General features: G+C 72.6%; 50 protein-coding genes and 1 pseudogene (1 of these 51 running past the window's edge). 24 read left to right on the top strand and 27 right to left on the bottom strand.

The annotated features are described in order from the left end of the window. The 3 genes from ABZ172_RS08785 to ABZ172_RS08775 all read right to left on the bottom strand — a co-directional run. Positions 1-75 carry the beginning of a (deoxy)nucleoside triphosphate pyrophosphohydrolase gene (locus ABZ172_RS08785; protein WP_356881655.1) on the bottom strand. It extends 330 nt beyond the left edge of the window, so the window shows 75 of its 405 coding nt (coding positions 1-75); it begins with the start codon at positions 73-75; its stop codon lies off the left edge, out of view. A 41-nt stretch (positions 76-116) separates the two neighbouring features. Then, positions 117-299 (bottom strand): SPOR domain-containing protein, encoded by a 183-nt coding sequence (locus ABZ172_RS08780; RefSeq protein WP_356881653.1) that lies wholly within the window; start codon positions 297-299, stop codon positions 117-119. 340 nt (positions 300-639) lie between these two features. Beyond that, positions 640-1392 (bottom strand): GntR family transcriptional regulator, encoded by a 753-nt coding sequence (locus ABZ172_RS08775; protein WP_356881651.1) that lies wholly within the window; start codon positions 1390-1392, stop codon positions 640-642. A 334-nt stretch (positions 1393-1726) separates the two neighbouring features. On the opposite strand from ABZ172_RS08775, the gene ABZ172_RS08770 reads away from it, so the two are divergent. Continuing rightward, positions 1727-4312, top strand: coding sequence for a discoidin domain-containing protein (locus ABZ172_RS08770; RefSeq protein ID WP_356881649.1), 2586 nt, complete (start codon positions 1727-1729; stop codon positions 4310-4312). 45 nt (positions 4313-4357) lie between these two features. On the opposite strand, the gene ABZ172_RS08765 is transcribed toward ABZ172_RS08770, so the two are convergent. The 6 genes from ABZ172_RS08765 to ABZ172_RS08740 form a co-directional block, all read right to left on the bottom strand. Then, positions 4358-5005, bottom strand: coding sequence for a TetR/AcrR family transcriptional regulator (locus ABZ172_RS08765; RefSeq protein ID WP_356881647.1), 648 nt, complete (start codon positions 5003-5005; stop codon positions 4358-4360). 114 nt (positions 5006-5119) lie between these two features. Next, on the bottom strand, positions 5120-6640 hold the full coding sequence (locus ABZ172_RS08760) for a bifunctional 3-(3-hydroxy-phenyl)propionate/3-hydroxycinnamic acid hydroxylase (protein ID WP_356881645.1): 1521 nt from the start codon (positions 6638-6640) through the stop codon (positions 5120-5122). After that, positions 6637-8535: an AMP-binding protein gene (locus ABZ172_RS08755; RefSeq protein WP_356881643.1), complete on the bottom strand. Its 1899-nt coding sequence runs from the start codon at positions 8533-8535 to the stop codon at positions 6637-6639. Before ABZ172_RS08755 ends, ABZ172_RS08760 begins: the two co-directional genes overlap by 4 nt. Further along, positions 8532-9491: a fumarylacetoacetate hydrolase family protein gene (locus ABZ172_RS08750; protein WP_356881641.1), complete on the bottom strand. Its 960-nt coding sequence runs from the start codon at positions 9489-9491 to the stop codon at positions 8532-8534. Before ABZ172_RS08750 ends, ABZ172_RS08755 begins: the two co-directional genes overlap by 4 nt. Then, positions 9488-10627, bottom strand: a complete 1140-nt coding sequence (locus ABZ172_RS08745) for a VOC family protein (protein ID WP_356881843.1) — start codon at positions 10625-10627, stop codon at positions 9488-9490. The genes ABZ172_RS08750 and ABZ172_RS08745 overlap by 4 nt, the downstream gene beginning before the upstream one ends. Then, positions 10627-11568 carry an MBL fold metallo-hydrolase gene (locus ABZ172_RS08740; protein ID WP_356881639.1) on the bottom strand — a complete coding sequence of 314 codons (942 nt, stop codon included), beginning with the start codon at positions 11566-11568 and terminating at the stop codon, positions 10627-10629. Before ABZ172_RS08740 ends, ABZ172_RS08745 begins: the two co-directional genes overlap by 1 nt. A gap of 244 nt (positions 11569-11812) precedes the next feature. Between ABZ172_RS08740 and ABZ172_RS08735 the strand changes: the two genes are divergently transcribed. From ABZ172_RS08735 to ABZ172_RS08725, 3 genes are all read left to right on the top strand, one after another. After that, positions 11813-12520 (top strand): DUF3159 domain-containing protein, encoded by a 708-nt coding sequence (locus ABZ172_RS08735; protein ID WP_356881637.1) that lies wholly within the window; start codon positions 11813-11815, stop codon positions 12518-12520. Beyond that, positions 12517-13818 (top strand): alkyl sulfatase dimerization domain-containing protein, encoded by a 1302-nt coding sequence (locus ABZ172_RS08730; protein ID WP_356881635.1) that lies wholly within the window; start codon positions 12517-12519, stop codon positions 13816-13818. Before ABZ172_RS08735 ends, ABZ172_RS08730 begins: the two co-directional genes overlap by 4 nt. A 230-nt stretch (positions 13819-14048) precedes the next feature. After that, positions 14049-15320 carry a hypothetical protein gene (locus ABZ172_RS08725; protein ID WP_356881632.1) on the top strand — a complete coding sequence of 424 codons (1272 nt, stop codon included), beginning with the start codon at positions 14049-14051 and terminating at the stop codon, positions 15318-15320. 115 nt (positions 15321-15435) lie between these two features. Here ABZ172_RS08725 and ABZ172_RS08720 read toward each other — a convergent pair whose 3' ends face one another. From ABZ172_RS08720 to ABZ172_RS08705, 4 genes and pseudogenes are all read right to left on the bottom strand, one after another. Then, positions 15436-16095, bottom strand: coding sequence for a response regulator transcription factor (locus tag ABZ172_RS08720; protein WP_356881629.1), 660 nt, complete (start codon positions 16093-16095; stop codon positions 15436-15438). Next, positions 16092-17186 carry a histidine kinase gene (locus ABZ172_RS08715; protein WP_356881841.1) on the bottom strand — a complete coding sequence of 365 codons (1095 nt, stop codon included), beginning with the start codon at positions 17184-17186 and terminating at the stop codon, positions 16092-16094. The genes ABZ172_RS08720 and ABZ172_RS08715 overlap by 4 nt, the downstream gene beginning before the upstream one ends. 68 nt (positions 17187-17254) lie before the next feature. Then, positions 17255-18089: pseudogene (locus ABZ172_RS08710) on the bottom strand (type II CAAX endopeptidase family protein). Positions 18090-18505: 416 nt separating this feature from the next. Then, entirely contained in the window at positions 18506-19924 is a 1419-nt protein-coding gene (locus ABZ172_RS08705; protein ID WP_356881627.1) for an ATP-binding protein, read from the bottom strand. Positions 19925-20338: 414 nt separating this feature from the next. On the opposite strand from ABZ172_RS08705, the gene ABZ172_RS08700 reads away from it, so the two are divergent. Both ABZ172_RS08700 and ABZ172_RS08695 read left to right on the top strand, forming a co-directional pair. Further along, positions 20339-20614, top strand: a complete 276-nt coding sequence (locus ABZ172_RS08700; RefSeq protein ID WP_356881625.1) for a hypothetical protein — start codon at positions 20339-20341, stop codon at positions 20612-20614. Next, positions 20611-21018, top strand: a complete 408-nt coding sequence (locus tag ABZ172_RS08695) for a PIN domain-containing protein (RefSeq protein WP_356881622.1) — start codon at positions 20611-20613, stop codon at positions 21016-21018. The genes ABZ172_RS08700 and ABZ172_RS08695 overlap by 4 nt, the downstream gene beginning before the upstream one ends. A gap of 132 nt (positions 21019-21150) precedes the next feature. Here the strand turns inward: ABZ172_RS08695 and ABZ172_RS08690 are convergent, their stop codons facing one another. The 3 genes from ABZ172_RS08690 to ychF all read right to left on the bottom strand — a co-directional run bounded on the left by ABZ172_RS08690 (position 21151) and on the right by ychF (position 23431). Then, positions 21151-21567: a PIN domain nuclease gene (locus tag ABZ172_RS08690; protein ID WP_356881620.1), complete on the bottom strand. Its 417-nt coding sequence runs from the start codon at positions 21565-21567 to the stop codon at positions 21151-21153. Next, positions 21564-21815, bottom strand: coding sequence for a type II toxin-antitoxin system VapB family antitoxin (locus ABZ172_RS08685; RefSeq protein ID WP_356881618.1), 252 nt, complete (start codon positions 21813-21815; stop codon positions 21564-21566). Before ABZ172_RS08685 ends, ABZ172_RS08690 begins: the two co-directional genes overlap by 4 nt. 527 nt (positions 21816-22342) lie before the next feature. Further along, the gene (gene ychF / locus ABZ172_RS08680; RefSeq protein WP_356881616.1) at positions 22343-23431 is read right to left on the bottom strand and encodes a redox-regulated ATPase YchF; all 1089 of its coding nucleotides are present in this window, start codon (positions 23429-23431) and stop codon (positions 22343-22345) included. Between the two features lie 230 nt (positions 23432-23661). Here ychF and ABZ172_RS08675 point away from each other — a divergent pair, with 230 nt between their 5' ends. Then, positions 23662-24267 (top strand): DUF6542 domain-containing protein, encoded by a 606-nt coding sequence (locus ABZ172_RS08675; RefSeq protein WP_356881614.1) that lies wholly within the window; start codon positions 23662-23664, stop codon positions 24265-24267. A 3-nt stretch (positions 24268-24270) separates the two neighbouring features. On the opposite strand, the gene ppgK is transcribed toward ABZ172_RS08675, so the two are convergent. Beyond that, positions 24271-25008 (bottom strand): polyphosphate--glucose phosphotransferase, encoded by a 738-nt coding sequence (ppgK, locus tag ABZ172_RS08670; RefSeq protein ID WP_356881612.1) that lies wholly within the window; start codon positions 25006-25008, stop codon positions 24271-24273. 87 nt (positions 25009-25095) lie between these two features. Then, a complete protein-coding gene (locus ABZ172_RS08665; protein ID WP_356881610.1) occupies positions 25096-26127 on the bottom strand; it encodes a 4-hydroxy-3-methylbut-2-enyl diphosphate reductase in 1032 nt (343 codons plus the stop codon). Between the two features lie 88 nt (positions 26128-26215). On the opposite strand from ABZ172_RS08665, the gene ABZ172_RS08660 reads away from it, so the two are divergent. The 4 genes from ABZ172_RS08660 (at position 26216) to ABZ172_RS08645 (ending at position 30159) form a co-directional block, all read left to right on the top strand. After that, positions 26216-27565, top strand: a complete 1350-nt coding sequence (locus ABZ172_RS08660) for an APC family permease (protein ID WP_356881608.1) — start codon at positions 26216-26218, stop codon at positions 27563-27565. Positions 27566-27595: 30 nt separating this feature from the next. Further along, positions 27596-28807 carry an exodeoxyribonuclease VII large subunit gene (gene xseA, locus ABZ172_RS08655; protein WP_356881605.1) on the top strand — a complete coding sequence of 404 codons (1212 nt, stop codon included), beginning with the start codon at positions 27596-27598 and terminating at the stop codon, positions 28805-28807. A gap of 98 nt (positions 28808-28905) precedes the next feature. Then, complete coding sequence (locus ABZ172_RS08650; protein WP_356881603.1) at positions 28906-29187, top strand: exodeoxyribonuclease VII small subunit; 282 nt, start codon at positions 28906-28908, stop codon at positions 29185-29187. 381 nt (positions 29188-29568) lie between these two features. Beyond that, positions 29569-30159 (top strand): malonic semialdehyde reductase, encoded by a 591-nt coding sequence (locus tag ABZ172_RS08645; RefSeq protein WP_356881601.1) that lies wholly within the window; start codon positions 29569-29571, stop codon positions 30157-30159. A 159-nt stretch (positions 30160-30318) separates the two neighbouring features. Here ABZ172_RS08645 and ABZ172_RS08640 read toward each other — a convergent pair whose 3' ends face one another. Further along, positions 30319-30882 carry a DUF4245 domain-containing protein gene (locus ABZ172_RS08640; protein WP_356881599.1) on the bottom strand — a complete coding sequence of 188 codons (564 nt, stop codon included), beginning with the start codon at positions 30880-30882 and terminating at the stop codon, positions 30319-30321. 144 nt (positions 30883-31026) lie between these two features. Between ABZ172_RS08640 and glpX the strand changes: the two genes are divergently transcribed. Further along, on the top strand, positions 31027-32058 hold the full coding sequence (glpX, locus tag ABZ172_RS08635) for a class II fructose-bisphosphatase (RefSeq protein WP_356881597.1): 1032 nt from the start codon (positions 31027-31029) through the stop codon (positions 32056-32058). A gap of 63 nt (positions 32059-32121) precedes the next feature. Here glpX and ABZ172_RS08630 read toward each other — a convergent pair whose 3' ends face one another. Then, entirely contained in the window at positions 32122-32493 is a 372-nt protein-coding gene (locus ABZ172_RS08630; protein WP_356881595.1) for a WhiB family transcriptional regulator, read from the bottom strand. 166 nt (positions 32494-32659) lie between these two features. Next, complete coding sequence (locus ABZ172_RS08625) at positions 32660-33331, bottom strand: DUF1707 domain-containing protein (protein WP_356881593.1); 672 nt, start codon at positions 33329-33331, stop codon at positions 32660-32662. Between the two features lie 187 nt (positions 33332-33518). Here ABZ172_RS08625 and ABZ172_RS08620 point away from each other — a divergent pair, with 187 nt between their 5' ends. The 4 genes from ABZ172_RS08620 to ABZ172_RS08605 all read left to right on the top strand — a co-directional run bounded on the left by ABZ172_RS08620 (position 33519) and on the right by ABZ172_RS08605 (position 39866). After that, positions 33519-35186, top strand: a complete 1668-nt coding sequence (locus ABZ172_RS08620; protein WP_356881591.1) for a fumarate hydratase — start codon at positions 33519-33521, stop codon at positions 35184-35186. A gap of 190 nt (positions 35187-35376) precedes the next feature. After that, entirely contained in the window at positions 35377-36780 is a 1404-nt protein-coding gene (locus ABZ172_RS08615) for a class II fumarate hydratase (protein WP_356881589.1), read from the top strand. A 44-nt stretch (positions 36781-36824) separates the two neighbouring features. Further along, positions 36825-37544 carry a DUF402 domain-containing protein gene (locus tag ABZ172_RS08610; protein WP_356881587.1) on the top strand — a complete coding sequence of 240 codons (720 nt, stop codon included), beginning with the start codon at positions 36825-36827 and terminating at the stop codon, positions 37542-37544. A 381-nt stretch (positions 37545-37925) separates the two neighbouring features. Continuing rightward, positions 37926-39866 (top strand): SpoIIE family protein phosphatase, encoded by a 1941-nt coding sequence (locus tag ABZ172_RS08605; protein WP_356881585.1) that lies wholly within the window; start codon positions 37926-37928, stop codon positions 39864-39866. Positions 39867-39949: 83 nt separating this feature from the next. Here ABZ172_RS08605 and ABZ172_RS08600 read toward each other — a convergent pair whose 3' ends face one another. Then, complete coding sequence (locus tag ABZ172_RS08600; RefSeq protein ID WP_356881583.1) at positions 39950-42178, bottom strand: transglycosylase domain-containing protein; 2229 nt, start codon at positions 42176-42178, stop codon at positions 39950-39952. Between the two features lie 221 nt (positions 42179-42399). Between ABZ172_RS08600 and ABZ172_RS08595 the strand changes: the two genes are divergently transcribed. The 5 genes from ABZ172_RS08595 (at position 42400) to ABZ172_RS08575 (ending at position 47311) form a co-directional block, all read left to right on the top strand. Beyond that, positions 42400-43371 carry an SPFH domain-containing protein gene (locus ABZ172_RS08595; protein ID WP_356881581.1) on the top strand — a complete coding sequence of 324 codons (972 nt, stop codon included), beginning with the start codon at positions 42400-42402 and terminating at the stop codon, positions 43369-43371. Then, positions 43368-43670, top strand: a complete 303-nt coding sequence (locus ABZ172_RS08590; RefSeq protein WP_356881579.1) for a hypothetical protein — start codon at positions 43368-43370, stop codon at positions 43668-43670. The genes ABZ172_RS08595 and ABZ172_RS08590 overlap by 4 nt, the downstream gene beginning before the upstream one ends. Positions 43671-43770: 100 nt before the next feature. Continuing rightward, on the top strand, positions 43771-44295 hold the full coding sequence (locus tag ABZ172_RS08585; RefSeq protein WP_356881577.1) for a PadR family transcriptional regulator: 525 nt from the start codon (positions 43771-43773) through the stop codon (positions 44293-44295). Next, a complete protein-coding gene (locus ABZ172_RS08580; protein WP_356881575.1) occupies positions 44292-44978 on the top strand; it encodes an ABC transporter ATP-binding protein in 687 nt (228 codons plus the stop codon). The genes ABZ172_RS08585 and ABZ172_RS08580 overlap by 4 nt, the downstream gene beginning before the upstream one ends. Next, positions 44975-47311 (top strand): FtsX-like permease family protein, encoded by a 2337-nt coding sequence (locus tag ABZ172_RS08575; RefSeq protein WP_356881573.1) that lies wholly within the window; start codon positions 44975-44977, stop codon positions 47309-47311. The genes ABZ172_RS08580 and ABZ172_RS08575 overlap by 4 nt, the downstream gene beginning before the upstream one ends. 32 nt (positions 47312-47343) lie before the next feature. Here the strand turns inward: ABZ172_RS08575 and ABZ172_RS08570 are convergent, their stop codons facing one another. Continuing rightward, positions 47344-48303, bottom strand: a complete 960-nt coding sequence (locus ABZ172_RS08570; RefSeq protein WP_356881571.1) for a LysR substrate-binding domain-containing protein — start codon at positions 48301-48303, stop codon at positions 47344-47346. Between the two features lie 132 nt (positions 48304-48435). On the opposite strand from ABZ172_RS08570, the gene ABZ172_RS08565 reads away from it, so the two are divergent. Next, entirely contained in the window at positions 48436-48990 is a 555-nt protein-coding gene (locus ABZ172_RS08565) for a peroxiredoxin (protein WP_103759525.1), read from the top strand. A 10-nt stretch (positions 48991-49000) separates the two neighbouring features. Then, complete coding sequence (locus tag ABZ172_RS08560; RefSeq protein ID WP_356881568.1) at positions 49001-49537, top strand: alkyl hydroperoxide reductase; 537 nt, start codon at positions 49001-49003, stop codon at positions 49535-49537. A gap of 89 nt (positions 49538-49626) precedes the next feature. Here the strand turns inward: ABZ172_RS08560 and ABZ172_RS08555 are convergent, their stop codons facing one another. The 4 genes from ABZ172_RS08555 to ABZ172_RS08540 all read right to left on the bottom strand — a co-directional run bounded on the left by ABZ172_RS08555 (position 49627) and on the right by ABZ172_RS08540 (position 54706). Next, entirely contained in the window at positions 49627-51033 is a 1407-nt protein-coding gene (locus ABZ172_RS08555; protein WP_356881565.1) for an AI-2E family transporter, read from the bottom strand. 150 nt (positions 51034-51183) lie between these two features. Further along, the gene (locus ABZ172_RS08550) at positions 51184-51894 is read right to left on the bottom strand and encodes a lytic transglycosylase domain-containing protein (RefSeq protein ID WP_356881563.1); all 711 of its coding nucleotides are present in this window, start codon (positions 51892-51894) and stop codon (positions 51184-51186) included. Between the two features lie 390 nt (positions 51895-52284). Next, positions 52285-53607, bottom strand: coding sequence for a PhoH family protein (locus ABZ172_RS08545; protein WP_356881561.1), 1323 nt, complete (start codon positions 53605-53607; stop codon positions 52285-52287). Between the two features lie 337 nt (positions 53608-53944). Further along, complete coding sequence (locus ABZ172_RS08540; RefSeq protein ID WP_356881559.1) at positions 53945-54706, bottom strand: isoprenyl transferase; 762 nt, start codon at positions 54704-54706, stop codon at positions 53945-53947. 208 nt (positions 54707-54914) lie between these two features. Between ABZ172_RS08540 and mgrA the strand changes: the two genes are divergently transcribed. Beyond that, positions 54915-55952, top strand: a complete 1038-nt coding sequence (mgrA, locus tag ABZ172_RS08535; RefSeq protein ID WP_356881557.1) for an L-glyceraldehyde 3-phosphate reductase — start codon at positions 54915-54917, stop codon at positions 55950-55952. The last annotated feature ends 684 nt before the right edge of the window (positions 55953-56636 follow it).

The raw sequence follows: 56636 nt of genomic DNA, 5'->3' as shown, positions 1-56636 counted from the left end.
CGGGGCGCTGCGGCGGGCGGCCAGAAGCCGCCCGCCGTCGAGGACGGCCCCGGCCACCACCACGGAATCACTCATGGGCCGGAGCGTAACGGGTGCCCCCTCCCCCGCCGGAGCCCCTACGGGCGCGCGCTCCGGGTCGACCGCTCCACCCAGTAGAGCTGCTTGTGGCCGTGCCGGTCGAGGCCGTCCGCGATCTTCTGCGCCTCGTCCTGCGTCGCGTAGCGCCCGACCCGATACCTGTTGCCGTTGTCGTCCTGCCTGATCACCAGCCAGGGGAGCACGGCGCCGCTGTCCGTCATGACGTTCCTCCCCAGCATCCCGCCCCTTTCCCCCGTGATGTGCCCGCCTCTAAGGATCCCCAGGAAACCGCAGTACGCATATGCCCGAGCGTACGCCCGGCCTTCACCCAGTGGATGTATGTTCACACAAAGAGACACGCATCCGGCCAAATCAAAGGGGGCGCACTCGCGTGAGTGCGCCCCCTCGGCGGACCGCCGCGGTCAGGCTGCCGGTGGCCGTACGACCGGAGCGGGCCGACTCCCCGTCACCGCGCTCCCACGGGCGGCGGAGCGGGAGCCGCACCTGCCCCGCTCCGACCGCCCCCCTAGGCCGCTGCCGACGCTCCGAACACCCCGGCGCTCACTTGACCGGGAGGTGGTAGGCGATCCGGTACCGGTCGGCGGGGACGACCACGTCGGCCGTCTCCACCGCGAGCCCGGAGGCGTAGTACGTCCGCCCGATCACCATCACCGCGTGGCCCGGGACGCCGCCGAGCGTCAGGAGTTCCTCCGCCAGCCCCGGGCGCGCCCCGACCTCCTCCGCCACGTTGTCCACGACGACACCGATCGCCGCCATGCGGTCGACGACACCGCAGCCGCCCAGCGGCCCCTCCTCCGGGAGCATGACCGGGGTGCGCCCCGTGACGGCCAGCGGCTCCCAGGAGGTGGAGAGCATGATCGCCTCGCCCGCCTCCCGGAAGACGTACCGCGTCCGCATGACCCGGTCGCCCGGCTCGATCCCGAGCCGCTCGGCGGTCTCGGCGCTCGCCCCCTCCTGCTCGCTGCGGGACTCCCAGGTGCCGTGCGCCCCGTCCGCCGTCTGCTCCTGCCGGAACGGGCTGGCCCCTGCTCCGGGGCGGTAGCCGGAGCGGGCGATCCGGCGCGGGACCGGACGCGGGCGCACGTACGTGCCCGAGCCCGACCTCCCCTCGACGAGCCCTTCGGCCATCAGCACCTTGCGCGCCTCCAGGGCCACGGTGTCCGAGACCCCGTACTCCTCGCGGATGCGGGCCTGCGACGGCAGGCGGGTATGGGGCGGCAGCGCGCCGTTGACGATCTTCTCCCTGAGATCGCTCGCCACGCGCAGATAGGCGGGCTGCTCACCGAAAGGCACAGGCCACTCCCAACAGGTTGACAGACAGCAACAGCCTGGCAACGGTGGGTTGAGAACCGCAAGCACGGGCCAGAGTTTCACCCGAAGTGATGATTTCGCGTTCACCAGGGCATACCTGGATCAGGTATGCGTCCGGCATGTACCGGCGGGCCGCACCGAGCCGCCCCCGGCCGTGTGATCCGGCCCGCACGCCGGCCGTCACCCCCGGCCCTCACCCACCCGACGGATCAGGGGTACGGGGCCGTGCCGCTGTCCGGGGGCGGGGGCCCGGCCGCTCCGCCCGTCCCGCGTGCCGTTCCCGCGCCGGGCGCTCCCCGCTGCCTACCTTCGTGCGGTGAGACTCACGCGCACCTCCGCTCTCGCGCCCCTGGTCGCCGGCGCGCTGCTCGCCCCGCTGCCCCCGCCGTCGTACGCCGCGGCCCCCGTCCCGGACACCGTATGCGGCAGGACCGGAGCCCCCTCCGACCCCTCGTGGGAGCCGACGTCCACCGCCTTCGGCGAGGCCCGCGGGTACGACCCCTACGTCGGCAACGGCTATCTGGGCCACCGCGTCCCGGCCACCGGCGCCGGATACGCCGCCACCGGCGACCGGACGGGCTGGCCGCTCTACACGCCGCGCTTCGACGGGGCCTTCGTGTCGGGGCTCTACGCCCGGGACCCGGACCTCGCCGAGGGCCGTGACGTGATCGCCGCGCTGCCGTCCTGGACCACGCTCGACGTACGGGCCGGGTCCGAGACGTACGGCTCCGCCACCCCCGCGGGCCGCGTCTCGCGCTATCGCCAGACCCTCCACCTGCGCTGCGGCGCCGTGGTCACCTCGCTGCGGTGGACCACGGCCGACGGCCGTGCGACCGACCTGACCTACGAGGTGCTGACCGACCGCGCCGATGTGCACACCGGCGCGGTGCGGCTGCGGATGACCCCGCGCTGGAGCGGGACCGCGACGGTGACGGGCCGGCTCGACGGGCGCGGGGCGCGCCGGATCACGACCGCCGCAGACGGCACCTTCCGCACGCTCGGCACGGGCACCGAGGGGGCGGTCGTCCAGCGCGGCACCGACGGCGCCCGCACCGTCCGGGTCCGGGCGGACCGGACGTACGCCTTCGAGAAGTACGTGGGCGTCGACACCTCCCTGACCTCGCGCGATCCGCTCGCCTCCGCCACCGCGGCGGCGGAGCGCGCGGCGGGGCGCGGCTGGGCCGGGGTCGTCGCCTCCAACGCCGCCGCCTGGCGCCGGGACTGGGCGTCCGACATCAGGGTGCCGGGCAGTCCGGACCTCCAGGCCTGGCTGCGCGCCGCGCAGTACGGGCTGCTCGCCGGCACCCGGCGCGGCTCCTCGGACAGCATCTCCCCGGTCGGGCTGACCAGCGACAACTACGCGGGCATGGTGTTCTGGGACGCCGAGACCTGGATGTACCCGGGGCTGCTGGCCACCCGGCCCGAGCTGGCCCGCTCGGTGGTCGAGTACCGGTACCGCACCCGGGACGCCGCCCGGGCGAACGCCGCGGAGCTCGGCTACGCGGGCCTGTTCTACCCCTGGACGAGCGCGAGCCGGGGGCGGCTGGACTCCGAGTGCCAGAGCTGGGACCCGCCGCACTGCCTCACCCAGAACCACCTCCAGGGCGACATCGCGCTCGCCGTCTGGCAGTACTACCTGGCCACCGGGGACCGCGCCTGGCTGGCCGGCCGGGGCTGGCCGCTGCTGAAGGGCATCGCCGACTTCTGGGAGTCCCGCGCCACGGCCGGGGCCGACGGCAGCTACTCGGTGAAGAACGTCGCGGGCCCCGACGAGTACAGCAACGGCGTCACGGACGGGGTGTTCACCAACGCGGTCGCCGCCACCGCGCTGCGCGCCGCCACCCGCGCCGCCGGGATTCTCGGCCGCCCGGCACCCGCCGGCTGGACCCGGGTCGCGGACGGGCTGCGCATCCCCTACGACCCCGAGCGGAAGATCTACCTCCAGTACGCCGGGTACAACGACTCGACGCTCAAGCAGGCCGACACGGTGCTGCTCCTCTATCCCCTGGAGTGGCCGATGCCGGAGGGCGCCGCCGCGGCGACGCTCGACCACTACGCGGCCCGCACCGACCCGGACGGCCCCGCCATGACGGACTCGGTGCACGCGGTCGACGCCGCCGCCATCGGGGAGCCCGGCTGCTCGGCGTACACGTATCTCCGGCGCTCCGTGCGGCCGTTCGTCCGCGGCCCCTATCACCTGTTCTCCGAGGCCAGGGGGGAGAAGTCCGGCGCGCAGGATCCGCTCTCGGGCTTCCCCGCCGAGGACTTCCTCACCGGGAAGGGCGGCTTCCTCCAGGTCTTCACGCACGGTCTGACCGGCCTGCGGCTGCGCGAGGACGGCGTACGGCTCGACCCGCTCCTGCCCCCGCAGCTGCGGGCGGGCGTGGAGCTGACCGGGCTGCGCTACCGGGGCCGTACGTACGACGTCGCGGTGGGCCCCCGGACCACCACGGTCCGGCTGACGCGGGGCGCCCCCTTCACCGTCCACACCCCGGCGGGCCCGCGCCGGCTCTCCGGCACGCTCACCCTGCCGACCCGCCGCCCCGACCTCGTCCCGACCTCCGACGCGGCCCGCTGCCGTCCGGCCACGGCGAGCTCCGAGGCCCCGGGGCTGTACGCCGAGGCGGCGGTGGACGGCAGCCCGGCGACCTCCTGGTCACCGGACGGCGCGCGGGGCAGCCTGACGGTGACCCTGGGCCGGGTGACGCGGATCGCCTCGCTCACCCCGCACTGGACGGACACCGCTCCGGCCGCGCACGCCCTGGAGACCTCCCTGGACGGCCGCACCTGGCGCCCGTACCGGCAGGGCGACGCGGCGCGCCGGGTCCGGCTGACCGTGGAGTCCGCGGACGCGGAGAAGCCGGTGGGGGTGACCGCGCTGAACGTCACCGCGGGCGGGTGACGGGCGCGGGGTCCGGCCGCCGGCGCGCGACCGCGGCGGCCGGGCTCAGATCGACGTGACCGGCGGCTCGCCCGCGGGGAGGGGCAGTTCCACGATGCGGTGCGCCTCCGCGTCGTCCATGCCGAACATGCGCAGCACGTTGAGCACGGTCCGGTCGGCGACGTCGTCGACCGAGACCTCCGGATCGACGTGGCACAGGTGCATCGCGGCGACCAGGCACCCGGCCGTGCAGGCGAGGGCCACCTCGACGTCCTCGGTGGTGAAGCGGCCGGCGGCGAGGGCCGCCTCGATGTCGCGGCGCGCGTGCGGCGCGTGGCCGTACGGCGCGGCGAGCAGGGCGCGCCCGCCGTGCATCAGCACCCGCGCCATCCGGGGGCGGGTGCGGACCAGGCGGCCGGTGAGCCGCATGGACGTCGCGAAGACCTCGGCCGGGTCGTCGACGTCCGCCAGCATCCGTTCCAGCCAGGCCGCGTGGGCCTCCAGCGCCTCGGCGATGGCGGCGTCGAGGAGCTCGGTCTTGGACGAGAAGTGGTTGTAGAACGACCCGAACCCGACGTCGGCCGCCTCCGTGATCTGCTGGATGCTGACCTCGAAGTCGCCCCGGTCGGCGTAGAGCTCCTGAGCGGCCTCGATCAGGGCCGCGCGGGTGCGCAGCTTGCGTCTCTCTCCACGTGAGGCGGGGTGCTGGGGCATGTCCGGAATCGTATCCGGGCCGGCGGTCCGCTCAGTCATCGCCATCGGGTCTCCGCTCGTCGGCGTGCGGCGCGCCGCCGGTGCGGCGGCGCCGGGCGGCCGCGGCCGCCGCGCTCATCGGTGCACTCCCCCGGGGCCGGCCGCGCTGACGACGCGGTCGGGGTCGACCCTGACCCATACGACGCCGGCCTCGCGCAGCCACCGGGCGAGGTGGCGTTCGCCCTCGCCGCCCTCCGGGGCGACGGTCAGCCAGGCCGACGGCGAGGCGTCGGGGACGGCCGCGAGGTCCACACCCGGGAGGGCGACGACGACCGTGCGGTCCCCCAGCACCCGGTCGACCAGCAGCGGCTCGCCGTCCGGCCCGGTCAGCCGGACCAGCGGGAGCAGCGCGCCGCGCACGGTGCGGGGGGTGCGCCGCGCGATCCGGGGTCCGGGCACGAGGGCGGGGGTGCGGCTGTCGAGCAGGGTCCGGCGCACCGTGCGGGAGCGGGCCAGCGCGGGCACCAGCCGGCGGCGCGCCAGGGAGGCGGCCCGGCCGCCGCCGGTCATCAGCCGTCCCATGCCCCTGGCCCGTCCGACCATCGTGGCCACATGGGGTCTGCGCTCGGCCTCGTAGGAGTCGAGGAGGCCGGGTGCGGCGCGCCCCCGCAGCACCTCGGCCAGCTTCCAGGCGAGGTTGTGCGCGTCGCGCAGGCCCGCGCACATGCCCTGGCCGATGAAGGGCGGGGTGACGTGGGCGGCGTCGCCCGCGAGGAAGACCCGGCCGACCCGCCAGCGGTGTGCGACGCGGGCACGGAAGGTGTACTCCGCGCACTTGAGGACGGACAGTTCGTCGTCGGGGACCGCGCGGACCCACGGTTCGATCAGCCGGCGCAGCGCCGGGACGTCCGCGAAGTCGTCGGCGCTCTCGCCGTCGAGCAGCCGGAACTCCCAGCGGTAGCGGTCCGGGCCGATGCGCATGTACGTGCCGGCCCGGTGCGTGTCGCACACCTGGTGCACCCCGTCCCACGCGTCGAGGCCGGGGGCGCAGCGCACGTCGGCGACGATCCAGCGCTGTTCGAACCCGAAGTCCTCGCTGCTGACGGAGAGCTGGGTGCGGACCGTGCTGTTGGCGCCGTCGCAGGCGATCAGGTAGGGGGCGCGCAGGGTGGTCACGGTGCCGTCCGGGCGGCGTACGCGGGCGGTGACCGAGGCGGGGTCGGTGGTATCCAGGCGCAGCAGTTCGTGGCCGCCGAGGAGTTCGACCCGGGGGAAGCGCTCCAGGTTGCCGCGGAGCAGCCGTTCGAGGTCGGGCTGGTCGAACATGTTGGCCTGCGGAAGCCCGGCGGCCGTGGTCCGCTCGCGGGTGAAGGTGGCCAGTTCGCGGTGCCGGCCGTCGACGAGCCGCAGGCCCGCGGCGGGCCGGCTGTGGGCGGCGAACTCCTCGCCGACGCCCAGTTGGTGGAGGATCCGGTAGACCTCGTCGTCGAGGTGGACGGCACGGGGCAGCGGGTACACGGCGCGGTGGCGTTCGACGACGGCGACGCGCAGGCCGCGCAGGCCCAGCAGGGCCGCGGCCGCCAGGCCGGTGGGGCCGGCGCCGATCACGACCACGTCCCAGGGGCCGGTGCCCGCGGGGGTTTCGTCGGCGGTCATCGGTCCTCCTCCTCGGTGCGGGTGCGGACGTCGACGTCGTGGTCCCGCAGGACGGCCCGCGCCGCCTCCGTCCCGGTTCCGGTCCCGGTCAGACGCACGGTCAGCCGGCCGTTCTCGTGGGCGGTGTCGAGGCGGACGCCGTCGATCCCGTGCGCGGCGAGCTCGTCCCGGAAGTGCCGGGCGGCGGCCATGGCGCGCAGTGCGGGCTTGTACGGTTTGCCGATCCCGGTGAGCGGGATCGCGTCGAGCACGGTGACCGTCCGGGGCCGGGCGGCGGGTTCGCCGATGTGCCGGCCCGCCCAGGCGGTGAGTTCCTCGGCGGTGGCCGGCGGTCCGGTGAGCACGACGAACGCCACCGGGACCTCGCCCGACGTGCGGTCGGGACGGCCGACGGCCGCTGCCGCGCTCACCGAGGGGTGGCCGAGCAGGGCGTCCTCGATGACGGCGGGGTCGATGTTGTGGCCGCCGCGGATGATGAGGTCCTTCTGCCGGCCGCGCAGGTGGACCCGGTCCTCGCGGACGAAGCCCAGGTCGCCGGTGCGCAGCCGGCCGTCGACGACGACGCCGTCCCGGGACACCCGGCGACGGCCGCCGTCCCGGTGCACGTACCCGGCGAACACGGTCGGGCCGCTGATCACCAGCTCACCGGTCTCCCCCTCGGGGAGCACGCGCACCCGGCCGTGTGCCTCGTCGACCACGGCGGCGGCCACCGTCTGGTAGGGCAGCCGCTGTCCGGCCGCACCGGGGTGCACATGGCCGGGCAGGGTCGCGGAGGCGGCGCAGGTGCCCTCGGTGAGCCCGTAGCCCTCCAGGAGTTCGCGTCCCGTCGCCTCGGCGAAGGCCCTTCGCACCCCGTCGGGCAGGGGTGCGGCGCCGACGACCGGGAGCTCCAGGGAGCTGATGTCGGCGTCGACCGGTACGGCCGAGAGGTACGCGTAGACCGTGGGCACGGCCGACATGGCACGGGGCCGGTAGTGCTCGACGAGCCGCCAGAACGACGCGTACAGCTGGGGGTCGCGGTAGCCCAGCGGGCCCGGCCAGATGGACCGTTCGCCGGTGACCATCGGCGCGAGCACGGTCACCAGGAGCGCGTTGACGTGGAACAGCGGCAGGCCGGCCACGATGCTCCCGCCGGTGCCCGCGCCGCCGGCGAGGGCGAGGCTCCACGCCATCACGGCCTGGTTGCGATGGGTCTGGGCGACCACCTTCGGGGTGCCGGTGGTGCCTCCGGTGTGGAAGAACGCCGCCAGGTCGCCGGGCTCCGGCGGCGGGGCGGGCAGCCCCGCGGGGGCGGCCGGGCCGCTGTCCACCAGGTCGTCGAGCCGCAGGACGCGGAGCCCGGGCCGTGTCCCGGGGCCGGACCCCGTACCGCGGTCGCCGCTGTCCGGGGACAGGGCGACGAGGGTGTCGACGCCGAGGTCCGCGGCGCCGTCGAGGAGCCGCTCCCACAGCTCCCCGTCGAGTTCGGGTCCGGCCGCGACCAGCACCCGGGAGCCGGTCAGCCGCAGGATGTCCGCGACCTGGCGCAGGTCGAGCGCGGCGTTGACGGGTGCCGCGATCCCGACCGCCTCGGCCGCCAGGGTGGCCACGAGCAGGTCGCCGCAGTTGGGTGCCATCAGCGTGACCGCGTCCGCGCGCCGCACGCCCAGGCCGTGCAGGGCGTGGGCGACCGCGTGCACGCGGTCGAGGGTCGCGCCGAAGGAGAGCACCGTGTGCTCCTCGACAGCGGACGGGTCGGGGATCCACAGCGCGCACGGTGCGCCGGGCCACCGCCGGGCGGCGCGCACGAGCAGCTCGTAGGTGGTGAGCGCGAGGTCGCGGTCGGCGAGCGGGACCCGCTCGATGGCGTGCAGGTCCGCGGGTCCGGTCAGCGGCGGCAGTCCGTCCCGGGTCACCGGGCCGCGCTCCGCGCCGGTCCGCGGACGACGTTGGTCTGCCGGCCGAGGTCGATGCCTCCGAAGGGGTCGGTGATGGTCGCGGCGATCACGTCGCCGTCGGTGAGGTAGTGCGGGTTGTCCGCCTGCCGTTTGAAGAACGCCCGCCACTTGACCGCCGGCGGCAGCAGGGCGCCGATCTTCTCCAGCACGGGTCCGGGGGCCTTCAGCGCGGTGCCGCCCGGGGTGCCGGTGAGCACCAGGTCCCCGGGGTCCAGGGCCTGGAAGCGGGCGAGCAGGGTGAGCGCGCGGGCGGGCTTGACGATCATGTCGGCCACGGTGCTGTCCTGGCGGATCTCCCCGTTGACGCTCAGGGTCAGCCGCAGCCGTTCCAGGGCGGCGAGTTCACCGGCGTCGACCAGGGTGAGGTACGGGCCGACGGGGGTGAAGGTCGGGTAGGACTTCGCCTCGTAGAACTGCGTCCGGGTCAGCTGGATGTCCCGGGCGCTGACGTCGTCGGTGAGGACGAGGCCGGCGACGGTGTCGGCCAGGTCGTCCTCGGTCACCACGGTGCCGACCTCGATCCGGCGTCCGACGACCAGGCCGAGCTCGACCTCGTGGTCGAGGAACCCGACGTGCGCGGGGCAGCGGACGTCGTCGGTGGGGCCGCAGACCGAGCCGGACGCCTTGCGGAAGAAGGCGGGCGGGACCGTGTCCGGGTCGAAGCCCGAATCGCGGGCGTGACTCCGGTAGTTGACCATCTGGGCGACCACCCGGGCCGGCACGGTGACCGGGGACAGCAGGGCGGTGTCCGCCACGCGGGGTCCGGCGGGGTCCGGGGACCCGGCCGCCTCCTCCACGGCGCGCCGGTCCGCCAGCAGCTCCCGGGTGGTGGTCGCCCCGGTGCTGATCCGGGTCAGCCGGCCGTCGTGCTCGACCCACCAGCCGTCCTCGGTACGTGCCACGTTCGTGCTCATGCCGCCATCGCTTTCGCCAGTGCCTTCAGGGTGTCCCGGTCGATCTCATTGGTGCCGTCGCCCAGGGCTCCGAGCAGGGTGGCGACCATGCCGGGACCGGGGGTGCCGCCGAGGAAGTCGCGGGAGACGGGCGGGCCCCACTGGGCCAGGCCGCTCGCGCTCATGGGGGTCCAGCCGGGCTCGACGGACGCGTCGAAGACGTCGCCGTCGGCGTAGTGCTCGACCATCATCCGGTCGGGGTCGCGCCAGTAGTCGAAGATCTGGCTGCCCTGGACGTGCCGGCCGACGCCCCAGACCCGCCGGTAGCCCCGGTCGGCGAGGTACTGCCCGCCCGCCGCGACCGCGTCGAGGTCGGTGACCTGGTAGGCCGAGTGCACATAGCCGACCCGGGGGCCCAGGTGCATGGCCAGGGTGTGGTGGTCGGCGGGCACCGGGCCGAGGTCGCAGCGCAGGAAGGCCATGGTCGGCCCGCGGTCCCGGAGGGCGTCGAGGTACAGGAAGTCGCTCACGATCAGCCCGAGGGCCTCCTGGTACCAGGACAGGGCGCGCCGGAACTTCGTCGTCTCCAGCACGACGTGCCCGAGCCGCTGCACGGGGGCCGGGGCGCGCGGGGGCCGCTGGACGGCGTTGACGCGGGTCGGGGCGGTGCCGGAGTTCAGCTCCAGCGGGGCGCGTTCGGCCAGCGCCGCGGGCCGGTCCAGCCCTGCGGCGACGCGCACGGGGATGCCGCTGGGATCGGTCAGCCGGACGGCGTGGCCGCCGTCCAGCGGGAGGACGTTGGCCCCGGCCCAGCGGGCCAGCCGGTGCACGTCGGCGACGGACTCGGCGAGGAAGACCGGGCCGGCGAAGCGGGCGGTGCGTCCGCGGCGGACGACCAGGCACGGCTCGGCCGCGAAGGTGCCGCGCAGGGTCAGCAGGTCCGGGGTGCGGTCGTGGACGACGAAACCGAAGTCGCGGGCGAACCGTTCGGCGCGGTCCAGGTCGGGCTTCACGAACTCCAGCCGGCCGAGTCCCACCGCCTTGATCACCGGATTGCGGGCCCGGTCCGGGTGTTCGCCGCGCAGCGCGCCGCGTTCGCCGTGGAGCCCCTGGTGGACGTCGGCCGGGGCGGCCGTGGTGGGTGCGTCGATCTCGATCACCGTCGGCCTCCGTCCGGCGCGGTCACTCGGCCGGAAGCCCCGGACGGGCCGGTCCCGCCGTCCGCGGGGGCGGCCCCCGCCGGGAGGGTGACCGTCAGCAGGTCGTGGCCGACCGACAGCCGGCCCCGGAACCCGCCCCGGCGGACGTCGGCCTCGTAGGCGGCCACCTGGTCCGGGGACGTGGGCTCGGGGATGAGGTGGGTGAGGACCAGGTGCGGTACGCCGACGCGTTCGGCCATCGCGCCCAGCTCCACCGTGTCGGCGTGGTAGCTGAAGATCGTCTCGAACGGCGTGCCCTCGACGAACTCCGCGAGCGCCGAGCTCCGGCACGCCTCGTGGACGACCACGTCGGCCCCCGCCGAGAGCGCCGCGACCTCCTCGCAGACCCGGGTGTCGCCGGAGACGACGACCACTCCGTCCGGGGTGGTGATCCGGTAGCCGACGGCCTGTTCGACCGGCTCGTGGCGCACCCGTACGGCCTGGACGCCGACCCTGCCGCAGGGGCTGCGCCAGACCTCCGCCGGAGTGTCGGGGAGGGCGAACCAGTGCCCGTCCACCTCGGGCGGGGCCTTCTGCACGTGCTGCATCCGCACCTCCACGTCGTAGGCGTTCGCCGTCAGCGCGCGCCGCAGGAAGTCCGGCGCGTGCCCGTCGGCCGCCACCACCGGCAGCGGCCCCGTGCCGTGCAGGTGGTCCTGGACCCAGCGGGTGTGCGCCAGGTCGGCGACGTCGCTGACGTGGTCGCTGTGCAGGTGCGTCAGCAGCAGGGCTGAGAGCTGGTGCGGGCTGATCCCCGCCGCGGTCAGCCGCATCAGCGTGGACCGGCCGGCGTCGATCTGGAGGTGGACGTCGTCGTGGCTCACCAGCACCCCCGGCCCCGCGCGCTCCGCGCTCGGGAACGGGACGCCGGTGCCGGTCAGCGTGACGGTGGTCGTCATCCGCTGGCTCCTCTCGTCGGGTGGGCCGGCCCGGTGGCGGACGGACGCGCGTCCGTCCGATCGAGCCGGCTTCTCCAAAGATGATTGATTTATCAGCTCTGATGTGTCAACCATTATTGAGCAGCAAATCACTCATCGGCATCACGAGGCGGCCCCGGCCCGGCGGCGCACGCCGGGCCGCGGACAGCGGTGCGCTCTCGCGGAGCCGCCGCCCGACCGACCGAGACGACGACTGGAGAACGCGATGGCCGAACCCGACGACGGCACACGGACCCCGGCACCGGGACCACCGCGCCGCGCGGCCGACGTGGCACGGCACGTGATCGACGGACTGGCGGCGCCGCTGGCCTTCCTGGTCGTCGAGTCCCGCCGGGGCCCCGAGTGGGGAGCGGTCGTGGCGCTGCTGGTGGCGCTGGTGATCGCCGCGCTCCGCCGGCACCGCGGTGACCCGCTGGTCGTCGTCACGGTATCGACGTCGATCGTGGCGTTCCACAGCGTGAGCGCCATCGCGTTCGGCGAGGGCCGGGCGTTCTACTTCCCGGAACTCGTCGTCAACGCCGCCGGTCTGGCGGTGTGCGCCGGTTCCCTGCTGATCGGGCGCCCGGTCACCGAGACGGTGTGCCGCCGCATCGGCGTGGAGCCGGCGTCGACGCTCGGTACGCGTGCGGCCCGCCGCCGCCACCGCCTCCTGACGGCCGTCTGGTCGGTGCTGTGGGTGAGCCACCTCGTGCCGCTCGTCCTGCTCTACGCACGGGACTCGGTCGTCGGGCTCACCCTGATCAGCGCCCTTTTCACCAAGCCGACGCTGCTGGCGACGGCCGCCCTCACCCTGCTGGTCGTACGCCGCGCCGTGCGCCGCACGGCCGTCCGGGCAGCCTCGCCGGCCGGCCCTGGCCCGGCTGCCGGACCCCCGCTCGACCGCCTCGCACTCGACCGGAAGGAATCCTCATGACGCACTCGATCCTCCAGCTGGCCGCCCGTACGTGGGACGGGGACGGCGAACCGGCCTCGCTGGTCGAACCCGCCACGACCGGCGCGGAGGAGGTCGCCGACGGGGTGCTCATGGTGCCCGGGTTCAGCCACGCCTTCGCCCTGCGGCACGCGGACGGCCTCGTCCTCTTCGACACCGGCGCGAAGCTGTTCGCCGACCGGCTCCACCGGCAGGTCACGGCCTGGGACGCCCGGCCGGTCACCCACGCCGTCTACTCGCACGGCCACGTCGACCACGTCGGCGGCCTCGCACCCTTCGACGCGGACGCCGACGCCGCGGGCCGGGAGCGCCCGGCGGTGGTCGCGCACGAGAACGTGCTCGCCCGCTTCCGGCGGTACGCCGACACCCAGGGCTACAACACGGCCGTCAACCGCCGCCAGTTCCGCATCCCGGACCTGGTCTGGCCCGCAGAGTTCCGCCGGCCGGACGTCACCTTCGCCGCCACCCACGTGGTGGAGACCGGAGGGCTGCGGCTCGAACTGACCCATCACCGCGGCGAGACCGACGACCACGCGGTCGGCTGGCTGCCGGAGCAGCGGATCCTCTTCCCCGGCGACCTCTTCCTGGGGGTGGCGCCGAACGCCGGGAACCCGCAGAAGGTGCAGCGCTACCCCGTCGAGTGGGCCGCCGCGCTGCGGTGGATGGCCTCGCTCGGTGCGGAGCTGATGCTGGGCAGCCACGGCCTTCCGGTCGTCGGAGCCGACCGCGTGCGCGAGGCCCTGGAGAACACCGCCCGCTACCTGGAGAGCCTGGTCGAGCAGACGACGGCCTGTCTGAACGAGGGGGCGACGCTGGACCGGACCCTGCACAGCGTGCGGGTGCCGGACGACCTGGCCGGGCTGCACTACCTGCAACCCCTCTACGACGAGCCGGAGTTCATCGTCCGCAACGTCTGGCGCCAGTTCGCCGGGTGGTACGACGGCAATCCCGCGCACCTCAAGCCCGCCACCGACCGCGCGCTGGCCACCGAGCTCGCCGCGCTGAGCGGCGGCGCCCGGACGCTCGCCGCACGCGCACGGGAACTGGCCCACGCCGGCTCCCACCGCCTGGCCTGCCATCTCGCCCAGTTCGCCGGGGACGCGGCCCCCGGCGACAGCGAGGTGCACACCGCGCGGGCCGAGGTCTACGCGCTCCGCGCCGCCCAGGAGCGCAGCACCATGTCGACGGGCATCTTCAGCTGGGCGGAGGCCGAGTCACGGGGGGTGCTGGCCGGTACCGACGCCATGACCGAGCTGGTCCCGGCGAAGCCGGCGCACTGAGGCCCCGGACCGGGTGGTTCGCCCGGAGGAGGCACCGGGCCGCCCCGGTCGTGGGATTCGCCCGGAGGAGGCAGCGGGCCCCGCCCCGGTCGTGGGGTTCACCCGGAGGACGCACCGGGGCCCGGTCGTGTGGTTCGCTCGGACGGCACACCGGGTCCGGGGCACCGGGTCCGGGCCAGGCACGACCGGGAACGCGCGGGCACGCCGATTCCCCTCGGGACGGACGTACGGTGACGGATCGCAGTGAGCAGGATGCCGGGCACGGGCGCCCCCGCGGCCCCGGCCGCCGGCGGGTCCTCGGGCTCGCCGGGGGCGCCGCGCTGCTGGCCGCGGGGTGCGGCCCGGACGGGTCCGCGGACCCGGGAGGCGGCGGTGGCGCCGGGGGGCCGGACGAGAGGAGCGGGCCGGATTCCGGGCCCCCGGCGCCCGAGGGCGCGCTCGGCGCGAACTTCAACGAGGAGCCGCGCGGCACCACCGCCGCGGTGCTGGACGACCTGGGCACCCGGTGGGTGCGCGGCTTCGTCCCGATGCCGGAGCTGGACGCCGTGGAAGCACCGCGGCAGGCCGCCGTCAGGACGCTCCTGTCGTTCGCGGGGTCCGGCTACGGCACGGTGCTGTTGCTGAAGTTCCCGTACCGGGACAGGCCGCTCCCCCGGCCGGGCACGAGCGCCATGGACGCCGAACTCGGGCGGCTGAAGCGGCTCCTGGACGCCGTACTGGGAAAGATCGACATCCTGGTCATCGGCAACGAGCCGTTCCTGGAGACGCGGCCGGAGGACCGTTCCGCGCTCCTGAACCCGTTCTACCGGGCCGTGGCCGACCAGGTGATCGCCGAGCGCGGGAGGCGCTGCGGGTCCGGCTGCCGCACACGGCTGTACATGGGGGCGCTCAACCGCCTCGACGACCCGGCCCGGCGCACCCCCGCCGTCGACGCCTGGCTGGCCCATGTCAGGGCCACTCCCGAGCTGGACGGCGTGGACATCCACCCGCACGTGAAGTCGGTCGACGGTGCCACGGCGTTCACGGACTACGTACTGCCCCGGATCCGTCCCGAACAGCGCTTCCTGGCGACGGAGTTCTCCCTGGTGCACTGGTGGGGCGCGCACTGGCGCGACCGGGTGCCCGCCGTCTGGGCGGACCGCTACGGGGTGCCCGCCGGCACCACGGTGTGGCAGGCGGCTCGGGACGCCGCCGCGGCTCCCGTGCCGCAGCGGCAGTGGCGCGACCTGCTGATGAGCAGCCCGTGGTTCACCGGGCGGCAGGACTTCCTGACCGAGCAGGTGGGGCGGTTCCGCGCCACCGGCCGGCTGGCGGTGGCGGCGTACGGCTCGGTCCAGCAGCCCCCCATGGTCCGCGACATCGGGCCGGACAAGACGCCGTGGCTGATGAACAGCCTGCACACCAACCTCGTGGCCCGGCCGTCGGCGGACGCCGGCATGGCCCGGCACCCGGTGTTCTTCGACGCGTTCCGGGCCCTCCAGGCCCCGTCCGGACGGTCCTGACGAGCGGGGCCGCGCGCGTGCCGCCGCCCGTCGCCGCTGGGGCGGCCCGCACCTGGTCCGGACGCCGCGGCAGCCCTTCCGTCAGGTCGCCAGGCCGTGGCGGGCGGTCCTTCCGTCAGGTCACCAGGCCGTGGCGGTAGGCGTGGACGACCGCCTGGACCCGGTCGCGGAGGCCGAGTTTGGCGAGGATGCGGGACACGAAGGTCTTGACGGTCTCCTGGCTCAGCACGAGGGCCGCGGCGATCTCCTTGTTGGAGAGGCCGTCCTCGATGAGGCGGAGGACCTCCAGTTCGCGGGGGGTCAGCGGGGTGTCGGGCGGGGTGCCGTCGGCGGGCCGGATCCGGGCGGCGTAGCGGCCCACGAGCTGCCGGGTCACCTCGGGGTCCAGCAGGGCCGCGCCGGTGGCCACGGTGCGGATCCCGAGCAGCAGGTGGGAGGGCGGGGCGTCCTTGAGCAGGAATCCGCTGGCCCCCGCGCGCAGCGCCTCGTAGACGTACTCGTCCAGGTTGAACGTCGTGACGACGAGCACCTTGACCGGATTCCGCACCCCGGCGCCGGCGATCCGGCGGGTGGCCTCGATGCCGTCCAGCACCGGCATGCGCACGTCCATCACCACGACGTCCGGACGCAGCCGTTCGACGAGCTCGACCGCGGCCTGCCCGTCACCGCACTCGCCCGCCACCTCCAGGTCGGGCTGGGCGTCGATGATCGTCACCAGGCCGGTGCGGACCAGCAGTTGGTCGTCGCAGACCAGGACGCGCACGGGCTCGGTCATACCGCGCTCCCGTCGGGTATCCGGGCGGTCACGGCGAAGCCGCCGCCCGGCCGCGGGGACGCGCTGAACGCGCCGCCGAGGACGTCGACCCGTTCGCGGAGCCCGGCCAGGCCGCGTCCGCTCCCTCCGGGGGAGGCGCCCGACGTGCCCGGACCGTCCGTGACGACCTCCACCGCGATCTCCCTTCCGCCGTGCCGCACCCGGACCGATGTGGGGCTGCCGTGCGCGTGCTTGAGTGCGTTGGTCAGGGCCTCCTGCACGATCCGGTAGGCCACCAGGTCGGCGCTGCCGGTCGCGGCGGCGGGGGTGCCCTCCTCGGTGAACTCCACCGGCTGCCCCGCCCCGCGGGTCTGCTCGACGAGGGTGAGCAGCCTGCCCACGGGCGGCGTCCTCGCCTCGGTGGCGGCGCCGGTGCCGTGGTCGGGGTTGAGCAGGTCGAGCAGGTGCCGCAGGTCGGTGATGGCGCGCCGGCCGGTGTCGGTGACGGCGGTGAGGCTCTGGTCGAGGCGGTCGGGCGCGGCGGTCAGATAGCGGGCCGCCTCGGCCTGCACGACCATCGCCGTGACGTGGTGGGTGACCATGTCGTGGAGCTCCCGGGCGATGCGCGAGCGTTCGGCGGCGAGGGTCTCCTCGGCGACGCGGCGGCGGCGCTCGGCCTCCGCGAACCGGTTGGCGCGCAGCCACACCCCGATGCCCCAGGCCAGGGTCAGCGCCAGGTAGAACGTCACGAACTCGATCAGCGGATCCCCCGTACCGAGCCGGTACAGCGCGACCGACAGCGCTGCGTACGCCGCGGAGAGGAGGAGCACGGTGGTGCGCCGCCGGCTCTCCAGCCGGGATCCGACGGTCAGCAGTGCGATCGGCAGCGCGCTGCCCGCGAAGGAGTGGTAGCCGCGGAGCTGGTCGACGGCGAAGCCGACCGACACCAGGGCGAGGCAGAGCACCGGCCACCGGCGGGCGACCAGCAGGGGAAGGGACTCCAGGACGACCGCGACGACGGCCAGGGCGTCGAAGGAGCGGTCCGGCACACTGCCGAACACCGTCCCCTGGGTGTGCAGCGCCGGTACGAACGACGCGGTCAGCAGCAGCAGACCGAGCGCGGGGTACCCGACCGCGGGCCCGGCCCGCCGCCATCGCTCCGGGACCCGACGAGGAGTGATCACCGGGCGATTGCAGGAGTCACGTCCGCGCGACCCGCACGCCGGCGGGGCACCAGGAGGCCGCGGCGGTGCGCCAGCCGCAGGAACGCGAGGGTCACCAGCACGCCGAACAGCACCGCATACACACTGCCCTCGGGGCCGAACTCGCCGCCGGTGATGAGCACCGGCCCCGACGTGGTGGCGTCCAGGAGCCCCTCCGAGGCGCCGTTGCCCGAGACCTCGGTACTGAAGACACCCGCCGCGGCGAAGTTCCAGCCGAAGTGCAGCCCGATGGGCAGCCACAGGGAGCGGGTGGCGAGGTAGGCGCCGGTCAGCATGCCGCCGGCCTCGACCGCGACGGCGGCGGCGCCCAGCACGCTCGCGTTCGGGTTGAGCAGGTGGGACGCGCCGAACAGGACACTGGTCAGCACCAGGGCGATCCAGGTGCCGGTGCGCTGCTCGATGATCCGGAACAGGACCCCCCCGGAACATCACCTCCTCGGTCACCGCGGCGGCGGCCATGAAGCCGACGAACCCGACGGCGCCGGTCACCGAGCCCGTGCCCTCGACGTCGTAGTACCCGGAGGCGAACAGGTTCGTCATGACGGCCGCGAACAGCGCGACGCCGATGAGCGTCCCCCGGCCGAGGGCGGGACCGGCGCCCTCCCGGGCCAGCTCGGTCACCGGACGGCGCTCCGTCCGTCCGACCACCCAGCGGTAGACCGCCATCGAGGCGGCGGCCGTCAGGAGACCGACGAGCAGCGTGAGCCAGGGGTTCCCGTCCACGGCCGCGATGCCCTGACCGCCGACGAACGCGATCGCCATGACGGCAGCCAGCTGCCCCACCAGTCTCATGAATCCTCCTCCGAAGGGTCCGCGGCCGGTGCGCCGCGACTGCTTCGAACCTAGGGATCGGGCGGCGGTAGATCGTCACCACCCGGAGGACACCTGCGCGTAGCTCGCACGGGGGACAACACCCGCACGGCAGCCCTTTCCAGCCACCCGGACACGGGCATCCGAGGCCACGTCGCACGGGGTGCGGGGTGCGGGGTGCGGTGCGAGGCGCGGTGCGGGGGATCGGCGGAGGACGGGGCCGGCTGGGCCGGGACCGTACGGCTGGCTGGCTGGCTGGGCCGAACTCGGCGTGCGGGCGGATCCGCCGACGTACAGACCGAGCGGACCACGGACCGGGGCCGTGAACCTCTCCGCGACCTCCGCGGCCGGATCGCGGAAGAGTTCACCGGTTCCCGTACCCGCTCGCCCTTCGGCCCTCAGAGCGGCCAAGCGGTCAGCAGGTCCTCGGGGCCGTAGGCCGCGTCGAGCCCGGGGCAGTCGACACCGCTGCGCGAGACCGCCACGACGGGAACGGGTCCGTCGGTGAGGGCGGCACGGTGGCGGTGGAGAGCCGCCAGGTCGTGCCGGTCGAAGGGAGACCGCTCCAGCCACTTGATCGAGCCGACGAAGAACAGCTCCTTGGCGACGGGTGCGCGGTCCGCCCCCACGAGGTCGATCTCGACGTCGTTGGTGCGGGTCCAGTAGCCGCCCACCGCGGGGGCCGCGGGCAGCCGGTCGTCGGGCAGCAGCCGCGCCAGGGCCTCACGGACGACCGGCTCGACCGCTCGTCCGCGCCAGCTGGTCCAGTTCTCCCGGACCCGCGCCAACGTCAGATCACCCCGCCCGCGCTCGATCTCCTGGATGGACGGCCCGATCAGGTGCAGCCAGAACCGCAGGTAGGGATCGGTGACCCGGTAACGGCGGTCCTTCGACGGACGCAGCGACACGGGCAGCTCCCCGGCGACGATCCGCTTGTCCATGAGCAGCTCCAGCGCTCGCTGCAGCGGCGTGGCTCCGATCCCGCCGGCCGCACGGGCGATGTTGGTGAAGGTCCGCTCCCCACTGCCGATGGCCGCCAGCACCGTACGAGCCTGGGCCTGTGGGGGAAATTCGGCAGCCAGCGAACGTTCGGCCGACACCAGCAGGGCCGAGACCGGATCGGTCAGCGCCTCACCGAGGAAGTCCCACAGCCCCGCCCCCCGCGGCCACTCCGCACAGATCAGCGGCAGCCCGCCGGTGACCAGCGCCGCGTCGAAGGCGTCGGCCGGATCCAGCCCGAGCATCCGCCCCACCTCGGCGGGGTTCAGCGGCCCGAGCACCATCTCCCGGCCGCGCTGGTGGAAGGGGCGCCCGTAGCTGTTCAGTGCCTCCATCATCGACAGATCGGACCCGATGAGAACGAGCAGCACCGGCTTGGCCTCCAGCACCCGGTCCCAGGCCCGCTGCAGCATTCCCTCGAAGGCCCCGTCGGCGTCCATCAGGTACGGCACCTCGTCGACGACCAGCACGCTCGCCCGGTCGGCCGGCAGTGCCGCGGCCAGCACATCGAACGCGGCGTCCCAGTTCTCCGGCCGCGCGGAGGCCACCAGCCCCGCCAGCGGCAGCGTCGACGCCTGAGCGTCCCGGGCCAGCCGCGCCAGGTCGTCCCGGGGGGACGCGCCGGTCGCCGCGTAGAACAAGAACGGCGCCCCGGAACGCTCCGCGAACCGCTCCACCAGCCGCGACTTGCCCACCCGGCGCCGCCCCCGCAGCATCACGCACCGACCGGGCCGCTCCCCACCGACCCCTGCCGCCACCTTCCGCAGCTCCCGCTCCAGCGTCGCCAGCTCCGGGCGACGGCCCACGAAGTCCACCATGCTCACCGACCTCCTGGCATGACACTAACATCGATGTCAGTAACATCGACATTAGCTTGCTGACCGAGGAAGAGTGGGCCCACACGGCACGCGCAGCCGAAACGAAGGAGACCCGCGAGCGCATGACACGGCCACCACCCGATCGGACTCGACGGTCCCGACCGCCTCTGACGTGCACGTTCGGTCCCGCTCCTCACCTGCAGCGACCACACGGCCACACCCTGCCCGCAAACTCCACCAGAACCGCTCCGACCTGCGGTTGCGCGAGCGCGCCCCGGCACCGCCCCCGTACGGGATTCACCGCACAGCACAAGAAGGTCCGGAAGCGCCAGGACTGCGTATCAAGGCCCGCCCCGGACACAGGCCGCGCAGCACTCCAGACGTTGTAATAGTTTCAGTACTAGACTTGCACCCATGACGTCACCCCGCCCTGGCGGCACGGAGAACATCTCCGTGTCGATGCCCGCCGAACTCCTCGGCGCTCTGCGCACCCGTACCGGAAAGCGCGGCGTGTCCGCGTACGTGACGGCGGCGGTCCGGCATCAGCTCGCCATGGACGGCCTCGCCGAGATCGTGGCCGCCTACGAAGCCGAGCACGAGTCGCTGAGCGAGGCCGAGGTTCAGGCCGCGCAGAGCGAACTGTTCGGCGACGCACCGGCGCCCTACGCGTCGAACGACAGCGCCGCATGAAGGAGCCCTCGGCCAGGTCCCTGGTGCTCGACTCCCAGGCACTGTCGCTGCTGCTGCGTAACGATCGCCTGATGATCACCCGGATCGAGGCTGCTCGACGCGTGGGCGTACCCGTCCTCGTGTCCGCCCTGACGGTGGTGGAAGCCGTCCACGGGAAGACGAATACCGCCCGCCTGCGCTGGCTGCTCTCCCGCCTTCAGGTCCAGGACGTCACCCAGGCCGACAGCCTCACCGCGGTGCAGCTGCTGAGCGACGCCGGCGGCCTGCACGGCCACACGTACGCCATCGACGCCCTTGTCGCCGCGATGGCGCTCCGCTCCCCGACCCCCGTCCTCGTACTGACCTCGGACCGCGACGACTGGTCGAAACTGTGCGGCGACCGAGTACAGATCAAGGAGGTCTGACCTCGGGGACCGCTCAGGTGCCCGCCTGCCGATCGACTGCTGCTTCGTAGAAAGCATCCGCAAGAGCAACGACAAGCACACCACGGGAGGTTCGGCTTCCCGCAGACAGGACGCCGGCGTGTGACTGCGAGATCAATCAGCGGTGCCGGGCTCCACGACCCACTCGGCTTGCACCCCGCTCACCGAGGCGATCATGTCGAAGTCGCCGTCGTAGTGGAGGACCGTGGCCCCATGCCGTTCCGCGGTTGCCGCGATGAGGACGTCGGCCAGCGAGAGCGCCCGGTGAAAGCCGGCGTTCAGCGCCAGCGCCTGGATCGCGAGCGCCTGCTCGAACTCCTCGTCGTTGCAGGGCACGTAGTCGAAACCACGGAGCAGGGTACGCAGGCGCAGTGCCTCGGGCTTTCCACGCGCCGAGTACAGAACCTCATACTCGGTCGGGGCGCACACTGCCAGGAGTCCATCGCGGTCCAGTACATCCAGCCGCGCCCGCACTGCCGGTCTGCCCCGGCGGGCCAGCGCGGACTTGTCGATGAGGTAGCGCCCTTTCACGCCGCCGAAGCCCCGTCTTCGCGCTTGAGCGAGCCGTCCGGGTTCCGCGGCCCCGTCTGCGACCGGATCTCCGCAAACACGTCATCAAACTCACCCTCGTCAATGGCATCGAACAGCTCCCGGCGCAGCCGCAGCCTCACCCCCTCCTCCATGGCCGCCCGCACTGCGGCGGCCTTCGTCCTCGCCCCGTACACACGCATCGCCTGCTCGACGATCTCCTCGTCCAGATCGATCACGGTCCTGGCCATCACTTGTCCCCTTCACAGCTCGACGCTCCAACAACGATATCAATTGAGAGTAAGAAATGGCATCAAAATGCTGGAGCACGTCGCGGATGCCTCGATCAGAGCCGGGAGCACGACCTGGACTGGTTGATCAGCTTTCCGATCGGCGAGCAACCCTGGACGAGCCCCTGTACGAACTCCCTGACCCGGTACTCGGCGAGCGAATCGACGCCATGTCGCAGGAGCGGCCACTCCGCAAGACATGGGAAGCCGGCAAGAACGAACCCGGGCACGGCAGGCTGCGCCCCCGCGACGATCGGCTCGTAGTCTCGGGAAGCCCCATCAGAGTGGGACCTGGCACCGGAGGCGCATCCGCGTCCCGGTGCAAACCCAGCACGGTACGGATGACCAGGGATGACGGCAGGTGATGAGGGGTCAGCCATCCCAGCACCATCCCCGCACGGGAAAACGCAAAGGGCCCGACCCCGAAGAGTCGGACCCCCTCTGACCTGCACGTTTTCGAGATCAGTGACGTGGCGATGTGTCAGCCGCTACACGTTGAAGCGGAACTCCACCACATCGCCGTCCTGCATCACGTAGTCCTTGCCCTCCATGCGCGCCTTGCCCTTGGCGCGGGCCTCGGCGACGGAGCCCGTCTCGACGAGGTCGTCGAAGGAGACGATCTCGGCCTTGATGAAGCCCTTCTGGAAGTCGGTGTGGATCACACCGGCCGCCTCCGGGGCCGTGGCGCCCTTCTTGATCGTCCAGGCGCGGGCTTCCTTCGGACCTGCCGTGAGGTAGGTCTGGAGGCCCAGGGTGTCGAAGCCGACGCGGCCGAGGGTGGCCAGGCCGGGCTCTTCCTGGCCCATCGACTGGAGGAGCTCCAGGGCCTCGTCGTCGTCGAGCTCGATGAGCTCGGACTCGATCTTGGCGTTGAGGAAGATCGCCTCGGCCGGGGCGACCAGGGCGCGCTGCTCGTTCTTGAAGTCCTCGTCGACGAGCTCGTCCTCGTCGACGTTGAAGACGTAGAGGAAGGGCTTCGTCGTGAGCAGGTGCAGCTCGTGGAGGAGGCGGCCCTTCTCGGTGCCGGCCGTGATGCCCTGCGAGAAGAGGGTGTCGCCCGCCTCCAGGATCTTCTGGGCCTCCTCGACCGCGGCCAGGACGGCGACCTTGTCCTTCTGGAGGCGGGACTCCTTCGTCAGGCGCGGGACGGCCTTCTCGACGGACTGGAGGTCGGCCAGGATCAGCTCGGTGTTGATCGTCTCGATGTCGTCCTTGGGCGAGACCTTGCCGTCGACGTGGACGACGTTCTCGTCCTTGAAGGCGCGGATGACCTGGCAGATCGCGTCGGACTCGCGGATGTTCGCGAGGAACTTGTTGCCCAGTCCCTCGCCCTCGCTGGCGCCGCGCACGATGCCCGCGATGTCGACGAAGTCGACGGTGGCGGGGAGCAGCTTCTGCGAGCTGAAGATCCCGGCGAGCGTGTCCAGGCGGGGGTCGGGGACGCCCACGACGCCGACGTTCGGCTCGATGGTGGCGAACGGGTAGTTGGCCGCCAGCACGTCGTTCTTGGTCAGGGCGTTGAACAGGGTCGACTTGCCGACATTCGGCAGGCCGACGATTCCGATCGTGAGCGACACTTTGGCGACTTCCTGGAGTGAGGAGAGGGGCTGCGCGGGCGGGCCCGTGGGTGGGCCGATTCTCCAGTTTACGGGCGGGGCCGGGCGGCCCGTCACGGGTGCGGGGACCGGGGCCGGCCGTGGGCCGAACGGTGCGGTTTCGGCCGTGTGGGATCGAACGCAACGCCAAGGTAGGCCAAAGCGCGTGTCCAACCCCCGAAAGAGTGGGTCCGTCGACCTAGGTTGTCGGGGTGGAGCAGCAGAGGACACGTACCCCGCAGCGCAGGCAGCCCCCGCAGGGTCGGCCCGCCCGGTCCGGCGGTCCCGGCGAGGCCCCGTCCGGCACGGTGAAGGTCGCTCCGGCACCGCCGGCGGGCCGTGGACAGGGCCGGGGTCCCCGGCCCGGCGGTGTCCCGCCCGTGGTCATGGCGCTGCGCAGATTCCCCGACCCCCGGCTGACGGGCGTCGGCGCCGGGCTCTTCGCGGCTCTGGCCATGTTCCTGCTGGCCTGCCTGGACCGGCTGCTCCTCGGCGGTTCGGAGGTCGTGTACGGGGTGCTGTTCCTGCCCGTCAGCGCCCTGACCGCGCTCTGGGTGCGGCCCGCCGACCTGGTGACCGCCCCGATCATCGTGCCCATCGCGTTCGCGATCGGGGTGATTCCCGTGGCCGGGGGCACCGGGGGCTTCGGCGGGCAGGCGATGGCCGTGGTGACCGCGCTCGCCGTGCACGCCGGCTGGCTGTACGGGGGCACTCTGGTCGCGGGGCTCATCGCGTCCGTGCGGAAGATCCGGCTCATGCGGGAGCGGCAGCGGCACCTGGCCAGGGCCGACCGGGGCGACCGCCGCCCCCGCGCGTAGGACCTACCGGCCGGCGGCCGCCATGGCCGCTCCGACGATGCCCGCGTTGTTCTGCAGCTGGGCCGGGACCATCTCGGCGCGCACGTGTTCGATGTGCGGCAGGAACTTCTCCGCCTTGCGGCTGACCCCGCCGCCGATGATGAACAGCTCGGGCGAGAACAGCATCTCCACGTGGACCAGGTACTTCTGCACCCGGTGGGCCCAGTGGGTCCAGCTGAGGTCCTCGTCCTCCTTGGCCTTCGTGGAGGCGCGCTTCTCGGCGTCGTGGCCGTGCAGCTCCAGGTGGCCGAGCTCCGTGTTGGGGACCAGCTGACCGTCGGTGAAGACCGCGCTGCCGATGCCCGTGCCGAGGGTCAGCACGATCACCGTGCCCTTGCGGTCACGGCCCGCGCCGAAGGTCATCTCGGCGACCCCCGCGGCGTCGGCGTCGTTGAGGATCGTGACGGGCTGTCCGATGCGCTCGCTCAGCAGCGTGCGGGCGTCCGTGTCGACCCAGCCCTTGTCGACGTTGGCCGCGGTCCTGGTGATGCCGCCGGTGACGACGCCGGGGAAGGTGATGCCGACCGGGCCCTTCCAGTCGAAGTGGCCGACGACCTCGGCCACACCGTCGGCCACGCTCCCGGGCGTGGCCGGGTGGGGTGTCAGTACCTTGTGGCGCTCCCGCGCCAGCTCTCCGCGGTCCAGGTCGACGGGCGCGCCCTTGATCCCTGAACCACCGATGTCCACACCGAAGATCTCCATGTGATCCACGGTACGTGCAGGTGGCGCGGATCACTCCCCCGGCGGAGCGATCCGGTGGAGCGGTCCGGGGAGCGGGCGCGCCCCGGGTCACTCGGCGGCGAGTGCGGCGGCCTCGGCACGGAGGTCGCGCCGGAGCTCCTTGGGCAGCGAGAAGGTGATGGACTCGTCGGCGGTCTTCACGGTCTCCACGTCCGCGTAGCCCCGCTCGGCCAGCCACTCCAGGACCCCGTCGACCAGGACGTCGGGCACCGAGGCACCCGAGGTGAGGCCGACCGTGGTGACGCCCTCCAGCCAGGCCTCGTCGATCTCGGCGGCGAAGTCCACCAGGTGGGCGGCGGGCGCGCCGGCGTCGAGGGCGACCTCGACCATGCGGATCGAGTTGGAGGAGTTCTTCGAGCCGACGACGATGACCAGTTCGGCGTCCTCGGCCAGCTTCTTCACCGCGACCTGGCGGTTCTGCGTGGCGTAGCAGATGTCGTCGCTGGGCGGCGAGAGGAGGTTCGGGAACTTGTTCTTGAGCGCCCCGACGGTCTCCATCGTCTCGTCGACGGAGAGGGTGGTCTGGGAGAGCCAGACGACCTTGGACTCGTCGCGGACCTGGACGTTCGCGACGTCGTCGGGGCCGTCGACCAGGGTGATGTGGTCGGGGGCCTCACCGCTGGTGCCGATGACCTCCTCATGGCCCTCGTGGCCGATCAGGAGGATGTCGTAGTCCTCCTTGGCGTACCGGACGGCTTCCTTGTGGACCTTGGTGACCAGCGGGCAGGTCGCGTCGATCGTGGCGAGCTTGCGCTCGGCGGCCTCCGCGTGGACCGTCGGGGCGACCCCGTGCGCGGAGAACATCACGATGGAGCCCTCGGGCACCTCCGCGGTCACGTCGACGAAGATCGCGCCCTTCTTCTCGAGGGTCTGCACGACGTACTTGTTGTGCACGATCTCGTGGCGGACGTAGACCGGGGCACCATACTGCTCCAGGGCCTTCTCGACGGCGATCACGGCGCGGTCCACGCCCGCGCAGTATCCGCGGGGAGCGGCGAGCAGGACACGGCGGTCGCCACTGCTGCGCGAAGCGTCTCCGCTCGCGGCGGTGGCGGGTGACGGGCTGGGCGTTGCAGTCATGCGTCCCATCGTAAGGCCGTACCGAACAGGCGCCGGATCGGCGGGGTCGGGAGACTGTGGCGTACGCAGATCCAGCGACGGAGGCTCCATGGCGGTCAGCAGCGGCAGCGCGGTCGAGGGAAAGCTTCGGCGCACACTCGGGTTCCGGGACCTGGTGGTCTACGGGCTCCTGTTCATCGCCCCCATGGCCCCGGTCGGGGTGTTCGGCACGCTGGACGCCAAGTCCGACGGGGCCGTGGCGCTGGTGTACCTGGTGGCGACGGTGGTGATGGGCTTCACCGCGTTCAGCTACGCCCAGATGGTCCATGTCGCCCCGCTGGCCGGGTCGGTCTTCGCGTACGCCCGCAAGGGGCTCGGCGAGGGGCCGGGTTTCATCGCGGGCTGGATGGCGATGCTGGACTACCTGCTCATCCCCGCGGTCGCCTACCTGTTCTCGGGGATCGCGATGAACGCGCTGGTCCCCGAGGTGTCCCGCTGGGTGTGGACGGCGATCGCGGTCGTCGTGACGACGCTGCTCAACCTGTGGGGCGTCCGGGCGGCGGCCAGGGTGGGCTTCGCGGTGCTCGCCATGGAGATCGTGGTGCTGCTGGTGTTCGTGGTGTCGGCCGTGGTGGTGCTGGCCAGGGACGGGGCGCAGCGCGGCTGGCTGACGCCGCTCACCGGGGACACCGGGTTCTCTATGACCGCGGTGCTGGGGGCGGTGTCGGTGGCGGTGCTGTCGTACCTGGGCTTCGACGCGATCGCCTCGTTCGCGGAGGAGGTGACGGGGGGCTCGGCGAAGGTGGCGCGGGCGGTGCTGTTCTGCCTGGTGCTCGCCGGGGCGCTGTTCGTCGCCCAGTCGTACCTGGCGGCGCTGCTGGAGCCGGTGAGTTCGGCGGAGCTCGCGGCGGACCCGGTGCAGCAGGGGTCCGCGTTCTACGACACGGTGGACGCCTCGGTCGGGACCTGGCTGCACGACCTGGTGGCCGTGAGCAAGGCGATCGGCGCGGCCTTCGCGGCGCTGGCCGGTCAGGCGGCGGCCGGGCGGCTGGTGTTCGCGATGGCCCGGGAGCGCAGGCTCCCCTCGTTCCTGTCCCGGGTCGACGCCAGGTCCGGGGTGCCGCGTGTGGCGATCATGGGCGCCGCGGTGGTGACGCTGGTCGCGGCGGTGTGGGCGGCCCGGCGGGACGACGGGCTCGACCATCTGGTGTCGGTGGTCGACGTCGGCGCGCTCACCGCCTTCGTGCTGCTGCACGCGTCGGTGGTGGGCTGGTTCGCCGTACGCCGGATGGAGGGTCCGCCCAGCTGGTGGCGCCATGTGCTGATGCCGGTGGTGGGCGCGGCCGTGCTGGTCGCGGTGATCCTGGAGGCGACGACGAGTGCCCAGCTGGTGGGGCTGTGCTGGCTGGGCGTCGGGCTCGTGCTGCTCGCGGTGCAGTGGGGGCGGCGGGCCGCCTGATTGTCCGCCCCGGCCGATACGCTCGCCCGTATGGCTCTCACTACGTCCCCGGAAGCCCCGCTGCCCGTCGGCGACGTGTCACGGCTGATCGGCGGCTGGATCGACCGGCTCGGCGCGGTCTGGGTGGAGGGACAGATCACCCAGCTGTCCCGTCGGCCGGGTGCCGGCGTGGTGTTCCTGACGCTGCGCGACCCGTCCCACGACATCTCGGTGAGCGTGACCTGCTTCCGGCAGGTCTTCGACCGGATCGCGGACGTGGTGACGGAGGGCGCGCGGGTGGTCGTGCTCGCCAAGCCCGAGTGGTACGCCCCGCGCGGGCAGTTGTCCCTGCGGGCCACGGAGATACGGCCGGTGGGCATCGGCGAGCTGCTGGTGCGGCTGGAGCAGCTGAAGAAGTCGCTGGCGGCCGAGGGCCTCTTCGCCCTGGACCGCAAGAAGCCGCTGCCCTTCCTGCCGCAGCTGATCGGCCTGGTCTCCGGGCGGGCCTCGGCGGCGGAGCGCGATGTGCTGGAGAACGCCAGACGGCGCTGGCCCGCGGTGCGCTTCGAGGTGCGCAACACCGCGGTGCAGGGGGTGCACGCGGTGAACCAGGTGGTCGGGGCGGTGCGCGAGCTGGACGGGATGCCGGAGGTCGACGTGATCGTCGTCGCCCGCGGCGGCGGCAGCGTCGAGGACCTGCTGCCGTTCTCGGACGAGGAGCTGATCCGTGCGGTCGCCGCGTGCCGCACACCGGTGGTCTCCGCGATCGGCCACGAGCCGGACTCGCCGCTGCTGGACCTGGTGGCGGACCTGCGGGCGTCCACCCCGACGGACGCGGCGAAGAAGGTCGTGCCGGACGTGGGCGAGGAGCTCGACCGTGTCCAGCAGTTCCGGGACCGGGCCCTGCGGACGGTGCGCGGGCTGATCGACCGGGAGGAGCGAGGGCTGACGCACGCGCTCGGCAGGTCCTCGATGGAGCGGCCGCAGCGGATGGTGGACGAGCGGGAGGCGGAGATCGACGCACTGACCGGGCGGAGCCGCCGGGTGCTCGGGCACCTGCTGGACCGCGCCGACTCGGAGCTCGCGCACACCAGGGCCCGGGTGGTGGCGCTGTCCCCTGCGGCGACCCTGGAGCGGGGGTACGCGGTGCTGCAGCGGCCGGACGGCCATGTGGTCCGCTCCCCCGCGGACGCCGGGGCGCCGGGCGCGGAGCTGCGGGCGCGGGTCTCCGAGGGCGAGTTCACCGTACGCGTCGCGGAGTGAGCCCCCGGGTCGGCGGCGCGGAGTGCGGTACGGGTCCGCCTGCGCGGGGTGCGGAGCAGCGGCCGGGTTTGTCGGAGCCCGCGCATAGGGTGGTCGGCATGACGGACGACGGGACGACGACGGCTGCCGCGACGGGCACGCCCGGGTACGAGCAGGCCCGGGACGAGCTGATCGAGGTCGTACGCCGCCTGGAGGCGGGCGGCACGACGCTGGAGGAGTCGCTGGCCCTGTGGGAGCGCGGCGAGGAGCTGGCGAAGGTGTGCCGGCACTGGCTGGAGGGCGCGCGCGCCCGGCTGGACGCGGCGCTGGCCCGCCCCGAGGAGCCCTCCGCCGACGGGCGCGGGGACGGGGACGACAACCAGGAGCGGGACGGGGACTGAGCCACGGCCCTCCGGGGCCGGCCCGCGGGCACGGCCTCGGACCGGCCCCGAGCAGGACACCGCGGGAGACGGCCGGGCGCAGGCCGGGCGCCGGGAGGCCCTCGGGCGTCGCGGGACACCGCCGCGCCGCTGAGCACCTCCGGGCCGCGGGGACACCCCCGGGCGTCGTGGGGGACCCCCGGGATGCGCGGAGCCCGCGGTCCACCGCACGGGTCCCGCGGGCGCACCGGGACACCGCCGTCTGCCCCAGGACATCGCAGGACATCGCAGTCGCCTCTGTGCAGTGGATCACTTCGGGACGGATTTAGTTGAACCTTAATCTATTCCCCGGTTACGGTGATCACATCGCTCGACGCATCCGTCCGGAAGGTAACGCCCCCGATGTCCCTCGTTCTTGACCCCGCCGCCCAGGACCTCCTCTTCCGCGAGGCCCGCACTGCCAACACGTTCACCGACGAGCCGGTGACCGACGAGCAGGTCCAGGCGATCTACGACCTGGTCAAGTACGGCCCCACCGCCTTCAACCAGTCGCCGCTGCGCGTCGTGCTGGTCCGTTCGGCCGAGGCCCGCGAGCGTCTGGTCGCGCACATGGCCGAGGGCAACCGCCCGAAGACCTCCACCGCCCCGCTGGTCGCGCTCCTCGTCGCGGACCACGAGTTCCACGAGGAACTGCCGGCCCTCATGCCGCACTTCCCGCAGGCCAAGGACGCGTTCTTCTCCGAGCGCCCGGTCCGCGAGCAGTCCGCCGGGCTGAACGCCGCGCTCCAGGCCGCCTACTTCATCATCGGCGTCCGCGCCGCCGGCCTGGCCGCCGGCCCGATGACCGGCTTCGACGCCGCGGGCATCGAGAAGGAGTTCCTGGACGGCGACCACAAGCTGCTCATGGCCGTCAACATCGGCAAGCCGGGCGAGGACGCCTGGTTCCCGCGCCTGCCGCGCCTGTCGTACGACGAGGTCGTCACCACCGTCTGATCCCGCCGCCCGACTCCGCGCCGAGGGGCGGGCGGATCCCGGTCACGGCCGGGCCCGTTCACCCCACCGGAGCATCGAGGGCCCCGCGACGCCGAGCGTCGCGGGGCCCTCGTGGTTCCGGCGGCCACCCTCTCCCGGACGGGGCGGCGGCGCCTGCCGTCAGGAAGCGGTGGCGGGGGTCTCCGAGGCGGTGGCGGGGGCCGCCGGGTCCGTCTTCAGCGCGGCGGCCATCTCCGCGAGCCGGTCCGTCGGGGCGGAGCCCGTCACCACCGTGGTCACACCCTCGGCGTGCAGCACAAGGGCGTCGTACTTCGGCCCCTCCCAGACCTCCCAGGCCCGGCCCGACACCTCACGGGTGCGTCCGGTGTCCTCGGCGTCACGGCTGACCTGGGGCACGTACTTCTTCGCCGGGGCCGTGGACTGCTCCACGGCGACGTACCTCTGGTCGGGGTCGAGGAAGCCCAGGTGCCATCCGGCGCCGTTCTGCCCCTCGTACGAGACGGAGGTCGGCTTCCACCCCTTCGACAGGCCGTCCGGGGCCGCGACCGGGTACGGCGCGGCACGGCGGGCCGTGGCGAGCTCGACGCGGTAGTCGACCGCCTTGATCGGGTCGGCCTTGTCGTCGTGCGGGATGAAGACGTAGACGACGCCCGCCACTGCGGTGATCACGAGCATCGACAGGATCATGTCCCGGACGGTCTGCTTGCCTCGCTTGCTTGCCACGGACTCAATGGTGGCATGAGCCCTCGCGCGCCCGATCGGCGGGCGTCTGCTCATAAGTGACCCGGTCTGCTCATTTTATCGACCTACCGATAGAGTCACAGCACCCTCTTTTCCGGTCGTCGTCGTACAGAAAGGTGCGCTCCGATGTCCGAGCATCATCTGCCGTCCCAGCTCGAGGTCTCCCCGGAGGCCCCCGACCGCAACCTGGCCCTGGAGCTGGTGCGGGTCACCGAGGCCGCCGCCATGGCCGCCGGGCGCTGGGTCGGCCGCGGCGACAAGATCGGCGCCGACGGTGCCGCCGTGAAGGCCATGCGCACGCTCGTCTCCACCGTGTCGATGAACGGCGTCGTCGTCATCGGCGAGGGCGAGAAGGACGAAGCCCCCATGCTGTTCAACGGCGAGCGCGTCGGCGACGGCACCGGAGCGGAGGTCGACATCGCCGTCGACCCGATCGACGGCACCACGCTCAACGCCAAGGGCATGCCCAACGCGATCGCCGTCCTGGCGGCCGCGGACCGCGGCGCGATGTTCGACCCGTCCGCGGTGTTCTACATGGACAAGCTGGTCACCGGCCCCGAGGCCGCCGACTTCGTCGACATCAACGCCCCCGTGTCGGTGAACATCCGGCGCGTGGCGAAGGCCAAGAACTCCGCCCCCGAGGACGTCACCGTCGTCATCCTGGACCGGCCTCGGCACGACGGCGTCGTCAAGGAGATCCGGGAGACCGGCGCCCGGATCAAGTTCATCTCCGACGGCGACGTCGCGGGATCGATCATGGCCGCCCGCGAGGGGACCGGCGTCGACCTGCTCATGGGCATCGGCGGCACCCCCGAGGGCATCATCTCGGCCTGCGCCATAAAGTGCCTGGGCGGTGTCATCCAGGGCAAGCTCTGGCCCAAGGACGAGGCCGAGCGGCGGCGCGCGCTCGACGCCGGGCACGACCTGGACCGGGTCCTGTCGACGGACGACCTGGTCGGCGGCGACAACGTGTTCTTCGTCGCCACCGGGATCACCGACGGCGAACTCCTGCGCGGTGTGCGGTACCGCTCGGAGACGGCCACCACGGACTCCCTGGTGATGCGGTCCAAGTCGGGCACGATCCGCAGGATCGACTCGACGCACCGGCTCTCGAAGCTCCGCGCCTACAGCGCGATCGACTTCGACCGCGCGAAGTAGTCCCGGCACGCACGGAGGGGAGCCGCCCGGGCCGGGCGGCTCCCCTCCGTGTACGCACGGGGCTCAGCCCGCGGCGGCTATGCGTCCCGCCGAGGCCGTGCTCTTGAGCTCGATGTCGCGTCGGCGGCGCCGCGCGAGCACCACACGGCGCTCGGCCGCGGTGAGGCCGCCCCAGACCCCGTAGGGCTCGGGCTGGACGAGTGCGTGCTCCCGGCAGTCCACCATCACCGGACATCGGGCACAGACCTGCTTCGCGGCCTCCTCACGGGAGAGCCGGGAGGCGGTCGGCTCCTTCGACGGGGCGAAGAACAGCCCGGCTTCGTCCCGGCGGCACACCGCCTCCGCATGCCAGGGGCCCGCCTGCTCCTCCCGCACGGGAGTGCGCTGGGAGGGCACGGCGGCGGCCTGCAGGGGCTGATGCGGCGTGTGCTGCACGGTCCACTCCTGACGACGTCTTGGGGCTTCGTGAGCGAGAGGCGATGCAGCCTCCCTACCCACTGTGCGCACGCCTATGCACTGAGTGGCGTCGTCGCGCACGGCCGCCGCGCGGAGGCCGCACCGGCGACCGGCCTGAACCGGCCGCTCCCCCGCCGCCCCGCCCTCAGTGTCCGAGGTGTTTGCGCAGCTGCCGGTGGAGGTTGGCGATGACCTTGCCGCGCTTGGGCTTCGCCTCGACGTGCCCGAACACCGAATAGCCGTTCACGACCACGACCGGCGCCTCCGGGTCGGCCGATTCCAGGGTGTCGACCTCGAAATTGCCGAAAACGCCCGTCCCGCCGCCGCGCAGCGAGATGTTCTCGGGGACCTTGATCTCGACGCTGCCGAAGATGGAGGTCGCGTTGACGACCGACAGGCGCTGGCCGAACAGCGCCTCGGTCAGGTCGATCTCGACGCTGCCGAAGAGCGAGAAGGCGTTCGTGCGGCCGCCGACGCGCCAACGGCCCCTGCGGGTCGAGCTGCTGAAGACGGCGACCAGGTTCTCGGCGGGCCCGGCCGGCTCCCCGGGGCCGTGCCCGTAGGACGGCAGGGTCTGCCGGGCGGCGCCGCCCGGCGCCGGCAGATCCTGGACCAGCGGCGCCAGTTCACCGACGGTCTTCGCCCGGTAGACCAGGTCGACCCGCTCGGCGTGCTCCTCGGCCGTCAGCCGGCCCTCGGCCACGGCCTCCCGCAGGATGTCCGCGATCCGGTCGCGGTCCGCGTCGGAAGCGCGGATTCCGGCGGGCGCGGGACCGGCCGGTGCGACGGGCTGCTGAGGCTGCTTCTCGAGGTCCACCGGCCCAGGGTACCGAAACGCGATAGATCGCGACCAGTGCCTCACCGGCCCCGCCGCGATTACGGTCCCGGACCGGGCGGCCGGGTGAGCCTTACCTCACAGGCCCGGCGCACCCCGGGGGTCCTACCCTGGTGGATGCGCTGCCCGAGGGAGGTCAGCCGCTGTCGCCGAGTGAGGAATGGCCGAAATGCCAGAGTTTGCGTACTCCGATCTGCTTCCCCTGGGAGAGGACACCACGCCGTACCGGCTGGTGACCGCCGAGGGCGTCTCGACCTTCGAGGCCGACGGCCGTACGTTCCTCAAGGTCGATCCGGAGGCCCTGCGCACCCTCGCGGCCGAGGCGATGCACGACATCTCCCACTACCTGCGCCCCGCGCACCTGGCGCAGCTGCGCCGCATCGTGGACGACCCGGAGGCCTCGTCGAACGACAAGTTCGTCGCGCTGGACCTCCTGAAGAACGCGAACATCGCCGCCGCGGGCGTCCTCCCGATGTGCCAGGACACCGGCACGGCGATCGTCATGGGCAAGCGCGGGCAGAACGTGCTGACCGAGGGCGGCGACGAGGAGGCCCTGTCGCACGGCATCTTCGACGCGTACACCGAGCTCAACCTGCGCTACTCGCAGATGGCCCCGCTGACCATGTGGGACGAGAAGAACACCGGCTCGAACCTCCCCGCGCAGATCGAGCTGTACGCGACGGACGGCGGCGCCTACAAGTTCCTCTTCATGGCCAAGGGCGGCGGCTCGGCCAACAAGTCCTTCCTCTACCAGGAGACGAAGGCGGTCCTCAACGAGGCCTCCATGATGACGTTCCTGGAGGAGAAGATCCGTTCGCTGGGCACGGCGGCCTGCCCGCCTTACCACCTGGCGATCGTCGTCGGCGGCACCTCGGCCGAGTTCGCGCTGAAGACCGCGAAGTACGCCTCCGCGCACTACCTCGACGAGCTGCCCGCCGAGGGGTCCCCGACCGGCCACGGCTTCCGGGACCGGGAGCTGGAGCAGAAGGTCTTCGAGCTGACCCAGCGGATCGGCATCGGCGCCCAGTTCGGCGGCAAGTACTTCTGCCACGACGTGCGGGTGGTGCGCCTCCCCCGGCACGGCGCCTCGCTGCCCGTCGCGATCGCCGTGTCCTGCTCGGCCGACCGCCAGGCGACCGCGAAGATCACCGCCGAGGGCGTGTTCCTGGAGCAGCTGGAGAAGGACCCGGCGCGTTTCCTCCCGGACACCACCGACGAGCAGCTGGACGAGTCCGGCGACGTGGTGCGCATCGACCTCAACCGGCCGATGGACGAGATCCTCGCCGAGCTGACCAAGTACCCGGTCAAGACCCGGCTCTCGCTGACCGGTCCGCTGGTCGTGGCGCGCGACATCGCGCACGCCAAGATCAAGGAGCGGCTGGACGCGGGCGAGGAGATGCCGCAGTACCTCAAGGACCACCCGGTGTACTACGCGGGCCCGGCGAAGACCCCCGAGGGATACGCCTCCGGCTCCTTCGGCCCGACCACGGCCGGCCGTATGGACAGCTACGTCGCCCAGTTCCAGGCGGCGGGCGGCTCCAAGGTGATGCTCGCGAAGGGCAACCGGTCCAAGCAGGTGACGGACGCGTGCGGCGCGCACGGCGGCTTCTACCTCGGCTCGATCGGCGGCCCCGCCGCCCGGCTGGCCCAGGACTGCATCAAGAAGGTCGAGGTCGTCGAGTACGAGGAGCTCGGCATGGAGGCCGTCTGGCGGATCGAGGTCGAGGACTTCCCCGCGTTCGTCGTGGTCGACGACAAGGGCAACGACTTCTTCACCGAGCCCGCCCCGGCGCCGACGTTCACCAGCATCCCGGTCCGCGGCCCCGGCCTCGGCTGACCCGCACCGGGAGCACGAGGGGTGTCCGGCCCGCGGGTCGGACACCCCTCGCCGTGTCCCCGGCGCCCGACCCGCCGGGTGCGCGGCGGGGCGCCCGGCGGGGAGCGCGCTGCGGATACCTTCTGGCGGACGGCGCCCGGGAATAGGCCGGGCGCACCCCGCGCTGACCCGCATCAGGAGGTCGAACACCATGGACGGACCGGACCGGGAGACGGCGTACCGCGTCGAGCACGACTCGATGGGTGAGGTGAGGGTGCCCGCGCACGCCAAGTGGCGGGCCCAGACGCAGCGCGCGGTGGAGAACTTCCCCGTCTCGGGGCAGCGGCTGGAGCGGGCGCACATCGAGGCCCTGGCGCGGATCAAGGCGGCGGCGGCCAAGGTCAACGCCGAGCTGGGGGTACTGGATCCGGACATCGCGGAGGCGATCGGGGAGGCCGCGGCGGAGGTCGCGGCGGGCCGCTGGGACGAGCACTTCCCCGTCGACGTGTTCCAGACGGGTTCGGGCACGTCCTCCCACATGAACACCAACGAGGTGGTGGCCACCCTGGCCACCGAGCGGCTGGGACGTGAGGTCCACCCCAACGACCACGTCAACGCCTCGCAGTCCTCGAACGACGTGTTCCCGTCGTCCATCCACATCGCGGCGACGGCGGCCGTCACCGCCGATCTCGTCCCCGCGCTCGAACATCTGGGCGAGTCCCTGGAGCGGAAATCGGCCGAATTCTCGGAGGTCGTGAAGTCGGGCCGTACGCATCTGATGGACGCCACGCCCGTCACCCTGGGCCAGGAGTTCGGCGGGTACGCGGCGCAGATCCGCCACGGCGTCGAGCGGCTGCGCGCCTCGCTGCCCCGTCTCGCCGAACTCCCCCTCGGCGGGACCGCGGTGGGGACCGGCATCAACACGCCGCCCGGCTTCTCCGCCGCGGTGATCGCGGAGGTGGCCCGCACGACCGGCCTGCCGCTGACGGAGGCCCGCGACCACTTCGAGGCGCAGGGCGCCCGGGACGGGCTCGTGGAGACCTCGGGCCAGCTCCGCACCGTCGCCGTGTCGCTCACCAAGATCTCCAACGACCTGCGCTGGATGGCCTCCGGCCCCCGCACCGGGCTGGCCGAGATCACCCTTCCCGACCTGCAGCCCGGTTCGTCGATCATGCCGGGCAAGGTGAATCCGGTGATCCCCGAGGCCGTGCTGATGGTGGCGGCGCAGGTGACGGGCAACGACGCCACGGTCGCCGCCGCCGGGGCGGCCGGCAACTTCGAGCTCAACGTGATGCTCCCGGTCATCGCGAAGAACCTGCTGGAGTCGGTGCGGCTGCTCGCCAACGCCTCCCGCCTGCTGGCCGACCGCACGGTCGACGGCATCACCGCCGACGTGGAACGGGCCCGGCGCTACGCGGAGTCCTCGCCCTCGGTCGTCACCCCGCTGAACCGGTACCTCGGCTACGAGGAGGCGGCGAAGGTCGCCAAGAAGTCCCTGGCCGAGGGCACCACGATCCGGGAGACCGTGCTGGCCGGCGGCTACGTCGAGCGGGGCCTCCTGACGGCGGAGCAGCTCGACGAGGCGCTGGACGTGCTGCGCATGACCAGGCCGTGACGCGTAACGCACCGTGCCGGCGGGCGCGTCACTAAGATCTCTTCATGACAGCGACGGAAGCGGGTACGGGAGCAGGCTCCGGAGCGGGTGCGGGGGACGGCGTGCGCTGGGCGCCGGGAGAACGGATCCTCTGGCGCTACCGGGCCAACGGTGAGCCGGGTGACGGCGGGGGCAGCGCGGTCCACATCTGCCGGCCGGTCACCGTCGTGCAGGACACCGACGAACTGCTGGCGGTATGGATGGCGTCCGGCACCGAGTGCGTGCGGCCGGTGCTCGCCGACGGCACCCAGGTGCACGCCGAGCCGCTCGCCACCCGGTACACCCGCCCCCGCACGACGGTGCGTTCCCGGTGGTTCGGATCGGGCGTCCTGAAGCTCGCGCGGCCGGGCGAGCCCTGGTCGGTCTGGCTGTTCTGGGACCGCGGCTGGCTCTTCCGCAACTGGTACGTCAACCTGGAGGAGCCCAGGTCACGCTGGGCGGGCGGAGTGGATTCGCAGGACCACTTCCTGGACATCTCCGTGCGTCCCGACCACAGCTGGGAGTGGCTGGACGAGGACGAGTTCGCGCAGGCGCAGCGGGTCGGGCTGATGGACCGGGCCACCGCCCGGCGGGTGCGCGAGGCGGGGCTGGCGGCCGTCGAGGTGATCCAGCGGTGGGGCGCGCCGTTCAGCGACGGCTGGGAGCACTGGCGTCCGGACCCCGGGTGGCAGGTCCCGCCGCTGCCTGATGACTGGGACCGCACCCCCGCCGCCACCCCGTCGTGAGACCCTTGGTGCACCCCAGGGGGCAAACGTAGGATCGCCTTCCAGAACCGCTCCGCCGGACGACAGGCCACAACCGGCGCGACCGGTCCGGGGTCTGACCACCAGTCACCGAACGCGTCGTACGAGTCACCCGGTCCACGAAACCGGATGGGGCGGGCCGGCGCACGAACCACTGCGAGGGGGTGGAGACATGCTCGCTGTCCGCTGCCCGGCCATCGGGAGACCGGGTACCGGCCACCTCGCCGGGCGTACGGTTTCGGCCCCTTTTCCGAGGGCATTCGGTGACAGCCGTTGTTCTCACCGCTCTCGCCGGGGCACAGTGGCGCAGCCCCCCGAGGTGATTGCCTCATACAACCGGCCCGGACGGACGGAATCCCACGCGTGACGGAGCACCCCACCTCACACGAAGGCCGGCAGCCTCTCGCCGCCCGGTCGCAGGAACGTGCCCGGCCCCGGCAGGAGGAGGCCCCGTCGGGTCCCGCTGCCACCGCCGCGATCCCCGGTCCCTCGCCCGCGCCCGCCACGGCGAAGGGCCCGGTGCCGAACGCGGTGCCCAATCCGGTGCCCGGCGCGGTGGACGGACCGGCCGCCGACTCCCAGGCGGTGTCCCGCCGCGAGGGTGACCGGCTGCGCTTCGTCGGCGCGGCGACCCGCCGGATCGCGCGGGGCATAGACCTGGACGAGATCGTCCTGGGTCTGTGCCGGGCGAGCGTGCCCACGTTCTCCGACGCCATACTCGTGTACCTCCGCGATCCGCTCCCCGTGGGCGACGAACGGCCGGCCACCCCGTTCGTCCTGCGGCTGCGGCGCACCGACCGGCTGCGGCTGACCGACGAGGACAACGACGGCGGGCCGGAGGGCGAGCGGCTGCGGCTGCCCGTCGCCGGTTCGCAGGCGGGGCTGCTGCCCGCCGCCGATCTGTGCGAGATCCGGGCGGGCGGCGCGCTCGACGAGGTGCTGCGCGGGGTGCGGCCGGTCTTCGGGGACTCGGCCGCGGCGCGGGTCGCCCTGCCCGAGCTGCTGGGGGCGGGGCGGACGGTGCCGACCGGGCACCGCGCGATCCTGGCCCCGCTGCGCGGCCGCCGCCGGGTCATCGGTGCGGCGGTCTTCCTGCGCGGCACGGAGCGGCCGCCGTTCGAGGCGAACGACCTCCTGGTCGCGGCGCAGTTGGCCACGCACACCGCGCTGGGCATCGACAAGGCGGTGCTGTACGGCCGCGAGGCGTACATCGCCGACGAGCTGCAGCGCACGATGCTGCCCGACTCGCTGCCCCAGCCGACGGGTGTGCGGCTGGCCTCGCGCTACCTCCCGGCCGCCGAGACGGCGCGGGTGGGCGGTGACTGGTACGACGCGATCCCGCTGCCCGGCAGCCGGGTAGCGCTGGTCGTCGGCGACGTGATGGGCCACTCCATGACCTCCGCGGCGATCATGGGCCAGCTGCGCACCACCGCGCAGACCCTGGCCGGCCTCGACCTGCCTCCGCAGGAGGTCCTGCACCATCTGGACGAGCAGGCGCAGCGGCTCGGCAGCGACCGCATGGCGACCTGCCTGTACGCGGTGTACGACCCCGTCGCGCACCGCATCACCATCGCCAACGCCGGCCATCCGCCGCCCGTGCTGCTCCATCTGGGCGGCCGTGCGGAGGTGCTGCGGGTGCCGCCGGGTGCGCCGATCGGTGTCGGCGGGGTCGACTTCGAGGCCGTGGAGCTGGACGCGCCGGCCGGTGCCACGCTGCTGCTGTACACGGACGGGCTGGTGGAGTCGCGGCTGCGGGACGTCTGGACGGGGATCGAGATCCTGCGGGAGCGGCTCGCGACCACCGCGCAGCTGACCGGGCCGGACCACTCGCCGCCGCTGGAGGCGCTCTGCGACGACGTGCTGGACATGCTGGGTCCGGGCGACCGGGACGACGACATCGCGCTGCTGGCCGCCCGGTTCGACGGGATCGCGCCGAGCGACGTCGCGTACTGGTTCCTGGAGCCGGAGGACGCGGCGCCCGGGCGGGCGCGCAGGCTGGCCCGCAGGGCGCTGAGCCGGTGGGGTCTGGAGGACCTCTCGGACGAGGTGGAGCTCCTGGTCAGCGAGGTGGTGACCAATGCCGTGCGCTACGCGGAGCGTCCGGTGACGCTGCGGCTGCTGCGTACGGACATCCTGCGCTGCGAGGTCGGCGACGACGCCCCGCAGCTGCCCCGGCAGCGGCGGGCCCGTGAGACGGACGAGGGCGGGCGCGGCCTGTTCCTGGTCAACCGGCTGGCCCGGCGGTGGGGGGCGACCCGGCTGTCGACGGGCAAGGTGGTCTGGTTCGAGATGGCCACCCCCTGAGGGCGGGGCCGTAGGACGGTGACGAGGGGCGGGTGCCGGCCGGCACCCGCCCCTCGTCGCTGTCGTCGCCGCGGCCGTCGCCGTTACGGGACCGGCGGGCCGTCGGCGGCTCCCGGCCGCTCGCCCGGCGGCTGGGCCCCGTCGGTGGGGTCCTTGGTGGTGCTGGGGGTCCCGCTCGGCGTGGCGGTGGGTGTTCCGCTCGGGGTGCCGGACGGGGTCGGCGTCTCGCTGGGCGTCGCGGACGGGGTCTCGGACGGGGTGGGCGTCTCGCTGGGTGTCGCGGACGGGGTCCTCGACGGGGTGGGCGTCGCGCTGGGCGTCGGGGGCGCGGCCGTCTCACCGCGTTCGATCCCCTGGAGGTCGAAGGCGGCGTTGGGGCCCGCGCCGAGTGCGTCCCGGGTGTAGTCGGCCCAGATCTTCGCCGGGAACCCGCCGCCGTTGGCCCGGCCGGAGTTGGCCGTGCCGGTGAGGCTGACCTGTCCGCCGCCCTCCTCGGGCGATTCGCCGTAGAGCGCGACCACCGTGGAGAGCTCCGGGGTGTAGGCGGCGAACCAGGCCGCCTTGTTGTTCTCTGAGGTGCCGGTCTTGCCCGCGGCGTCGTAGGCGGAGGTGTCGGCCTCGTGTCCGGAGCCGATGTCGACGACCTCGGTCAGCGACTTCGTCACGGTGTCGGCGGAGGACCGGCTGATCACCTGGCCGCCCACCCCGTCGACGGGCTCCATCGTGCGGTCGCGGTGCTCGGCGGACTTCACGATGGTCGGGGTGACCTTCTTGCCGTGGTGGTCGAGGGTGGCGTACACCCCAGCCATGTCCCAGGTCGAGGCGTTCATGGTGCCGAGCGTGATCGCGGGCCGCTCGGGGAAGTTCTTGTCCGGTACGCCCATGCCGAGCGCGGTCTTCTTGACGGCGGCCGGGGTCACGTCGACGACCATCTGCGCGAAGACGGAGTTGATCGACTTGTCCATGGCCCGCTGGACGGTCGGGTGGTCGTAGCTGATGTCGTCCTCGTTCTGCGGGGCGAACGGGGTGTCGCTGCCGACGACCGGGCGCCTGCTGGTGCCGTCGTAGACGGTGTTCAGACCGATCAGGTCGCCGTTCCGGTCGGTCGACCCGTTCTCCAGCGCGGAGGCGAGCACCAGCGGCTTGAAGGTGGAGGCGGGCTGGTAGTCCTGCCGGGTGGCGTTGTTGTACCAGTGCTCGGTGGCGCCGACACCGCCGTACAGCGCGACGACCCTGCCGGTCTTCGGGTCCACCGACGTGGCACCGGCCTGGACGGTCGCGTCGACCTTGTTGCCCTTGCGGTCGAGGTGGCTCTCCAGCTGGCGGTCGACCGCCTTCTCCAGCTGCTTCTGCCGCTTCTTGTCGATGTTGAGGGTGATGGTCCAGCCGCCGGCGTCGAGCATCTCGTCGGTGACGCCCTGCCGCTTCATCTCGTCGTTCGCGGCCTCGACGAGGTAGCCGGTCTGCCCTTCCATGCCGGGGGCGGCCTTGGGCGCCCTGGGCACGGGGAACGTCATCCGGTCCCGCTCGGCCCGGTCGAGCCAGCCCTCGTCGACCATGTTGTCCAGGGTGTAGGCCCAGCGCGCCTTGACGAGCTTCTTGCCGGTGGGGGTCGCGTTCGCCCAGTCGTACTGGCTGGGGGCCTGGAGCAGGGCCGCGAGGTAGGCGCCCTGGGAGGTGTCGAGGTCCTTGGCGTCGATGCCGTAGTAGGCCTGGGCCGCCGCCTGTATGCCGCTCGCGCCGCGCCCGTAGTACACGGTGTTGAGGTACCCGGCGAGGATGTCGTCCTTCTCCATGCGCTGGTCGACCTTGAGGGAGATCACCAGTTCCTTGAGCTTGCGGGTGACCGTCCGGTCCTGTGTGAGGTAGTAGTTCTTCACGTACTGCTGGGTGATCGTGGATCCGCCCTGCTTGCCCTTGCCGGAGACCGTGTTGAACAGGCCGCGCACGGTGCCCTTGAGGTCGACGCCCCGGTCCCGGTAGAAGGACTTGTTCTCGGCGGCGACGAAAGCGTGCCGGACGCTTCCGGGGACGACGCCGAGGTCGACTATCTCCCGGTTGACCTCGGAGTTGCTCCGGGCCAGGAGTGTGCCGTCGCTGTACCGGTAGACGTTGCTCTGCTTCTCGGCCTGGGCGTTGGCCGCCGGCACGTCGACGTACAGGTAGAGCGCCGCGAGGGCCCCCATGCCGAGCAGGCAGAGGCCGAAGAACGTGCCCAGGACCTTCCGCCAGGTGAAGAGCCGGCGCCGTCCGCCGCCCTCGGCCCCGCGGGCGTCCCGCCCCCGGGCTCGCCGCGCATCCGCTCGACCCATCGCCGTGGTGCTCCTGTTCGTCCGCTCGTACCGCTCCGGTCAGACCTGCCAGCTAACACCGGGAGACCGGACAAATGGCAGACGATCCGGTCTTTTCCGGACGTGAGAATCAGCACCCGGTCCTGAAGGAACCGACTCGCGGGGGATGCGCAGGGTTGCGAGACACGATAATGTGAAATCACATTGCTAGCGCGGCGACCAGCCGCCGGAACGGGGGATCCATGTCCGCACCGCACGACCTTCCCGACGTGAACGGCCCCGGCGCCGATCTGACGCCGGACGCTCCCGAGATGCCCGCACCGCAGGTCAGGGAGACGGTCGCCCACTCCATCCCGGGCGGCCTCGGGCTCCTGCTGACCGTCTTCGGGGTGTTCCTCGGCGTGGCCCTGGCCATCGTCGGCGGGGTCCTCGGCTCCGACGGGCACAACGGCGTCGGCGTCCCGCTCGTCATCCTCGGGCTGCTCCTGTCCATCGCCTCGTTCTTCTGCATGAGCGGTGTGAAGATGGTCGCTCCGGGCGAGGCCCGGGTCATCCAGCTCTTCGGCCGCTACGTCGGCACGATCCGGGCGGACGGGCTGCGCTGGATCAACCCGCTGACCTCCAGCCGGAAGATCTCCACCCGGGTCCGCAACCACGAGACGGCGGTCCTGAAGGTCAACGACGCCTACGGCAACCCGATCGAGCTCGCCGCGATCGTCGTCTGGAAGGTCGAGGACACCGCGCAGGCGCTCTTCGAGGTCGACGACTTCCTTGAGTTCGTCGCCACCCAGACCGAGTCGGCCGTCCGGCACATCGCCATCGAGTACCCGTACGACGCCCACGAGGAGGGCGGGCTCTCGCTGCGCGGCAACGCCGAGGAGATCACCGAGAAGCTCGCGGTCGAGCTCACCGCCCGGGTGCAGGCGGCCGGTGTGCGGATCATCGAGTCCCGGTTCAGCCACCTCGCGTACGCCCCCGAGATCGCCTCGGCGATGCTCCAGCGCCAGCAGGCCGGTGCGGTCGTCGCCGCCCGTCAGCAGATCGTCGAGGGCGCGGTCGGCATGGTCGAGATGGCGCTGACCAGGATCGCGGAGCAGGACATCGTCGAGCTCGACTCCGAGCGCAAGGCGGCGATGGTCAGCAACCTGATGGTGGTCCTGTGCGGCGACCGCGCGGCCCAGCCGGTCCTGAACACGGGCTCGCTCTACCAGTGACCGACGACGCGGCCCCTCCCCCCGGCCGGACGCCCCGGCGCGGCTCCGCCCGCAAGCAGATGCTGCTCCGGCTGGATCCCGCGGTGCACGACGCCCTGGCCCGCTGGGCCTCGGACGAACTGCGCAGCGCGAACGCGCAGATCGAGTTCCTGCTGCGACGGGCCCTGGCGGAGGCGGGCCGGCTGCCGGGCGGGGCGGCTCCGATCGCCCGCCGGGGCCGGCCGCCGAAGGCTCCCGCGGAGCCGCCGGAGCAGCCGGGTCCGCCGGAACAGCCGGAGCCTCCAGGGCCGGCGGAGTGAGGTGAGCATGTGGGGGCGGGCCCGGCGGCCCGCCCCCACGGCCGTTCCCGCCCCGAGGCCGTATACACAACAGGTATACACAGCGTGTACAGTGCCGGGCATGTCCATCGGTCACACCCTCCTCGGTCTCCTGGAATCCGGCCCGCGCCACGGCTACGACCTCAAGCGCGCCTTCGACGAGAAGTTCGGCCACGATCGCCCCCTGCACTACGGCCAGGTCTACGCGACCATGTCCCGCCTGCTGAAGAACGGGCTCGTCGAGGTCGACGGCGTCGAGACGGACGGCGGTCCCGAACGCAAGCGCTACGCCATCACCGACGCCGGCGTCACCGACGTCGCCGGCTGGCTCGCCCAGCCCGAGAAGCCGGAGCCCTACCTCCAGTCGACCCTGTACACCAAGGTCGTGCTGGCCCTGCTGACCGGTCGCGACGCCGCCGACCTGCTGGACGCCCAGCGCTCCGAGCACCTGCGGCTGATGCGCATCCTCACCGACCGCAAACGCACCGGCGACCTCGCCGACCAGCTGATCTGCGACCACGCGCTCTTCCACCTCGAAGCCGACCTGCGGTGGCTGGAACTGACGTCCGCCCGGCTGGGCCGGCTCGCCGAGGTGGTCCTCCCGTGATCCCCGCCGGCTCGCTGCTCACCGCCCGTGACCTCCGCAAGACCTACGGCACGACCCCCGCGCTCGACGGCGCCTCCTTCTCCGTCCACCCCGGCGAGGTCGTCGCCGTCATGGGCCCGTCGGGCTCCGGCAAGTCGACCCTGCTGCACTGCCTCGCCGGGATCGTCACCCCCGACGAGGGCAGCGTCACCTACGACGGCCGCGAACTCTCCGCGCTGCCCGACGCCGAACGCAGCGCCCTGCGCCGCGGCGACTTCGGCTTCGTCTTCCAGTTCGGCCAACTGGTCCCCGAGCTGACCTGCGTCGAGAACGTCGCCCTGCCGCTGCGCCTCGACGGCGTCAAGCGGAAGCAGGCCGAACGCACCGCCCTGGAGTGGATGCGGCGCCTGGAGGTCGAGCAGCTCGCCGGCCGGCGGCCCGGGGAGGTGTCCGGCGGCCAGGGCCAGCGGGTGGCGGTCGCCCGCGCCCTCGTCGCCTCGCCCAGGGTCGTCTTCGCCGACGAGCCGACGGGCGCCCTGGACTCCCTCAGCGGCGAGCGCGTCATGGAACTGCTCACCGAGTCCGCGCGTACCGCCGGCACGGCCGTCGTCCTCGTGACCCACGAGGCGCGCGTCGCCGCGTACGCGGACCGCGACATCGTCGTACGCGACGGCCGTTGCCGCGATCTGGACCACGTCGCATGAGCCGGCTGCGCGACCTCGGCCTCGGCATGCGCTTCGCCGCCGCGGGCGGACGGGAGGGCTGGGTACGGACCGCGCTCACCGCGATCGGGGTGGGTCTGGGGGTCGCCCTGCTGCTGGGCGCGGCCTCCGTACCGCACCTGCTCGACGCGCGTTCCTCCCGCGACCGGGACCGCGGGGAGGTGGCGGCCTCGCGCGACACCGAGGTCCCGAAGTCGGCCCGCACGGTCCTGCGGGTGAAGGCGGGGACGGAGTACCGCGGCCGGATCGTCGACGGCTTCCTGATGCGCGCGGAAGGACCGCGCCCGGTCCTGCCGCCCGGGGTCACCGCCTTCCCCGGACCGGGCGAGATGGCGGTCTCCCCCGCCCTCCGTGACCTGCTCGGCTCCGCCGAGGGGGCCCTTCTCGCGGAGCGCCTGCCGTACCGGATCACCTCGACGATCGCCGGCACCGGCCTGCTCTCGCCCCACGAGCTGTATTTCTACGTCGGCAGCGACACGCTGACCCCGGGCACCGGCGCGCACCGGCTGGCCGGATACGGCGACGAGCGCCCGGGTGATCCGCTGCCCTCCGTCCTGGTCGTCCTCGTCATCATGATCTGCGTCGTCCTGCTGGCGCCGGTCGCGACCTTCGTCGCCACCGCCGTGCGGTTCGGCGGGGAGCGGCGCGACCGGAGGCTGGCCGCCCTCCGTCTGGTCGGCGCCGACATCCGGACGACCCGTCGGATCGCGGCGGGCGAGGCACTGTTCGGTTCCCTGCTGGGGCTGCTGGCAGGGCTGGTCTTCTTCCTGGTGGGCCGCGCGTTCATCGGGCACATCGAGCTGTGGAACCACAGCGCGTTCCCGTCCGACCTCACCCCCGCCGCCTGGCAGGCGGCGGTGGTCGCCGCGGTGGTGCCGCTGTCCGCGGTGCTCGTCACCCTGGTCGCCATGCGCGCGGTGACCGTCGAGCCGCTGGGCGTGCTGCGCCACGGAGCCGGCCGCGGACGCCGTCTCTGGTGGCGTCTGCTGGTCCCGGCCGCGGGCCTGGCCGTGCTGGTGACGACGGGCCGGGCCGAGGCGTCCGCACCGGTCGACCCGGCGCGGATCGCGGCCGGGGCCGCCCTCGTCCTGTGCGGACTCGCGCTGCTGCTGCCCTGGCTGCTCACCGCCTGCGTCGGACGGCTGCGCGGCGGCCCGACGCCCTGGCAGCTCGCGGTCCGCCGGCTCCAGCTGGACAGCGGGGCGGCGTCCCGTGCCGTCAGCGGCATCACGGTGGCCGTCGCCGGCGCGGTGGCCCTCCAGATGCTGTTCGCGGCCGTCGGCGACGACTTCGAGACCGTGACCGGGGAGGATCCCTCGCGCGCCCGGTTCCGTACCTACTCGGAGCAGGTCACCGGCGACGCGGCGGCCCGGACGATCGAGGAGTTCCGGGCCACCGAGGGGGTGGAGCGCGTCATCGGCACGGTGGAGGCCTGGGTGACCAGGCCGGGGCCGTACGCGGAGGGCGAGATGCCGCCCAGCACCTCCCTCACCGTCGGCGACTGCGCCACCCTCAGGGAACTCGCCGCGATCGGCTCCTGCGAGGAGGGCGACGCCTTCGTCGTCCACCCCGAGGACGACCGGGAGACGAGCGACTGGGTCGACGAGACCGCGCGCAAGGGCGAGGAGATCGAGGTCAACCTCTCCCCCGACCTCGAACCGCTGGGGAAGTCGGTGCGCTGGACCCTGCCCGCGGACGCGGCCACCGTCACGGCGGGCCGCGACCCGACGGGCGACGAGCACCTGGGGATCATGGCGACGGTCGGCGCCATCGACCCGCGCATCCTGCCGAACGCCCGGACGCTCGCGCACATCGAGGTCGACGAGGACGTCGAGGACGTCGCCGAGTACGTCCGGAACACGGCGGCCAGGATCGATCCGGGGATGGAGATCCGCACCCTGGCCTCCACCGAACGCGACCTCCAGTTCGCCAGCGTGCAGACGGGCCTGCGGTTCGGCGCGGTGGCGACCCTGCTCCTCATCGCCCTCTCGATGCTGGTGTCCCAGCTGGAGCAGCTCCAGGAGCGCCGGCGGCTGCTGTCCGTCCTGGTCGCCTTCGGCACCGGGCGGGCCACACTCGGCTGGTCGGTGTTCTGGCAGACCGCCGTCCCGGTGGCCGTCGGCCTCCTCGTCGCGGTCGCGGGCGGGCTCGGACTCGGCGCCGTCATGACCTGGATGCTGGGCAGGGCGGTGAGCCGGTGGTGGGTGTTCCTCCCGGTGGCGGGCGCGGGCGCGGGCCTCGTCGTGGCCGTGACGCTCCTCTCGCTGCCCCTGCTGTGGCGCCTGATGCGCTCGGACGGGCTGCGTACGGAGTGACACGGGAGGGGTGAGTGCGCCGGGGGGCGCAGTCACCCCTCGCCGGGTATCCGTACCGGCAGCGCCCCCATCACGTCGCGCAGGGCGGCGGCCAGTTCCTCGAACTCCTCGTGCCGGGCCGAACCCGTCCGGACCGCCAGCGCCACCCGGCGCGAGGGAGCGGGATCCGTGAAGTACCCGGTGGACAGGGCCTCGTTGCGCCCCGTCTCCACCTTCACCGCCGTACGCGGCAGCAGGGTCACCCCCAGCCCGCCCGCGACCAGCTGGACCAGGGTGGAGAGCCCGGCCGCGGACGTCGTCACCGGTGCCCCCTCGGTCCGCCCGGCCTCCCGGCAGATGTCCAGCGCCTGGTCGCGCAGGCAGTGCCCCTCGTCGAGCAGCAGCAGCGGCAGGTCCCGGAGCGTCCCGCGCGGCAGCCCGGTGCGGCCGGCGAGGGGGTGGCCCTTCTCCATGACGAGCACGAAGTCCTCGTCGAAGAGCGTGAGTTCCGTGACACCGGGGACCCCGAGCGGGACGGCGAGGAGCAGCAGGTCCAGCCGCCCGGCCGCCAGTCCCTCCAGCAGCGAGGAGGTCTGCTCCTCGTGGACCTGGAGATCGAGGTCCGGGTAGCGCTCGTGGACCAGCCGCAGGACGGCCGGCAGCAGGTACGGGGCGACGGTCGGGATCACCCCGAGCCTGAGGACGCCGGTGAACGGCGCGCGCACCGCCTCGGCCTCCTCCATCAGCTCACCGAGCGCCGCCAGCACCGCCCGGCTCCGCACCGCGAGGCGCTCCCCCGCGGGCGAGAGCAGCACCTTGCGCGTCGTGCGCTCGATGAGCTGGACACCCAGTGCCACCTCCAGCGCGGACACCGCCCCGGAGAGCGCCGGCTGGCTCATCCCGATCGCCGCCGCCGCGTCCCGGAAGTGCAGGTGCTCCGCCACGGCCGCGAAGGCGCGCAGCTGCGAGAGACTGGGCTGCTTGACCCTGTGGGCCTGATGCACATACGCCACTGATAGGCACCTCCGATCATCCCGGCCGAGTGTAGCTATTTCCGTGATCAATGCACTGTGTGCCAAGGTGGGGGCAGTCCAACCCCCAGGAACGCCCTCAAAAAGGGATTTCCTACGCAACAAGGAGTGCGCGTGCTCACTGTCGGTGACAAGTTCCCCGAGTTCGACCTGACCGCTTGCGTGTCGCTGGAGAGCGGCAAGGAGTTCGAGCAGATCAACCACAAGACCTACGAGGGTCAGTGGAAGATCGTCTTCGCGTGGCCGAAGGACTTCACCTTCGTGTGCCCCACCGAGATCGCCGCCTTCGGCAAGCTGAACGAGGAGTTCGCCGACCGTGACGCGCAGGTCCTCGGCTTCTCCGGCGACTCCGAGTTCGTGCACCACGCCTGGCGCAAGGACCACCCGGACCTGACCGACCTGCCCTTCCCGATGCTGGCCGACTCGAAGCACGAGCTCATGCGTGACCTCGGCATCGAGGGCGAGGACGGCTTCGCCCAGCGCGCCGTCTTCATCGTCGACCAGAACAACGAGATCCAGTTCACGATGGTGACCGCCGGCTCCGTGGGCCGTAACCCCAAGGAGGTCCTGCGGGTCCTCGACGCCCTGCAGACCGACGAGCTCTGCCCGTGCAACTGGACCAAGGGCGAGAACACCCTCGACCCGGTCGCCCTCCTCTCCGGCGAGTGAGCTGATACCCATGGCACTCGACGAACTGAAGTCCGCCATACCGGACTTCGCCAAGGACCTGAAGCTGAACCTCGGTTCGGTCATCGGCAACAGCGAGCTTCCCCAGCAGCAGCTCTGGGGCACCGTCCTGGCCTGCGCGATCGCCTCGCGCTCGCCGAAGGTGCTGCGCGAGCTGGAGCCGGAGGCCAAGGCCAACCTCTCCGCCGAGGCGTACACCGCGGCGAAGTCGGCCGCGGCGATCATGGCGATGAACAACGTCTTCTACCGCACCCGGCACCTGCTGTCGGACCCCGAGTACGGAAACCTCCGCGCGGGGCTGCGGATGAACGTCATCGGCAAGCCGGGCGTGGAGAAGGTCGACTTCGAGCTGTGGTCGCTCGCCGTCTCCGCGATCAACGGCTGCGGCCAGTGCCTGGACTCGCACGAGCAGGTGCTGCGCAAGGCCGGCGTCGACCGTGAGACCGTCCAGGAAGCCGTCAAGATCGCTTCGGTGATCCAGGCGGTCGGCGTGACCCTCGACTCCGAGGACGTCCTCGCCGGGCTGTGACCCGCAGTACCGTGATACCGGAAGGGCCCCGTCGACGACCGACCGTCGGCGGGGCCCTTCTTCCTGTCCGCGTCCGGCGCGGCCCGGTCCTACGACCTCGGTACCTCCGGCGACCGGTCCGCCGCCTCGTCGCCGGGGCCGTCCGCGGCTCCTGCCGCGGGGGCGTCCACGGGGACGGGCGGCACCTTCGGCGGCACGGCCGAGAGCGCGGTGGCGCCGTGCGGGCCCGGCCCGTGGAGCGCCTCGGGGTCCTGCCCGTACGAACGCAGGTAGCCGACCACCGTGTTGGTGACCGCGACCAGCGGCACGGCGACGACCGCGCCGCCGATCCCGGCGATCATGCCGCCGGCCGCGACCGACAGCACCACGGCCAGCGGGTGGACGCGCACGGCGCGGCCGAGGATGAAGGGCTGCAGGATGTGGCCCTCGATCTGCTGCACCGCGAGGACCACGATGAGCACCATCAGGGCGGTGAACACGCCCTGGGTGACGAGGGCGACGACCACGGCGAGGGCACCGGAGACGACGGCGCCGACCAGCGGGATGAAGGCGAAGAGGAAGATGAAGACGGCGAGCGGAACGGCCATCGGCACGTCGAGGAAGTAGATCCCGAGCCCGATGAAGATCGCGTCGATCAGGGCGACGATCACCGTGCCCCGCACATAGGCGGTGAGCGTCCGCCAGGCACGCGGCCCGGCGCCCGCGACGCCCGGCCTGGCCTGGGCCGGCACGAGCTTGAGGACCCACTGCCAGATGCGCTTGCCGTCGTACAGCAGGAAGAGCGTCGAGAACATCGCCAGCAGCAGCCCGGTGAGGAACTCGACCATGACGGTGACGCCCTGGAGACCGGCGGAGGTGATCTCCTCGGTGTTGGTGCCGATGGTGTCGCTGAGGTTCTTCGCGATGTCGTTGATCTGCGACTCGGTGACGTGGAACGGGCTGTCCAGGAGCCAGCGCTTCAGCTCGTCGATGCCGTCACGGACCCGGTCGGACAGCGTGTCCAGGTTGTCCATGACCTGCCACACCACGAACCAGCCGACGAGCCCCATGATGACGAAGCCGAGCACGGCGGTCACGGCGGTGGCCAGCCCGCGCGGCAGCCCGTACCGCCGCAGCCGGACGACGGTCGGCTGGAGCAGCGCGGTCACCAGCAGGGCGGCGACGAAGGCCAGGACGACCAGCTGGATGGCGCTGATGACGCGCATCAGCACCCAGAGCATGCCCGCGAGGACGAGCAGGCGCCAGCTGGCCTCGGCCGCGACGCGCATCCCCCAGGGGATCGCCGTCGCGGGTTCGGGCCTGGCGGTGACGGAGGGGGCGTAGGCGGGCGGGCGGGGCACCTTCGGCGCGGCGGCCGCGGTGAGCGTGTCCGACGAGACGCTCTCGGCGTGCTCGTCGGCTCTGCGCTCGCCCTCGGCACGGCGTTGTTCGAGGCGCGCCCCTATGTCGGTGAGTCCGGCTCCCAGCCGACCGAGCCACCCCGGTAGTTTTGACATGAAATTTTTCCTTCCCCCGTTTGCTCCCCGCACGCACCGGGAGAGGTCCGGATCGACCGTACACGCGTGAGGCCCCGCAACACGCGTGATGCCCCGCACCGTGGAACGGTGCGGGGCATCACGGGGTCGGTCGTCGAACCTCGCGGGGTCCTAGTACCAGTGGTTGGCCTGCCAGAAGGACCAGGCCGCGCAGGGGCTGCCGTAGCGATCACTGTTCATGTAGCTGAGGCCCCACTTGATCTGGGTCGCCGGGTTGGTCTGCCAGTCCGCACCCGCCGACGCCATCTTGGAGCCCGGCAGGGCTTGCATGATGCCGTAGGCGCCGGAGGAAGCGTTCGTCGCCTTGTAGTTCCAGCCAGACTCGCGCTCCACGATGTTACTGAAGCACTGAAACTGATCCGCTGGCATCATCTGCCGGGCCATCGCCTGTACTTCGGCCACCGAGTAGGAGCCCTGCGCCGAGAAGGAGGAGGCGTCGCGGACGGAGGACCGGCTCGCGCGCTCGGCCTCCTTCTTCTCCTTGGCCTTGCGCTCCGCCTCCAGCTTGTCCTCGGCCGCCTGCTTCTTCGACTTGGCGTCCTTGGCGGCCTGGATGCGGGCCGTCTCCTCGGCCGACTTCTTCGCCGCCGCGTCGGCCGCGGACGCCTGGGCGTCGGCCTGCTGCGTCAGCGAAGCGGTCTGCACCTGGGCCTGCTGGCCCGCGGGGATGTCTGCGAGCAGCGTGGTGTCGGCTGCGGCCGCCTCGAAGTTGTTGTCGTCGACAGCGGGGGTGCTGCCCGACGCAACGCCTACGACGGCGCCTACGGTGGTGACCGCTGTGGCAGATGCCACGGCGAACCCCCGGACCGAGATCCGGCTCACACGGTGTCCTTCCAGCATCGCCCGCTTAGGTGACCTCGCGGGACGCAATCGTGCCCCTGACACTGGCCTCCCTACTGCTTGGGTCACGGGAGGCACGGGCCCGGTGGGCGACTCCCTTGCGGAAGCGCCGCGTGGTACTCGCGGGCGGCATACGGACGGCGATTGTTGAGTTGTGTGGTGCGTGGGACCTCTGGAGGTACCCGAGTGCCGTATGCGGGGCCTGACGGAAGCAAGACTCTGCCGGAAGGACACGGCGCGTTGCAATTCTGTGTTGCGTGTGAAAGGTCACACCTCGTTTGGCGCACAACTTTTTCGGAAATGACAGCGCAGCACGATGCCGCCCGGCTAAGCTCCTTGGCTCGCCGGGCGGCATCTACGGGACGTTCAGGGTCAGATCTGGCCGTCCTCCAGCATTTCGGTCACCAGGGCGGCGATCTGCGAGCGCTCGGACCGCGTGAGGGTGACGTGGGCGAAGAGCGGATGCCCCTTCAGTTTCTCGACCACGGCGACGACTCCGTCGTACCGGCCGACCCTGAGGTTGTCCCGCTGGGCGACGTCGTGGGTGAGCACCACCCGTGAGTTCGCCCCGATCCGGGACAGCACCGTCAGCAGGACGTTCCGCTCCAGGGACTGCGCCTCGTCCACGATCACGAAGGCGTCGTGCAGCGAACGGCCCCGGATGTGGGTGAGGGGCAGGACCTCCAGCATCCCGCGTCCCAGCACCTCCTCGATGACCTCGCGCCCGGCGACCGCCGAGAGCGTGTCGAAGACGGCCTGCGCCCAGGGGCTCATCTTCTCGGCCTCGCTGCCGGGGAGATAGCCGAGCTCCTGCCCGCCGACCGCGTACAGCGGCCGGAAGACCATCACCTTCTTGTGCTGCCGGCGCTCCAGCACGGCCTCCAGACCCGCACAGAGCGCCAGGGCCGACTTGCCGGTGCCGGCCCGGCCCCCCATGGACACGATGCCGATGTCCGGGTCGAGGAGCAGGTCGAGCGCGATGCGCTGCTCGGCGCTGCGGCCGTGGATCCCGAAGGCCTCCCGGTCGCCGCGCACGAGGCGGACGTTGCCCTCGGCGGTGACCCGGCCGAGCGCCTTGCCGCGCTCGGACTGGAGGACCAGCCCGGTGTGCACGGGGTACTCGGAGGCCTCGGGGATGTAGAGGGTCTCCTCGCCGAACAGCAGATCGACCTGTTCGGCGGCGACGGTCAGTTCCGCCATCCCGGTCCAGCCGGAGTCGGTGACGGCGAGTTCGGCGCGGTACTCCTCCGCGAGGAGGCCGACCGAGGAGGCCTTGATGCGGAGGGGCAGGTCCTTGGAGACGACGGTGACGTCGAACCCCTCGGCCTGCAGGTTGCGTGCGACCGCGAGGATCCGTGAGTCGTTGTCCCCCAACCGGTAGCCGGCGGGCAGCACGCCGGGGTCGGAATGGTTGAGCTCGACACGGAGCGATCCGCCCAGGTCCCCGAGCGGGATCGGGGCGTCCAGCCGGCCGTACCGGACCCGGAAGTCGTCCAGCAGGCGCAGGGCCTGCCGGGCGAAGTACCCGAGCTCCGGATGGTGCCTTTTGGCCTCCAGCTCCGTGACCACGACGACCGGCAGCACCACTTCGTGCTCGTCGAAACGGGTCAGGGCTTTGGGGTCGGCCAGCAGGACGCTGGTGTCGAGAACGTAGGTGCGCCTGTCGGGCATGCGGCGCTTGGTGCTGGTCACCACGGAAGGACGTACCCCCTCGGACGAGGTCGGGGAGTGCGACGGAGGTCGCGGAACTTCCCGAAGGGAGAGGACGGACCGGGTTCGGGCCCCGAGCACGGGCCGAACACCGGCCCTGCGCGTCGGCCGCACGGTGTGCGGTCCTTCGTGTGCAAAGGGCCTCCCGGGCGAGCGGGCTGGGTGCCGCTCACTTGGCTGCGACGTCCGCCCGGTTACTGACCGGACGTCGACCTGAGAGCTGTATTCCCTCGAACACGCGAAGCCATGCCCCGGCCTGCGACGAGGTGCCCCCGGGGGCCGCCGCCGCGACGGGTCCTTCCGGCCGGTGCGCGGCGGGTCCTCAGGCCCCGTAACGCCGGTGGCGCGCCGCGTAGTCGCGCAGCGCGCGCAGGAAGTCGACCTTGCGGAAAGCGGGCCAGAAGACCTCGCAGAAGTAGTACTCCGAATGGGCGCTCTGCCAGAGCATGAAGCCCGACAGCCGCTGCTCGCCGCTGGTGCGGATCACGAGGTCCGGGTCGGGCTGGCCGCGGGTGTAGAGGTGCTCGGAGATCAGGTCCGTGGAGACGACCTCGGCGAGCTCCTCGAAGGTGGTGCCGCGGGAGGAGTGGTCGAGAAGGAGGGAGCGGACCGCGTCGGCGATCTCCTGGCGCCCGCCGTAGCCGACGGCGACGTTGACGATTATCCCGTCGACCCCCGCCGTGACCTCCTCGGCCTCCTTGAGGACGGTCTGGGTCCTGGCCGGCAGGAGGTCGAGCGTGCCGACGTGGTGGACGCGCCAGCGGCCGTCGGACGCCAGCTGGCGGACGGTGTTCTCGATGATGCCGAGCAGCGGGATGAGCTCCGCCTCCGGCCGGTCGAAATTGTCGGTGGACAGCAGCCAGAGGGTGACGACCTCGACCTCGGTCTCGCTGCACCATCCGAGCAGCTCCGAGATCTTGTCCGCTCCGGCCTGGTGCCCTTCCACGGCCGAACCGCCGGAGGCCTTCGCCCATCGCCGGTTGCCGTCGAGGATGACTCCGATGTGCTTGGGCACCTGGTCGTGGTCCAGGCGGCCTCCCACCCGGCGTGCGTAGAGCCCGTACACCAGGTCGCGCAAGTTCACTGAGTCCACCCTCTCGGTTCCGTACGGGCCCGGGGCCCGCCCTCCCCCTCGACGGGGGGTCCGGGGCCGCCCCCCGGGGGATCGCCGTGCGGTCCGCGCACCGCGCTCGCGCGCCGCGGGTCGGCATGTCCCGAAGCCGCCACATTACTGCGGACGGGTCACGGGGGCCCAACCCGGCCTGTCACAACTCCGTGATAAGGAGTGAAACGTGACTGATTCCCTCTCCTATCTCCCCGACGCGTCGCGCTACGACTCCATGAAGTACCGCCGCACCGGCCGCAGCGGGCTCAAGCTGCCCGCCGTCTCGCTCGGCCTCTGGCACAACTTCGGCGACGACCGCGGCCTGGACTCCCAGCGGGCGATCCTGCGCCGCGCCTTCGATCTCGGTGTGACCCACTTCGACCTGGCCAACAACTACGGCCCGCCGCCCGGCTCCGCCGAGCTGAACTTCGGCAAGATCTTCCACCAGGACTTCGCCGCCCACCGGCACGAGATCATCGTCTCGACCAAGGCGGGCTACCGGATGCACCCCGGCCCGTACGGCGAGTGGGGGTCCCGGAAGTACCTGCTGTCCTCGCTCGACGCCTCGCTGCGGCGGACGGGCCTCGACCACGTCGACATCTTCTACTCCCACCGCTTCGATCCGGCCACCCCGCTGGAGGAGACGATGGGCGCCCTCGCCTCGGCCGTCAGCCGGGGCAAGGCGCTGTACGCGGGTGTGTCCTCCTACAACGCCGAGCAGACCGCGGAGGCGGCACGGATCCTGCGGGAGATGGGCGTCCCCGCCCTGATCCACCAGCCGTCCTATTCCATGGTCAACCGCTGGGTGGAGGCCGACGGGCTGCTCGACGCCCTGGAGACGGCCGGGATGGGCTGCATCTCGTTCGCCCCGCTCGCCCAGGGGCTGCTCACCGACAAGTACCTGGCGGGCATTCCCGAGGGTTCCCGCGCCAGCCAGGGGAAGTCCCTGGACCCGGGGCTGCTGTCGGACGAGATGCTGCGCCGGCTGCGCGGGCTGAACGACATCGCCGGGGGGCGCGGGCAGTCCCTCGCCCAGCTGGCGCTCAACTGGGTCCTGCGCGACAGCCGCATGACCTCGGCCCTCATCGGCGCGTCCAGCGTGAGGCAGCTGGAGGAGAACGTGGCCGCGCTCGCCGCCCCCGCGCTGACCGCGGACGAGCTGGCGGAGATCGACACCTTCGCCGTGGACACCGCGAGCACCAATATCTGGGCGAACCGCGGCTGATTCCCGGCCGCACCGGCACCGGATTCCTCGCGCCGGCGGGGTCCCGCACGGGATCTCCGTCTTTCACGCACAGAAAGCGCACATCCGGAACCATGTCCGGGCACAAAAAAACGGGCCGGTCCGTGGGGGGGGGTTACGGACCGGCCCGAGGGGGGGTTTCCACCATAACCCTTCGTAAGTGATGCTGCGTGCCACGGCACCGAATAATTACTCTCCGAATTCATCGGACTGCGCAGAAGGCATATTCCACCTGGATGATCGCGCGGTCCGGGGGCGGATCACGGGGAACGCATTCCGCGCTGCGGGCGCCCCGGATTCCGCTCACGACGCCACGGAATCGCATTCCGAACGGGCGCTTTCCCCGGACGGACACCCGGCGCCCGGGCCGGTCACGCCCCTCCGGGGCGCCCTTTCCGGCCGCCCGACCGCTCACGGCGGGCGGGCCGCCGCGCACACGACCCCCGGGGCGCTCGCCGTCGGCCCAGCCCGCCGCCGGACCCACGCCGGGCTCCGCGCCCCGGGGACGGCCCGCACGGATGTGCGGGCGGCGCGGGGGCCGACCGGGGCCGTGGCGGCGGGGGGGGGGGGGGGGGCGGGGGGGGGGGGGGGGTGGGGGGGGGGGGGGGGGGCGGGGCGGGGGCGGGGCGGCGGGCCCGGCCCGGTGGGGGCGGGCGTGGGGTGGGT

Origin of the sequence: Streptomyces sp. NPDC006296, assembly GCF_040613235.1 — a bacterium.
Lineage (GTDB): Bacteria > Actinomycetota > Actinomycetes > Streptomycetales > Streptomycetaceae > Streptomyces.
Note: the sequence above shows the minus strand (reverse complement) of the source record. Positions and strands in the feature narration are given on the sequence as shown.

What these genes read in the sequence shown, in the direction of transcription:
- ABZ172_RS08780 (WP_356881653.1), bottom strand. Translation starts at nt 299, where the DNA reads ATGACGGACAGCGGCGCCGTGCTCCCCTGGCTGGTGATCAGGCAGGAC.
- ABZ172_RS08765 (WP_356881647.1), bottom strand. Translation starts at nt 5,005, where the DNA reads ATGCCCCAGCACCCCGCCTCACGTGGAGAGAGACGCAAGCTGCGCACC.
- ABZ172_RS08760 (WP_356881645.1), bottom strand. Translation starts at nt 6,640, where the DNA reads ATGACCGCCGACGAAACCCCCGCGGGCACCGGCCCCTGGGACGTGGTC.
- ABZ172_RS08750 (WP_356881641.1), bottom strand. Translation starts at nt 9,491, where the DNA reads ATGAGCACGAACGTGGCACGTACCGAGGACGGCTGGTGGGTCGAGCAC.
- ABZ172_RS08740 (WP_356881639.1), bottom strand. Translation starts at nt 11,568, where the DNA reads ATGACGACCACCGTCACGCTGACCGGCACCGGCGTCCCGTTCCCGAGC.
- ABZ172_RS08735 (WP_356881637.1), top strand. Translation starts at nt 11,813, where the DNA reads ATGGCCGAACCCGACGACGGCACACGGACCCCGGCACCGGGACCACCG.
- ABZ172_RS08730 (WP_356881635.1), top strand. Translation starts at nt 12,517, where the DNA reads ATGACGCACTCGATCCTCCAGCTGGCCGCCCGTACGTGGGACGGGGAC.
- ABZ172_RS08720 (WP_356881629.1), bottom strand. Translation starts at nt 16,095, where the DNA reads ATGACCGAGCCCGTGCGCGTCCTGGTCTGCGACGACCAACTGCTGGTC.
- ABZ172_RS08705 (WP_356881627.1), bottom strand. Translation starts at nt 19,924, where the DNA reads ATGGTGGACTTCGTGGGCCGTCGCCCGGAGCTGGCGACGCTGGAGCGG.
- ABZ172_RS08700 (WP_356881625.1), top strand. Translation starts at nt 20,339, where the DNA reads ATGACGTCACCCCGCCCTGGCGGCACGGAGAACATCTCCGTGTCGATG.
- ABZ172_RS08695 (WP_356881622.1), top strand. Translation starts at nt 20,611, where the DNA reads ATGAAGGAGCCCTCGGCCAGGTCCCTGGTGCTCGACTCCCAGGCACTG.
- ABZ172_RS08685 (WP_356881618.1), bottom strand. Translation starts at nt 21,815, where the DNA reads ATGGCCAGGACCGTGATCGATCTGGACGAGGAGATCGTCGAGCAGGCG.
- ppgK (WP_356881612.1), bottom strand. Translation starts at nt 25,008, where the DNA reads ATGGAGATCTTCGGTGTGGACATCGGTGGTTCAGGGATCAAGGGCGCG.
- ABZ172_RS08665 (WP_356881610.1), bottom strand. Translation starts at nt 26,127, where the DNA reads ATGACTGCAACGCCCAGCCCGTCACCCGCCACCGCCGCGAGCGGAGAC.
- ABZ172_RS08660 (WP_356881608.1), top strand. Translation starts at nt 26,216, where the DNA reads ATGGCGGTCAGCAGCGGCAGCGCGGTCGAGGGAAAGCTTCGGCGCACA.
- xseA (WP_356881605.1), top strand. Translation starts at nt 27,596, where the DNA reads ATGGCTCTCACTACGTCCCCGGAAGCCCCGCTGCCCGTCGGCGACGTG.
- ABZ172_RS08650 (WP_356881603.1), top strand. Translation starts at nt 28,906, where the DNA reads ATGACGGACGACGGGACGACGACGGCTGCCGCGACGGGCACGCCCGGG.
- ABZ172_RS08645 (WP_356881601.1), top strand. Translation starts at nt 29,569, where the DNA reads ATGTCCCTCGTTCTTGACCCCGCCGCCCAGGACCTCCTCTTCCGCGAG.
- glpX (WP_356881597.1), top strand. Translation starts at nt 31,027, where the DNA reads ATGTCCGAGCATCATCTGCCGTCCCAGCTCGAGGTCTCCCCGGAGGCC.
- ABZ172_RS08620 (WP_356881591.1), top strand. Translation starts at nt 33,519, where the DNA reads ATGCCAGAGTTTGCGTACTCCGATCTGCTTCCCCTGGGAGAGGACACC.
- ABZ172_RS08615 (WP_356881589.1), top strand. Translation starts at nt 35,377, where the DNA reads ATGGACGGACCGGACCGGGAGACGGCGTACCGCGTCGAGCACGACTCG.
- ABZ172_RS08610 (WP_356881587.1), top strand. Translation starts at nt 36,825, where the DNA reads ATGACAGCGACGGAAGCGGGTACGGGAGCAGGCTCCGGAGCGGGTGCG.
- ABZ172_RS08600 (WP_356881583.1), bottom strand. Translation starts at nt 42,178, where the DNA reads ATGGGTCGAGCGGATGCGCGGCGAGCCCGGGGGCGGGACGCCCGCGGG.
- ABZ172_RS08595 (WP_356881581.1), top strand. Translation starts at nt 42,400, where the DNA reads ATGTCCGCACCGCACGACCTTCCCGACGTGAACGGCCCCGGCGCCGAT.
- ABZ172_RS08585 (WP_356881577.1), top strand. Translation starts at nt 43,771, where the DNA reads ATGTCCATCGGTCACACCCTCCTCGGTCTCCTGGAATCCGGCCCGCGC.
- ABZ172_RS08575 (WP_356881573.1), top strand. Translation starts at nt 44,975, where the DNA reads ATGAGCCGGCTGCGCGACCTCGGCCTCGGCATGCGCTTCGCCGCCGCG.
- ABZ172_RS08560 (WP_356881568.1), top strand. Translation starts at nt 49,001, where the DNA reads ATGGCACTCGACGAACTGAAGTCCGCCATACCGGACTTCGCCAAGGAC.
- ABZ172_RS08555 (WP_356881565.1), bottom strand. Translation starts at nt 51,033, where the DNA reads ATGTCAAAACTACCGGGGTGGCTCGGTCGGCTGGGAGCCGGACTCACC.